Source organism: Shewanella sp. SW24 (assembly GCF_025653395.1).
In the GTDB taxonomy this organism is placed as follows: domain Bacteria; phylum Pseudomonadota; class Gammaproteobacteria; order Enterobacterales; family Shewanellaceae; genus Shewanella; species Shewanella oncorhynchi.
Genome location: NZ_JAKKSH010000010.1, coordinates 115,343 through 171,592 on the forward strand (window position 1 = coordinate 115,343; position 56,250 = coordinate 171,592).

A 56,250-nucleotide genomic window follows, 5' to 3' on the forward strand; every position below is an offset into this window, starting at 1 on the left:
GATTTTAATAAGCCACAAACTAACACTCTAAATCCCCTATCGACTTCCGACTTTTTCCTTGTAATATAATGCTTTCACTCATGTTGAAACCCAAGGATGACAATGTATACCCCTAAGAATATGGCGATGACAGATCTGCAGGCCATTACAGGTTTTATCACACAAAACAGCTTTGGTTTACTGGTTTCGTGTTCACTGAATGCAACTCATATTCCCTTTGTACTCGATGCAACAGCGGGAGAGAAAGGCGTGTTGTACGGCCATGTTTCGCGAGCGAACCCACATTGGCAAGAGCTTGAAAAACAGCGGGTATTAGTGGTTTTCAGTGGTGCACACGCTTACATTTCACCAACTTGGTATGATGCTAAACCTGCGGTGCCTACATGGAATTATGCGGCGGTGCATTGTTATGGTGTCGCAAGCCTGCTGAGTGATACCGAAACCCAAGATATGTTGGACACATTAGTGGCGAAGTACGAGCCAAAGCTATTACAAGATAAACAAATTATGCCAAATGAGTATCAGCAAAAGCTGCGCCAAGCCATAGTCGGCTTTAAGATTGTGATTGATGAGATTCAAGCAAAGGAAAAGCTCGGTCAGCATAGATCTATGAGCGATCAACAGGGAGTGTTCAGCGGCTTAAGTGCCAGCACTCATGCCGATGCGACACAATTAGCCCACTATATGAATCAACGGGATATCGGCAAAGGCAATGGCTGAGCCCATGCAGCTAAACCAATACTTTGATTAGTCACTTATACGTCTTCTGTAAAATCATTGAGAAGAAGACTTTAACGGCTTGCCCATATCTAAAACATTGCACGAATGACTAACCGTCAACCAGAAACGCTGCTAAATTACAGTCCTAAACTCGCACGATTAAGGAAGCTGCATGCTCAATCCTGAACACAGTTACTGGCATGACACGCTTAAAGCCATTCGTCGCTGCGGTAGAAAACTCATTGAATTTGAACTGTTATTCACCTTAGTGTCGGCGGGTATTGTCGTCCCGTCTTTTGGCTGGCTACTGCGCCATCTGATTGCCAAAACGGGCAATGTCACCATTACCAATTACGACTTAATCGCCTTTGCCATGTCTCCCTATGGCTTGCTGTTTATGGTCATTACTCTATTCAGCAGCTTTACCGTGTTTTTTACCCAACGTGCTGGAGTCACTATTCTCGCAGCATCTGGCTTATACGATATTCCCATTGGCCCAGTGCGGGCGCTGATTTTCGCGACAGCGCGCTTACCCGTATTTATTCGCCTTGGTAGCATTTATGCAGCTTGCTTATTGCTGCTCAGCGTACCTTTTATCGGGTTAGGATATCTGATTTTCAGCGTGTTTCTACAGGGACACGACATCAATTACTACTTGTATTTCAAGCCTATAGACTGGTATCTCGCCTTAACGAGTATGGCGTTCTTAGCGATAATCTATGTCCTTGTTGCCTTATATCTGTGGGCCAAAGCGGCCTTTTCACTAACAATTATTGTGAGTGAAACGACCGATGCTTTGACGGCACTCAAACGCAGTTGGCAATTAAGCGCAGGCAATGAACGCCCGATTATGTGGCACGCTGCGGGTTGGTGGTTGAGGATAGGTGCTTTGGTGTATCCCTTAATACTGCTGATCTCCTGGGGTGCCGATAGCTTACTCGATAGGGTTACGCTGACACTTTCGACAGAATTAGCCATATTGGCCCTCGTCTCTGCACTGATTTTTATGCTCAGCGCGGCATGGTCCTTACTCGGAATGTTTGGGGAAGCCTTTATCATATTGCTGTTATACCGCCAACTGGGAGAAAAACCCGCAGGGTTAGAACGCCTTGGGCGACAAACGGTAAAAAGAACGTCTGAACTGTCGATTTATACGATAAGCGGGGTGTTGATCGGCACTTTTTTAATCATGTTGGGGTTAGGGGTATATGCCCTCAATAGTGAACCACAAAGGGATGACATCCTGATTACTGCCCACCGTGCTGGCGCTGCTAGGGCACCAGAAAATACCCTTGCGGCTTTGCGTTTAGCGATTGCAGAAAAGGCGGATTATGCCGAAATCGATGTGCAAACGGCATCCGATGGCACCTTAATGGTATTGCACGATGCTGATTTAATGCGCATAGCGGGCGATTCTAGGCGAGTTGCCAACCTCAGTGCGAGTGAAATACAACAACTCGATGCGGGGAGTTGGCACAGTGCCGCCTTTGCAGGTGAATCCGTACCAACACTACTAGAGATGCTTAATGAGGCACGCAACAAAATCGGTTTGAACATTGAGCTTAAATATAATCAAGCCGATCCCAGCTTGGCACAGGCCGTTGTCGCCTTATTGCAACAAGAGAAAATGACACAACAAGTCGTCATTACATCACTCGAAGCAAGAGCCATTGAAGAAGTGCAACGACTCGACCCTTCCATTCACACTGGCCTTATCGTCACTCAATCCATTGGCGATCCCATTAAGGCGAATACACAATTCTTAGCGGTCAATCAATCGATTACTAACGAAAAATTTATCGCCCGTGCACACAAAGGAGGTAAGCAAGTGCATGTATGGACAGTAAATAATCCACGGCAAATGCGGCGCATGTTGGCGCTGGGAGCCGATGTGCTCATTACCGACTATCCGCAAGAGGCCGTGGAAATCCGAGAACAGTGGCTCGCGTTATCCCCTGTTGAACAAACGGCACTGCGCCTACGCTATGTTCTGTAAATTCTGCTTATTTACTCAACCTCGCCTCGAAACGCTTAGCTCTGCGTTGAAGCAACCAAAAGAGGCTTAACACCCCAAATGAAGCGGCTAAAGTGGTCAACGTTAGAGCAAAACCTTTGAATGAAAACAGGTTTAAAGTAAAACCATCTAATACCAGTACCGCCAAGCCAAGGGGCATTTGGATAAGCACAGCGGTAAACCAATCGAAGGGAAGTTTAGGAAAGATCCTGTGGTAAGCATAAAGCACTAAACCTGCAAGCAATATCAGCAAACTCGCATCATGAGCCGCCAATAAAAGATACTCCACACTGTTATGCGAGATGTGAGGCACCGCACTCAACATGTCCAACATATAACCCACGCTGGCGACCAATGAGAAGCTGATAAAACTCAATAAGGCTAATAGGATACCAAAGCCAAGTGCGGGTAAATATTTCATGTAAGGTCTCTCTATTCGCAGGTGAAATATGCTGTCTCGTCTCCCGAAAACCACAGCATGCAAGGTATAAAGGAGTAAAGAGACTTTAACTACAATAGCAGCCTAAATTTCCCTTAGCTATTAAGACCATAGTCTTATGTCTACCACAAACTTGTGCGCAATAAACGAGATGAAATCCAGTATCAAGTTAGTGTTTTCTCGGATAATCAGTGGATAAGCTTTTAAAATTACTAGATTAATCAAATTTCAATCTTATCGCTTAGTGATATCACCCACAATTTGCCCATGTGTTTGGGTGAAATAGACTAGCCAATTTCACCAATAACGCTTAGGATCGGAGTTGCATTTTTTAGCCAACATATTGTGGAGTATCAAAACATTATGGGTATCAGAGCCATAGTCGTAGACACAGCAGGCACCACGACAGACCTAAACTTTATCCAAGATGTACTATTCCCCTATTCTGTCAAAGCCTTGCCAGACTTTTTAGAACAGAACCAACACAATGTATTGGTTGAAAACTGTATTTGTGACACTAAAGATATCGCCCTAGAGCCCGAGGCTGACTTAGCGCGTGTAACTGAGATCCTGCAACAGTGGGTCAACGAAGACCGTAAAGCTACGCCACTTAAAACCTTACAAGGGTTAATTTGGAAACAAGGCTATGCCCACGGTGAATTTAAGGGCCATATCTTCCCGGACTTTATTGAAGCAGTGAAACGTTTTAGCGCACAAAATCTGCGTATTTACAGCTTTTCATCCGGCTCAGTCGACGCGCAAAAACTGTTGTTCGGCCACAGTGACGGCGGCGATTTAACTGAAATGTTTAACGGCCATTTCGACACCCGCACGGGCAACAAATTAGATAAGCAGGCTTACTGCAATATCCTCAACACTATCAGTTTAAGCCCCAAACAAGCGCTGTTTGTGTCTGATGTTATTGAAGAATTAAAGGCTGCCGACGCTGCAGGAATGATGACCTGCCAAATGGTTCGCGACAGCAAGCAACGCACAGGCGAGTTCCGCAAAATCAGCAGCTTCGATGAGCTGCTGATTGAATAATACGATTGTTGAATAACGTGATGGTTGAATAACACGATAGTCAGCTCAAGCTGATTTAGCCGATAAAACGAAAGCGACCTTGTGGTCGCTTTTTTATTAATTGACTCAATTGCCCTTCACCGCCAACGGAAACGCGGCCGAGATACATTTTTCCACCTCAAAACGATAACCATAATCCGCATTCTTATCGGGTGTGATCAACAAAATCTCGTAATCATTTAATTCAATCACATTCGACTCGGCAGGCTTTTTACAACGCGAGCGGCCATTGGCTTCAAGTGAAAATGCAAACGTAGCTAGCCATTGCCGCACTAAGTACTGATATTGAGTTCGCACCGAGGCGTAGGCCTTTTTGCGCTCTTCCTCTTCCAGCTCGCCGTCATCATTACTATTCTCAGCCTTGCTCGATTTATCGCTTTCAGAGTCAAGAGCAGTCTGAGTTAGCTCTACAATCGGTACCGTCAGCACATCGGTCGCATCCGGCAACCGTCCCGATTTAGGCTCGCGAGGCGCATGCTTAGCGGCTTCTTGGGGAGAGGTAATAAAGTTGCCAAATGAGGTTTCAATGCGCGTCTCTAAATCAATTAACAGGCTCAAGTGATACAAAACCACAGTCGCTAGCACGATACGGATCAAAAAAGTCGTTTTACGGAATGAAGTATGCGAGGTAAGCCGTAACGATTTGACGCCTAAAGGTTTAAGCAAAAAGATCAATATTAAATAGATAGGAATAATCAACTGCAATGCCAGCAGCACAATCGCGCTTACCATCAAAAACCAAGCGGGCATATAGAGTAGAATCGCTAAGTTATGGGTGTAATTGAGATCGCTTGCTGAGACCCCAACCACTTCGTTGACTATCGCGCCAGACCAGCCCAAAGCAAAGTTGGCAATCATCGCATAAAACAGCAACAACACAGCTTTGCCCGCCAAACTGTGCCAAACCCGCTCGAACACAGGCCAAAACTCGATGGCCATAGCGATTACGGCAATCACAGCGACCAACCCCATTAACTCGCTACTAAAAGCCAATATCAAAGCAATAAGATACAGCTTTTGCGCAAAGGATAACTTAGCAACCCCTAGGATAAGACAGCGCCAGAACTTGCCCAAACCTAAACGGATGTCACTCAGTGATGGTAAACTGAGCTTTCGCAAGTATTGGCGAGCCGCCCCAATGTAACCGATTAAATTCATTATTATTTTACATTCCATTGAAATAGTAAGACGGGCAACATTTGCCACTGTAATGTGCAAAGCACAGTGATGGCAACTGTGCCACTCAATCTCGGTACATTGGTCACTTTGGCTATCTCTAGCCAAAGTCGAACGCTCTGCTTAGAGTCGAATGAAAGCTCTGCAACACCCCATCGCCAGTTTAAATCCAACTAAAATGAACTTGAGAGGAAATCAAAGCGGCCTTATCGTCACTTTTACAAATCAATAAACCTGACTCAGGACTAACTAAACGACGCTTAACTCCCGCTCAGAAAATACGGTTTTAGCGACAAACATGCCATTAAGTGCAGCAGGAAAGCCAGCATAAACCGACATTTGCAATATCACCTCAACAATTTCCTGCGCGTACAACCGACATTCAATGCGCCATTAATATGTACGTTTAACTGTGGCTGGCAATGCCCTAGCGCCGTGAGTGCGGCAACTGTCACTAGCTCCCGCGTCTTAAGGTCGAGCCCTTCACGCTGATAAATATCCCCAAAAGGATATTCAATAATGTACTTGCTTAAGTCAGGGCAAATATCGGCAAGACTGCGGATGACTTTCTCCCCCGCCTCACCGTCGATTTCAGTCAGTTTAGCGAGGCCCTGCACATATCTTTGATTACTCATTTTTAGCTCCTGCTGGATTAAATCACAGCAAGCAGCCTAAACCTTAGAGTTAACTCTAAGTCAATGGTTCATTGATGCATGACACAGGCAATGCGGATCAGTAAGACTGCCCCTCTACTTAACTCGCTGGCTAGAGGCACAAGCAAGCAAATAGAAAAGTAAATAATATTAGCTTTTTAGCATTTAACCACAAATGTTAGCGACTGAGCTTAGCCACTAAAAATGAGTTTGGTAATAGTGAATTTTTTGCTTAAGAGCAGCCAAATGCTCCTGCTCTTGGCGAATACGCTCAGCCAATTGTGTTGCATGTTGCTCGAGCAACTGCTGTCGCTGGCCAGCGGTTACATCGCCTTGGACACGCAACTCGGCATAGGTCAATATCTGCTTTAACGGCATGCCCGTTTCTTTTAAGCGATTGATAAACCCAATCCATTCCGCTTCTTTCGCCGCATAATCACGATGCCCGCTGCCATTTCGCACGACAGACTGCAGTAGGCCAATTTTCTCGTAATATCTGAGCGTATGCGCCGACAGCCCTGTGAGTGTAGCAAACTGACCTATGTTCATAATCTAACGATCCGCAGGATGGTTAACGCCATCATTCGTGGGCACATTTTCGAGATCGAATGGATTGACCCCTTCGAGGCAACCAATGTTGTAACCATACTCATGGGGATTGGAACGTCGCTGGTGATGGGTGTAAATACCGCAGATAGAGCAGAAGTAATGTTTAGCAGTTTTGGTATTGAATTCATAGAGTTTCAGCGCATCCTCACCCTTGAGGATCTTAATCCCCGCCAGCGGCACAGAGCCAACCATTGCGCCCTTACGACGACAGATAGAGCAATCGCAACGGCGTGGATTTTCGATGCCATTAGGCAATGACAACTCCAATACCACGGCACCACAATGGCAAGACGCTCTGTGTTTTGGCTGAATAAGAGTATTGCCTACTTGTTTAATCACACCCACTCCTTGTCTCGCTAGATTCTATAAACCTAAATTCCCAAGCCGCTGCACCAACGCTCGCCATTGTTGCAATTGCGGCTCCTTAGCACTCATCACTGGCCCCAACATATTGGACTTAGCCCGCTTAAAACCACTAAATACTAAGGTGGCGGTATCAAGCTGTTTGAGCGCGGGAGCGCCTTGAAACCACTTGTAATACCAAGGCGGCGTGTCCATGGTCATGATAATTCGCGAGGTTTTATGGCGCAGCAACTTAGCGGGTATCAATTTACCTTTCTCATATTGAAATGCAAACCCAGATAAAAATGTCCTATCGATTAAGCCTTTAAACTTAGCAGGAATACCGCCCCACCAAATCGGGGTGACAATCACCACATGCTCTGCCCACTGGATATTCGCTTGAAACGTCTGCAAATCGGCTTCGAGTGGCTGAGGTTGACGATAACCATAGCTCAGATTCGGGTCAAAATTCAGCTCAGCTAGTTTGACGATTCTCACTGAGTGTTTATCTGCCGCCGCTTGGGCATAGGTTGTCGCTAACTGCTCACAAAAACTCTGCGCCTTAGGATTAGCACAAATCACTAAAATTTTTTTTGCCACGATGAAACTCCATAACAGTCAATGTGGCAAATAGCATAAACTCTGCCCCTAAGGGGAGAGTCAAGACCTAAGGTAACAGCTGTGATTCACAGGAGGAGAGCCCATCAATACAGGCATCTAACTGAGTGACTTTATGCTCTAATTCACTTATCTGGCGTAAAAAATCCGCTCTAATACCCAACAAAAAAACCTGCACTGTGGCTAACTGAGCATGCTTATCGCCTTGTTCGAGTAAATCTTTTAGTTGGACAAGCTTAATACCGAGGGCTTTGGCCTCTTTGATCAGCAACAACAGCCTAATATCCGCCGCACTATAAATACGATAACGCCCCTGACGTGCGGGAGTGTCGATGAGCCCCCACGCCTCATACAAGCGAATCGCTTTTATCGACAGCCCAGTTTGCTTTGCCGCTTGTCCAATATACATAGCTCAACCTAACCCTTTAAAGACATTACTCATATCTGCATTGCTTGCCATTATTATCCACAGTATCAGCTTAGGCCAAGACTTGTCGCAGCAATCTTATGCTGCTAGTCTGGCCGCTTAAACGAGCGTTTTAACTTGGGATTTTTATCATGGGATTTAAACAACAGTTGCAAGAAGGTGTACAAGAACAGGCAATGGAAAAGTTTCTCGCACAGCACCCCATAGTCACAGAAATCCCCGTTGCATGGGGTGAAATGGATGCCCTACAACACGTAAATAATGTGGTGTATTTCCGCTATTTTGAAACGGCACGTATCGACTTTTTCAATCGCCTCTTCCCGCTAGATACTCTGTATAAATCCGGTATTGGCCCCGTAATCAGCGAAAATCAGGCTCGCTATAAACGCCCAGTGACTTTCCCCGATACTTTATTGGTAAGTGTCAGCATTAGCGATATTCACAGCGATAGATTTACCATGCATTATCAGGCATTTAGTAAACAGCAGCAGGCAGTAACCACCTTAGGCACTTCAGTCGCCGTAATGTTTAACTTTAAAACGGGCAAAAAAGCCGAGTTACCGGCAGAACTGCTGGCGATTCTCAAACAGCACGAAATCGCTTAAGCTATTCAAATCAATAACGAATTGCCAGCACACTTTAAGCCACTCCTTGAGGGAAGCATGTATGTCAGATAACGAAAATATCGAGATAGCCATTGAACATCAACAGGATAGACAGCGTTTTATTATCCCTGTCGATGGCTATGAAGCCGTGTTGGAATACCAATTATCAGGCAAGGATATCGATTTTAGCCGCACCTTTGTCCCCAACGAACTGCGCGGTAAAGGCCTTGCCGAACGCTTAGTTCGTCATGGCCTAAAGTGGGCAAAAAACCAGGATTTTGAGATAGAAGCCAGTTGCTGGTATGTACAGAAATTTTTGAAAAACTAGACTTAAAACATAAGCAAACACATCGCAGCAAAGGAGTGCCGCTAAATGACAGTCGCCCTATGTCGTAAAAGTTTACTGCTTGTAAGCTTACTTATCTTGTCCGCCTGCCAACAACGCCAAGCCATTCTGATTACCCAAGGCATTGAACCCGTTAAGGTAAAAGCCATTGAAACCGCCTTAATCCAATCTGGCTGGCAAGTAAGTCAGAGTACCATCGCCATTCCGGCAGAATTCCCTAATACGGCCATTGCCACCAATCCCGCTTATCGCGATTCCCAAGCCATCACTGAGATTGAAGATCTCCTCAAAGGCCAAGGTTTTGCCGAACCGACAGAGTATAAATTTGCCGAAGGTAAGCACTTTTTCAGTATGAATAATATCGGTATTTACTTACGTAACAGTGAACAGGTTTTGCAACTTTTACCACCAGACTTTATCAGAACAGATCATTGTGCTGCGGGTGATGCAACTCTGAATCTTTCGCCTCAAGGCCAAGCCGTGCTCGAATATGAGAGGCCCATTAATGATAATTTTGAATTAGAACAACACACAGGAACTTGGCAATTCGATGGTGCGCAACTCAGTGTCACATTAAACCGAGCCCAGCAGGTGTTTAAGTTAACCCACGAGCAAAGACCTATTTGGCGTGGTCTCAGCCCTGCGGATATCTACACGCCAATCCAAGATTCTAATTTCAAAGTGCTTAACTGCACCTTTTTGCTTATCTATCTTGAGTAGAGCCTTAAGCCGCATCCGAGCTTAAGCCTTTATTTTTACATTTAAAAACACTTGTACTGTACAGAGCTAAATCCAATACACAGGGTAATGGCGCTTGGGATCGGTGGAGAGGTTATTAACCACCAGCGCAACCAGTAAGAGTAATACTGAGCCGAGGAACACTGGCATTAACGCGTAAAGAAAGCCGAGTTGATGCACGTTTTCACCGCCAATCACGGCAATCAATGCCGTTGCTCCGCCCGGAGGATGAAGAGTGCGAGTCAGGTACATGAATGCGATAGACAGGGATACCGCTAAGGCGCTCGCCAGCACCACATAATCGCCACACACTTGGTACACTGCGACCCCAATTAAGGCCGATAACACACTGCCACCAATCAAGTTACGCGGCTGAGAAAACTCCGCCAGCGGTGCACCGTACACTAGCACAGCCGACGCGCCGAACGAGCCAATGACAAACATAGTGTCGACGAGGTTTTCACTCATATAATTTGCGAGACTCGCGACCAAGTAAATGCCACAGAAAGCCCCAATCCATGACCACACAATCTTTTTAAGTGGCTGTCTTGGTGGACAAATGTCCTTCGATCGCATGCGGGTAAAATAGAATCTCATGGTTAATCCGAACCGATAAAAATTAAGCGATACAGACAAGTGATCTGCATCACGGTTAGCGGGCCGACAAATTAACCCTTCAGCAGCGCAATTGCAATTACGCTGACCGAAAGAGTAAGCAGACTAAGCACTTTCACCATTCAGATTCGCGAGCATTTCGCGGATATCTTCAGGAATCGGGCGGCTTTTTTCACTGCTGTAATCGTAGTGCACTAAGGTAGTTTTCACTTCGGCGGTTTTATTGCCCGCTTGCCAACAGGTTTGGGTCAGCTCGAAGCTGCTATTACCGATACGGCTGACATAGGTTTTTACTGTGACACTCTTGCCATAGTAAGTCGGCGCGATAAATGCCACGGTAAACCCCGCGACGATTAAGTTCCACTGATGCAAATCTAACTCGGGATTAAAAATCTCAAAGATTGGCGTGCGTGCCGCCTCGCACCATACGGGGATCACTGTGTTGTTAATATGGCCTAGACCGTCGGTTTCAGTAAATCTTGGATTGATTTCGAGACTGTATTCTGTGGCTGACATGCAAACTTCCTTTTTATTATTTTATGAATGGAAGAGCGTGGTGATTATCGCAATGAAACCACACCACCAAACTCATCCATTATCCTAAGCCAAACAGGTTCTAGCCACTAGCCCAAACCAGCATTTTAAAACTGGCAACTCGCCGTTTCTGGGGTTTGCTTGCCGTTAGCATCGTACTTTTTAAGGCATCCAGCCTTACCCATATCATACATTTTCTCGTATTCTAACTTGCCATTTTTATAAGACTTATACACCCCATGAGTTTTTGGGTTCTCTAAGTGATAAATCTTACGGCCCTTAGTGATATGTGAGTAATCGGCAAAACCCGGCTCTTCGGAATAGATGACACCGTTAATGTAGCGCTTGTGGATCACATGCTGCTCATCGATACGCAGCATTTCATTCGCTATCTTGCCATTCATGTCGTAACACACTTTATCAACGGCATAATTGCTATCGAGATCTTCAATACAACTCACGGCACCATTATCAAAGTACTCGCGCTGTATACCGCAGCGCGCAATGGCGTTATCCCAGAAATAAGGTTCACCGTTCCAGGTTTCGCCTTCTTGCTGGCAGTAGTTCCACAGGCTTCTTAATTGTCCATTGGGATAGAAACTGTAATGGGGGCCAGAGACACGGTTATTCACTTGGTGACCATATCGGGAGAGTGAGTAACCACCATCAGTGGAATAACTGATACTTGGGCCGTATTCCTTACCCGCTTTGTACGTTTTTAAATTTAATAAACGGCCATTGGAATCAAACTGATATTCTTTATCTACAGCGCCATTGGTGTAATAAGCCAATTTATACAGGGAGCCGCTGCTATGATACTCGCGTTGCTCACCGTGTTTTATCGATGAAATTGCTTCATTTTTGCCATTAATCACCCCTTCACAATCATCTGAGTAGGGATTTTCACGCATAATACATTCATCGTGCGAAGGCTTAAGCGTCACCGCTTCATTAAATTGATAACTCGTGAGTTCAGTCAACTCACCGTTATGGGGATTAAAGCGCATTTGCTGGCCATCCAGCTCTCCTTGGCGGTAATTAGCGATATCCACCACGACATTCGGACTTGAATACCAAATACTCTGACCATTAAGGCGACCCTGCTCATAATGACGGGTATTAAACATCAGATTATTTTTGTCGAATGATTTAGACTCTCCTTGACGCAAGCCATTGACATAGCTCACTTCGGTACGAGTCCCATCTTCGGCTTTAAATACCCAAGGGCCAGTGCGTTTTCCTGCAAGATAGGCGCCTTCACCAACTTGATCACGGAAATGTCCGCTCGTCACTTTATCGACCCAAGCGCCTTGCTTCACACCCTTTTGATACTGGCCTTTGCTGCCATCAGCCTCAAGCCACTCGCCATCTTTTACGCCATTAAGATAAATACCTTTTGCCACTAATCGCTTATCGCCTTCTGCACTGGAGTCATAATCGGGCTCATAGACTTCGTAGGGGCCGTCGAGCACATCCTGATTGTAATGGGCAAAACCAAAGTTATCGGCCTCATCGAACATCGACTGTGCAATCCATTTACCTTGCTTTTTACCGTCAAGATATTCGCCTTCCCAATAAATGGCTTGGTTCTCTGTCTCCATCCACTTACCGACTTTTTTGCCCTGTTTGTAGTTACCAGAGTAAACCACGCTACCATTGCGACCATCGTAGGCTGCATACGGGCCATCGAGCACACCTTGGGCATAATGACTTTCACTGGCAAGCCCTGCCCAAGTGCTCCCCATGCCCATACTCATAAAATCATAGGATGGGCCTGTTTTAGGGATCACGGCACCACCACTTTTAAGCCAATCAAAATCATCGGCCTCAAAGGCCACGCTCACCAATACAAAACTGCCGTCTTCTTCGCTATAACCACTGCGATCAAAGGTGGTCACTAAGCTATATTGGCGCTCAATCCCTTGGGCATCTTTATCTTTACGAGTGAGTGGATAACGTAATTTATACTCGACGGCGGTCTTCACATCGACGGGTGAACCTTCGGAATTACGATAACCCACTAAGGTCGGCTTGAGCTTAGTAGAACCATCGACAACCGCTTTAATGGCGGGATCTTCAATCGCGTCAACATCATAGGTCATACGGTATTGTTGCGGCGGAATTTGGCTTAGTACTTTACGAACGCTACCCACGGTAAACGAGGTTAAGGTTGGTGCGACTTCATCGAGCACAACCTGTAGACGGGGAAGTTTTGTGAGATCATCCCCTTCAAAACCATAGCCCCGTAAATGCTGACCATCGGCATCTTTCAGCATGACAACCACTTCTTTGGTGCCACCTTTATCAAAATCGAGGTAAAAAACCGCAACCACTTCAGCAGAACCATAATCATCAAGACGCACGCCGGGCGCATCGCCATAGAGCATTTCGCCCCACACTTTATGATCTTTTTGATAGAAATTGAGCCATTGCCCGTTAGGCAAGTCCACTGGGCCATGGACGATTTTGTCGTAATCCTCAGCGTCAGCTGCAGGAATGACAGTTAAAGAAGATAACAACACCGCACTCACTGCAGCGAATAAACTACGAATCGAAAGTTCCATTTAACTACACCTTTTATACCGACGCCTCGCGCCTCATGCGCACCAGTAAACGGGGCGAATTTTAAGCGAAGAAAAGCACTTCAGGAAGTAGTAGATAAAAAAAAGGCCGCTTGCGCGGCCTTTAGCAACAACAACTTAACAATTAGTTGTTGTACATAGCATTTATTTCATGGGCGTATTTATGGTAAATCATCTTGCGGCGCAGCTTGAGCGTTGGGGTGATTAAACCCGCTTCCATCGAAAATGCTTCAGGCAACAGAGTGAACTTTTTAATCTGTTCAAAACCGGCCAACTCATGCTGTAACTGCTTTAAGCGTTGCTCAAAATGCTCAACCACATGACTATGGCGCAGCAATTCTAAAGGTGACTCATACTTCAGCCCTTTGTCCTTCGCCCACGCTTCCAGTGACTCAAACGCTGGCACAATCAAAGCGGTCACATAGTTACGCGCATCGGCAATAATCGCCACTTGCTCGATAAAAGGACAACAGCCTACGGCGCCTTCAACCCTTTGCGGCGCGATATATTTACCGTTGGAGGTCTTCATCAATTCTTTAATACGATCGGTAATAAATAAATTGCCGTTCGCATCGAAACGCCCTGCATCGCCGGTTTTTAACCAACCATCCTCAAACGCAGCGGCGGTATCTTCAGGACGATTGTAATAGCCGCGCATCACAGTCGCGCCGCGGACTAAAATCTCATCGTCCTTACCTAGCTTAATTTCGGTTTCCAGCAAAGGTTGTCCATTGGAACCTGGCACTCGATTACCTAAGGTATTGCAGGTCACAGTCGCGTTAGTTTCTGTCATACCGTACCCACAAAGTACCGGAATATTAATCGCATGGAAGAAACTACCGACATTCACATCTAAGGCTGCGCCACCGCAAGGCATAAACTTCAAACGGCCACCGAGCACGGCTTGCAGCTTGCTATACACCAACTTGTGCGCCAAACGCCATTGCAGCGACAACCACAATCCACCCTTAGCACGACCTTGTCCAACTTCGAACTGACGTTGGCCAACGCGCATCGCCCAAGCAAACAACTTCTTACGACCGTCGGCTGATTTGGCGACTTTATCTTGTACGGCGCTATACACTTTTTCGAGGAAACGCGGCACCACACACAAGGTATGTGGACGCACGGCGCTAATCGCCTCTTTCACTCTTTGGGTATTTTGCAGATAGACGTTATGGCCGCCACGGCACAAGACGTAGAAACTCCAACTGCGCTCAAATACATGGCTCAATGGCAAAAATGCCAAAGACACATCGCCAGAATGGAAGGCCAGTTTTTGATCGTGCTGGCGTATGGTAGACGCCATATTACGGTAATCCAGCATCACGCCCTTAGGATCGCCCGTCGTGCCGGAGGTATAAATTAAGGTCAGTAAATCATCGAGATTTGCAGCTTGTAAACGCTGATTAAGCTCGGCTTCTTGCTCAATGTTTAACTGAGTGTCACCCGCCAGTAGGGTATCTAGATGCCAATGCTGATTGGCATTATCGGCAGCGAGTGTCACGCTGGCATCGAATACAATCACATGCTCTAGGCTTGGGCATAAGGCTTGCAACTCACACGCCATGGCGTATTGCTTAGCATCGTCAACAAAAATCACTTTAGCGGTGGCGTCGTTTACGATAAAGCTCGCCTGTTCGACGGTACTGGTGGGATAAATTGGCACTACAACGGCACGAGTTTTAAGAGTGCCGACATCGGCACAAGTCCACTGCGGGCAGTTTTGCGCCAGAATAACGCAACGGTCTTGCACTTGTACGCCAAGTTCGATCAACACTTGTGCAATTTTACTGCTGATTTGGTCGAAGGCTTGCCAACTCACCTGATACCAAGGAGCGGCCATTTCAAAACCTTCCAGCGCTACTGCGTCTTTTAAAGACTCGCTTTGCTGCTGTAGTAGTCGAATAACATGATATTGATCGAGAGACATAAGAGACTCACCTTTTTAGCTTACAAGTGTACCGCTTTTGCAGCATTCTACCTGAAGGCCAAATAAAAACTAAGAGTTTTTGCTCTAATGTTGTGCAAATGTCGCCCAAATCACGCTGTAAATAGCCTTTAGCAGCGTACCACTCTTAGTAGCACTTACTTGCCAGAGCGAACAAAATTTAATCTCGAAACGTCAACATGCCCTCATAACATCGCCCTTCCAGAGGATTTTCTTGCCCCAAATCAGCACCGCTTGCCCAAGCAGTATTAAGAGTAGATCCCATAACAACCAATTAGTTAAATTGCCGCCATCACGTAAAGAGGTAAGGCTGATAGACACCCACAGGGAATGTCCCGCGACGACCATCATAGTGAGCGTGATATGCAAAACTCGGCGACACATACAGCCAAAACCTAACGTCAAAGCGCAGGCCCAGTAAGTGCTGAGCACCAGATGACCCACTAACGGCATATTCAGATCACCATTGAGCCAGCCCAACAGCAGACTACACGTCAGCATAATGCCGACGACCACATTCAGGAGTCTTTGCTGTCCAAGGCAAAATGCCGCTATGAGTCCTTTTCGACCATCAAACCCTGGCATCAACAATAAGGTTTCTGTCGAGCGCGAGCGTTGCACTCGGCTCCAATGCACCAGCGAACAACTAATCACGCTGAACTGCGCCAAAAACAATAATACAGGGGCGTTCCAATGAAATTGATGCGACAACAGCCCAAGCACTAAGGCTAATATAGGCAGTAATAACAATAGAATGGTGAGCATAGGGCCAATAAAGAAATTGGTCGGATGCAAATAACGCTCGAAGCGACTCAAGATACGCATGGATTGCAGATTCGGCAGCCAAAACCAGCCCATTTCGAGACCATTGAGATATACCGTCCTCGCCTCAGCACGCCAAGGTAAAACACGGCATGCACGCGCAATCAGCATACCTAAAATCAGCAGGGCAATCGCACTTAGCCAAAGAGGAATGTGCTCTGCAATCAATGGGATAAATGGCATTAAGACAAAAAGTAAAAACGAAGCATAAAACCACTGAGTGCTGAGTAAACAAAGCCAAATAAAAGTTAAACTCATCACCAAAGCCAGCACTAAGCTCGCTAGGCTAGCCGTCAAACCTAAAGCCAAACAGAACAAGACTCCTATGCCAAAAACGCTGACTAAAACAGTGACACTTTGAATGTAGATATGGCGACGATAATGGGGAATTAACTGTGCACATTCATTCGCCATCAGACGTATGAGTTGCCATGCAACCGCCGCCGAACTTGAGATAATCCCCATAGAAAACAACAGTTCAGCACTATCATTTTTACCATAAACCGCAGCGATACAAGCTAAGATCACCCCCAGTATAGCCGTACCTAAAAAGCTCACACTGCCGATATCAAAACACCAAAAGCGCAGCATGCCCTTGAAAGGATTCATTCGTTGACTCGTTCTTTTGCCCTTCGCGACTTGTATCTGCTTATGGTGCGCCGCACTCATCTGTGTAGCTCCATAAACAGTTGCTCCAAGTTTAAGGCTTCATTCTTTAACACGCCTGATATTGACGCGCTGTGCTCACCTAAATCCACTAGCACTGAATCGCCAACACGGCTCAGCACTGTAATTGACTCGGGCAAAACAGCTTCAGGCGCGAGAGTGAGTAGGCGCACTTCTTCACGCAGGGCATCAATTTCCTTAAACAGCACTAACTCACCCTGTTTAATCAATGCCACATGGCTGGCAACTCGCTCTAAATCAGAGGTGATATGGGATGAAAACAGCACGGCAGAACCAGATTCGAGGGCGAGATCGAACAAATCGACCATAAATTTGCGCCGGACTATAGGGTCGAGGCTGGCAACGGGTTCATCGAGGATTAACAACTCAGGGCGATAGGCCATCGCCATAATTAACGCTAATGATTGCCTTTGCCCAACCGATAAACGCTGCACCTGTTGGGTCACATCTAACTCGAAACGTACCAACCAATCTTGCTCTAATTGCATGTCCCAATTGGGATAAAAGCTGCGGTGTAAATCGAGGGCGCGTTCAATGGTAAAACCTTCATAACCAAAGGGTTGCTGCGGCACATAACCTAAACGCTCCTTTGCCTTTGAGGTTAAATTTTCGGGCGTTTCGCCTAGGGTAACAATACTGCCAGAATCCGGTGTGAGCACACCCAAGGCACAGCGCATTAGGGTCGATTTACCCGCCCCATTTTGCCCCAATAACCCCACCACCATACCCGCCGACAAAGTTAACGATAAATCCTTAAGCGCCCACTTTTCGCCCGCGCCTTTACCGCGAAAGACTTTATTCACTCGGTTAAATTCAAGTATTGGCGTGCGCTTTTGGTCCATCGAATTTCATCCTTTTTATGCTATTTATCGGTACATTACTTTCTAATCTTGCCAGCGCTCATTTAGCAATTGCAGCAACTCGGGCAAGCTGACACCTAACTGCTTTGCCTGCGACAACAGGGCATCAAGCTGGGGTTCGAGCAGGCTAATACCCGATGCCATAGTCTCAGTTCGCAACGCAACTTTTGTCGCTTGGCCGCGGCGACGTTCGAGCCAACCTTGGTCAACCAGCTGTTGAATGGCGCGGGATACCGTCATGGGATTTACCGCTAAATGCTCGGCAATCTGGCGCACTGAGGGTAAGACATCATCCACTTGCAGTTGACCACCCACAATTAAACGCACGACTTGTTCGTGTAATTGTTTGTAAATGGGTTCACCACTGCTGGGGTTGACATTTAAAAGTTCTAACATTAGCCTTTACACACTGTATTAATACATTGATACACCGATACACTGGTATTTAAATTAACACACTCGTCCTGAAATGCAAAAAGGAAAGCGCGCATGATACATAGCATGACACACAGGAAGTTAAGCAACACAGTTCAACGCCTTGTGCCAACTCAGCCACGGCATGGTGCCACATGGCGCACGCGTACTTTGAGAATGAGCGCCCTCATACTGGCAATGGCAAGTACGGCGACGTGGGCGAGTGATGTGAAAAGCCAAGAGACACAAGCGACGGCAGATATCGCTAATAAGATCGAAACTTGTTATGTAGAAGGCGTTTCCGATCGCCTAAACTGCGGTTTTGTGACTGTGCCAGAAAACCCTAACAAACCCGATGGCAAACAGATCCAAGTGCATTACGTTGTTTTGCCTGCGGTGAAAAATGACAACCATGAAGAAGCCTTGCTGGCAATTGCAGGCGGCCCAGGACAATCGGCCATAGAGAATGCGGCAGGTTTCGATGCCATGCTGAGCAAAGTCCGCCAACAGCGGGATATTTTACTGATCGATCAAAGGGGCACAGGTCGTTCGAATGTGCTGGCCTGCGATGAAGGCGCGCAATCTCCACTGTCATTCGATGATGACAATGCCGATACCTTAGCCGAAACACAAAAATGCTTAGCCAAAATCGATGCCGACGTCACCCAATACGGTAGCCTCAATGCGATTAAAGACTTCGAAGCCGTACGTGCGCACTTAGGCTATAAAAAACTGCATATTTACGGCATCTCCTACGGCACTCGCATGGCGCAACTTTACATGCGTTTATATCCAGAGCACTTAGCCACAGTGACCTTAGACGGCATAGTGCCCATGCAGCAAAGCGTATTAGAAATTGGCTCGGCGATTGATCGTGGCTTCGACTTATTGTTTAAGGATTGCCAAGCAACCGCCGCCTGTAACAGTCAATTTCCCCTGTTAAAAGCAGACTTTGAGCGAGTCGACGCTAAGCTCGCCACTGGCCCTGTGATGGAAAACGTTTACGATCCCGTCACGGGAGAAAAAACCATGTTGACCATGACGCGCGGTAAATTCTCTGGCTCGATCCGCATGGCGCTGTATCAAGCCAATGTGCGCGCCCTCTTGCCCCATGCGATTCATCAAGCATCGAAAAACAACTTCCAACCTATACTCGGCCTCTATGCCCTCACTATCGACAATGCAGGCATGGCGATGGGCATGCACGCCTCTGTGGTCTGTGGCGAAGATATGCACCGCATTACCCCAACCATGCACGAGCAGGCCAAAAAATCCTTTATGGGCAGAACCATGCTCGAAGGCTTAGAGGCGACTTGTTCAATATGGAAAGTCCCTGCGGTCGATAACAACTTTAGCGAGCCCATTAACAGCAACATTCCGACCTTGTTGTTATCCGGCGAAATCGACCCCGCTACCCCACCAAGCTGGGGCGAGTTAGCCATGGAAAAACTCACCAATGCCAAACACTTTGTCGCTCCTTATGCGACCCACGGTGTGGCCTATCAATCCTGCGCCAATAACCTGATTGCCGATCTCGTTCGCTCGGGCTCAGTCAACGATCTCGACGGCGAATGTTTAAACAAAGATGTGCGCCGCAGCTTTTATTTAAATGCCAGCTCGGTAGAACCGCTTAATGCGACCAGCACAAAAACCACGACAACAGATGATCACGCCAGCACTGGAGCTAAGGAATAAGCCATGATTAAAGTATCCCATCTTTCCAAGCGCATCGGTGACGTGCAGGCGCTGAATGACTTAAGTTTCGTCGCACAAAACGGCCAAATCACAGGACTACTCGGCCCGAACGGGGCAGGTAAAACCACCTGTTTACGCACGATTTTTGGCCTGCTGAAACCCGATAACGGCAAGGCTGAAATCGAAGGCATAGATGTCGCCATCGACCCTATTGGCGCTAAACAGCAACTCGGGCTATTCCCCGACCCTTTTGGTCTGTACGAACGCTTAACACCACGGGAATACATTCGCTATTTTGCCGAGCTAAGCGGCCTATCATCCAAGGAGGCCAAGGAAGCCACCAGCCAAGTGATTGCGAAATTGCGCCTCGAGGACACTAGCGATCGCCGCTGCAAAGGCTTTTCCCAAGGACAAAGAATGAAAACCGCCCTCGCACAGGCAATCGTCCACAGCCCGAGCAATATTATCCTCGACGAGCCGACACGTGGGCTGGATGTGATGAGCACTCGCCTACTGCGTGACATTCTTATCGATCTTAAAAATCAAGGACATTGCGTGCTGTTCTCTAGCCACGTGATGCAGGAAGTCGCCGCGCTGTGTGACCAAGTGATCGTCATGGCCCAAGGCAGAGTCGTCGCCATTGGCAGCCCAACTGAGCTTTGCATTCAAACTGGCAAAGACTCACTCGAAGAAGCCTTTATTCAACTTATCGGCACGGATGAAGGGATAGCGGCATGATGACTCAAACTAACAACAATGCAGGCAGCATCAATGATGTACAAGCTCAGATAGATAAGATCATGGATAAGGGAATGACAGCATGAATAAAATAATGGCTATGGTTCGTAAAGAACTCATCGATGCCGCCCGCGATAAGCGCTCTGTGATGGCGGGTCTCTACTACGCCATAGGCACGCCGCTGATCATGTGCGGCCTATTTATGGTGTTAATTGGCCAGCTAACCAGCCCCGATGATTTGAAAATCACTATTAAAAATCCCGATAAAGCACCGGATTTAGTAAGATTTTTATCGAATAAAGGCATCACTCAAGGCGCAGCCGATGGCTCTGACGCCAAAGACCTTAAAGCAATAGAACTGATCATCAGCACCGACTATGCCGCGCAGATGAACCAAGGCAAAAGCGCCGAAATCACTATCGTGGCCGATAACTCTGAAGAGAAATTACAGAACTCGATTCGCAGACTCGAGAAGCAACTGCAGGCCTACAGCGCTGAAATGGGCAGTTTACGTTTAATCGCCCGCGGTATTGACCCCCGCGTGGTGCAACCGCTTAAAGTGAATGTGCAAGACAAAGCCACTACAGACTCTAAAGGTGGGATGATCTTAGGTATCGCCATTTTCACTATGATCTACTCGGTATTTATCTCGGGGATGAACCTAGCGATCGACACCAGTGCCGGTGAGCGCGAACGTAACTCCTTGGCCCTGCTACTGAGCCATCCGCTGACCACTCGCCAATTAGTACTGTCAAAAATTATTGCGGTGAGCCTGTTCGCTCTGCTCGGTTTAGTGCTGATTTTGCTGGTGTCTAAAATCGCCTACGCCTTTGTGCCTTGGCAAGAACTCGGCTTTAGCGTCAACATCACCACGAAATTTATGGCGCTGATGTTAGTGGTCGGCATCCCCGTCGCGTTAATGGCCGCTTGTCTGCAACTTTTTGTGTCTTTTATGGCGAAAACCTTTAAGGAAGCTCAGTCCTATCTGACTATGGTGCTGTTTGTGCCCTTAGCCCTGTCGATGGCCGCCAGTTACAACATAGCGCCAGATATGCTGCAGTGGTTGCCCGTCTCGGGTCAGCAACAGGCATTAATGGACTTTATCAAAGGTAAAGACTTGCCCATGTTGCAGTTACTGGTTTCGACCTTAGGCACACTCGCCATTGCGGTATTGCTCGCCTTTGGCATGGAAAGGTCGCTCAAGAGTGAAAAAGTGATCTTCGGTTTATAGGTCGCTTCGATTGATAAACTTGGGGACGATAAACTTAAACCGACAAACTTGAGGAGCGATAACTAAGTCGCTCCCAAGTTGAAAACCTCAATAGCTACGGGAGTTTGTTATGGAAAACGAATATGTCTTAATGGTGATTATGGTCACCTTCATCATAGGAATGAGTGCTACTGAGATGCTTAAGCACTATCTAAAAGCGCGCCAATTTGGAGTAGGCGCCGCAGACGATAGCCATCTTAAGGATAAAGTGACTCAACTCAGCCTACAAAACCAAGCACTGATCGAGCGAGTACAAGTACTTGAAAAAATCGTGACAGAGCCAGAGTACGAGCTAAAGCAACAGATTAATCAGTTATGAGCCCTAAACGAACAAAACAATAAGGCCACTGAATTTCAGTGGCCTTATTGTTTTACAAGCTAGATAGAAGCTTACTTAGCCTTAGGCCTGAATGCTTTGATAACCGACTCATTGCACTCTAAATACGGGCCTTCCATCAAGTCGATACAGTAAGGAATGGCGGGGAACACGGCATCTAAACATTCGCGAATCGATTTTGGCTTGCCGGGTAAATTCACAATCAAAGAATCGCCACGCAAACCTGCGGTTTGGCGCGATAAAATGGCAGTGGGGACAAATTTCAATGACTCGGCGCGCATCAACTCGCCAAAGCCTGGCATCATGCGATCGCAGACGGCTTCAGTGGCTTCTGGGGTAACATCGCGTTTCGCTGGGCCAGTGCCGCCGGTAGTGACAATCAAGCAGCAATCCTGCTCGTCAGCCATTTTGATCAGCGTCGCTTCAATCACATCCTGCTCATCGGGGATCACTTGATAAATCGGCTCCCACTCGCTGGTGAGGTAGTCGTTGAGTGTGTCGATAATCGCCTTGCCTGAGATATCTTCATAAATCCCCGCGCTGGCGCGATCGCTTACCGTCACAATACCGATTTTTGCTTTGCTCATAGGAAATCCCCAGTGATGTTGAAATGAAACATGCCGAAATAAAAAATATCGACATCAAGCATGGAAGAAGCCGCTACAGCTTCGACCTTAAGCCGCAGCTAAAATAGCACAAATGCCTAGCCAATGGAGCGACTAAAACGTGATGAGGTTCGCGCTATATGCGTAGCATTTGTATGTATAGAGGAGATGCAATGAGCACAAAGGGCAATATTGAAAAACGAACACTTTCAGCTTAGCCTATTGCAGCAAGTTATTATCAAAGCGTTGGCCGAGTCAGAGTGCTTAATCTGGCCGTTATCCTATCACTAATTATTTGCTTAAGCTGTTCACTACCGGGTGCATTCGCAATAACCTTCTCCCGAGCTTTTGCCACTTTTTTGCCAAGGTCATTCATCAATACTTTTCCTGCTCGTTCACCCAACCCAATCGCTTCAGCAAAGGCACTAAAATCATGGCCAGTATAGTAACCATAATGCTCATATGATGATGTACTGAATCCTCTTGCCACCTCTGACTCAAGTAACCAAATACTTAACTCACCCGAATTATCGTATTGCTTGTAGGGAGCAACTGAGACCATGTCATAGATGGGGGTGTACCCAGAGGCCCTGTTACTGTCACTAGCACGGCTAAGGGAAATATTTTTCAAATGCAAATCATTGTTGCCAACGATATAGGCCATTAGGACCTGCAGAAAGCCATCTTTGAGCAATTGCACATGGCCACCACTCAATTGATACGCTTCTTTAATCGCTCTTTCATAGGACAATGTATCGCTACTCTTATTCCCCGGCGCAACATTTAGCGCAGATGCCAGATCTTCGATAAATTCACGCTTTCTACCAGTCTCTCTATCCAGATCAAACCGTGCAGTCACATAGGCCAGTTGCCCACAACTAAAGGGAACTAAGTGATGTTCTGCAACATTGAAACCAACTGCCTTACACAACTGCATAACCATAAATTCGTTCTCCGCCAACTCTGGAAAGTCGTTGGGAGAAGGTTTAACTATGTATGGTCCCATGCCGACGGCGTTGGTCAGTGTTTTGGGTTTGCCTTCGGCATAGGTTAGAAACATTTTAGGTTGAACACCAGAGATAGATACGCCACCTAAGGATTCCATGGCCACTTCGTTAAACTCACTGCGAGGAAAATCAATCTGGTAACCTTTAAGGCTTTTCATCGGAACAGAGATCAATTCTATCGCGGACGAGATATCATCACCACGATACTCAGTCAGCACACTGACGGGACCAATAAGCTCGGCACCATTTCCCAGTAATAAGCCAAACTTGTCATCTTGATCTAATCTCGCGATTCTCGCTTGGTGACGCCTCACCCAACCTTCACTCATCAGGTTAGCAAAAAATGGCGGCAAATAGTTTCGGCGATATGGCTCATGGGTGAGTGGCAGCTTATAGCCAATCTGCGGCAGGCCTGAGGCAATATACGAGTCCGCATAGGTGAAGCTGTACTCATACCCCTCTAGCGTGTCGTACTCTAGCAGTTCACCGGCAAATCGGTTGTTACTGTAGACATAACCAATTCGATTAGCTCTCATGACTTAGCCTCATTCGAAGAGCTAATTTGAACACTAACGTCCGGTGCTTTCTTACCAATAAATAAATCTAACCCAATGGTATTAAGTAGTGTCTTTAGGGTGCCAATTTTTACCGACTCAAGCTTACTCATAATTTTGTAGTAAGTAGCTGGCGCAATATCGGCAAATAAGGTTAGCTCCTTCACTTTTAGCTGCCCCATATGTTCGGCCACCATCTCTTGTACTGTCTGTTGCGTTAGCGGCTGAAATCCATCACGCTTTTGTTTAAGAAGCAGTATTTGCAATTCACGATCTAACGCTGCCATCTGCACAGCTAGCTGGTTTCTCATGTTAAGCATATGATTTATTTGGGTATCACTTTCTACGTTTTTCATATCAGACATAAGTACCACCTCAAAGTGCTACGTTTCACCACAGGTATTGACAGTAAAAACTATCACTAACGCAGACTTTTTATGATGAAAAAAAATAATAGTTACACTATAGCAGTATATTTTTAATATTCATCTGCTTTAGCGATATTTTCAGCATAAAAAATAGATTTAGTACATTACATTGAAATATATGTGCAATTTATGCCAAGGAGAAGAGACAAATATCGGCTCAGATCTAAAGCAAAAATGAGCTCACCTGAGCCAGTGTGGGCAAAGAGGGAAACGCGCCTTTTTGCCCGCAGGTAATCGCGCCGCAGCGAGTGGCAAATACCACCGCCGCTTCTAAGTGTTCTTTGCTTTCTAGCCTTTGTTTCAAGGTCAAATGGCTTAAATCGTATTCCAGATCTAAGCCTAAGGCGAACAGAAAACCTGAGATAAAACTGTCGCCTGCCGCCGTGGTATCGACGGCTGAGATTTTGGGAACGGGTACGCTAAACCTTTGCTGCGCTGTGATGCATTGTACTGGATTGGCACCATCGGTGACCAAAATCACCTCAACCCCTTGGGCGAGGCAAAACTGCAGATAATCTTCAAAACTCTTATCCCGCGCTAACGCTAAGTAGTCCGCTTCTTCGCGGCTCATTTTCAGCACTTGGGTGTAGCGAAAACACTGCTCAACCCGCTCGGCCAGCAAGGACAAGTCTTGCCACAGGGATAAACGCAGGTTCACATCAAAGCTCACTAAAGTCGCGAACGCATTGGCACAACGCGCGCCATAAAGGCTAGTGTTAAAGATGGCGGTTTCGGTAAAGGTATTCGAGCAAAGGTGAAAGATATCAATCCCCTGCCATGGGATATGGTCAAAATGCTGATTGCTGTAGCGCATATCGGCAGTGCCAGTGCGGTTAAACTCAAAGGTGCGCTCGCCCTGTTCATCTAAATTGACCAGTACAGTCGCGGTAGCGGCGCCCGGTACTTCGGCCAAATAATCGGTCGCCACACCCTGCTCCGCTAAGGCTTGCTTTAACATGACGCCGTAATGGTCGGCGCTGATGCCGCCAGCAAAGTAACTCTGACCGCCGAGTTTCGCGTAACCTACGGCCACATTGGCGGGCGCGCCACCGGCAATCGGCTGGTGATGTTTGCCCGTGGCATCGGTCGGCAGCAAGTCTACTAACACCTCACCGAAACTGAGTAATACCGTCATTTTCACTCCAACTTTGTATTCTATATTCTGCATTTTGTATCTGACAAAAAGCCCACTTTCATGGGCTGTTTTGGGCTTAGCATTTTTTCTGTATAAACAGTTTCTGTACCAATATCCGCTTAGAACTCGTATTTAAGCGTCGCACTCGTGGTGCGGCCATTAATGGTACGGGCACGGATGATATTGTTATCAGGGATTGAGCCTTCTTCCGCTTCAGTAATACCCGTGGCATTAAACAAGTTGTTGACGTTTAAGGACACACTCATGGCTTCGGTCAGATTGTAAGTCGCAAAGGCATTCACTTGGTTGTAGCCATCGAAACTTAAGTCATTATTATCTTGAGCATAAGAATCCGTAGTGCCAATTAAGTTAACGCCCACTGAACCTTGGTCAAAGTTGTAACGGCCCATCAAGGAGTAGATAAAATCAGCCTGTCTTCTTGGGGTGTTACCCACCACTTCTGGCGTCAATGCATCTTTAGCAATCTCAGCATCGGTCCAGGTTAGGTTACCTCTAAAATCGAAGTCACCGATGAAATAGGCCGACTCGATTTCAATACCTTTCGCTTTGTACTTACGGTCGAAGAAACGTTGGCTCGTGGCTTCAAAGTTTTGCTCTTCGGTTTCTGAGTAGAATGCCGTCGCAAATACAGACAAATCATCGTAACGGTACTTAACACCTAACTCGTACTGGTCAACGATATCAACCGCATCTTCCTTCGCCACTGAACCATCGGCACGCACTTTACCAAATAACAGACGGTCGGCATTGGCGCGTCCACCGTGACTCAAGCGACCGAAGGCGGCTAAGTCACTGGCAAATTGATAGTTAGCGCCTAATGAGTAAGAGGTGTAGCTCCAATCGTAATTTACTGGCTGAGGATTCGCATTGTCGATAGAAGACACGCTCTGCTCAGGGATTGAAATCACCCCATCGAGATTCATATCCACTTGCGATTGCACGCTACCGGCGTAGTTACCGCTCGCATCACCGCTGTCATAACGCACACTGGCATCAAGCGATAAGTCACCAAAACTCGAGGCTAACGCGAGGTAAGGCGCTTTAATGCTGTAGTCGGTATCGTAATTGCGTTGGCAACAATTTCCCCAGTAAGGCACGCCATAACCATAGAGGCCATTGTCAGAATAGGCAGTGCCATCGGTGGCAACCACATCTAATAGCGCGGCATTATCACCTTTAACTTCCATCAGATAAGAGTTCCACATCCAACTCATGCCGATGTTTTGGGTGGCATTGTAATAGCCTAAGGTCACGCTGGTATCGTCGAAGGTTTTAGTCAATTTAAAATCGTTTACGATTGAGCCAAAGTCATTCATCTGCACATCAAAGGTATTGATACGCATGGCTAAACCGTCCATCTGACTACCCGCATTAGGGCCATTGGCGTAAATCAACTTAGCGCCAGTGCCTGCAATACTGGTGGCAATGTCGCTACCGTTAGCCACTTCGGCTGGGAATGGCGCGATGAAGTTGCCGCTCACGTCGGAGAAACGGAAACGGTTTTCAACCTGCCAATCGTTACCTAAATCGAAGGATGCCTCTAAGCCGACAGAATCGACCACTGGATTCATGCCATCGCGCATATCGCCACGGCGACGTTCGCCATCGGCACCTAAGCTCAAAGTTGACTGGAAATACGCGGATTGAATCGCATCGGATTTCGCATCAAAACCTGGGATTGAACTGCCATCCGAGTACATAGGCATAGGTAAGTAACCAATGCTTTTATCGTCTAAATGTTTGAAATACAGACGAACATAACCTTTATCAAATTCTTTGGTTAAGTTAGCTTTGATCTGACCGCCTTTATTTGCGTTATAGCCAGCGTCGCGTGGGCCTTCACCCGTACGCACAAAACCGCCCACATGGAAACGCAGGCTGTCGTTGATGCTAGTGCCGTATTCAAAGTCGGTACGGAAAGTGTCGTAATCCAGCCCTAAAGTAGTAGCAACACTGCCCGAATCCGAGGTGCCCGTTTTACTGATCACATTGATAATGCCGCCGGGCGCATTACTGGCCGCAGTCGATGCCGAGCCACCACGGATAGATTCAATGGTTTGCACTGTTGAATCTAAGCGTAAAAAGATGTCTGCATTACCAAAGGCGATATCGCCAAACTGTAGGATTGGCAAACCATCTTCTTGAATTTGCAGGAACTTAGCACCACCAGACGCCACAGGTAAACCACGCACAGCTATGTTAGCGTTACCTTCACCGCCAGTAGACTCGACCTTCATCCCCGGAATAATACAGAATGCTTCGGCCGATGAACGCGGCGTACTCACTTCAAGCTCAGCCAGTGACACACTGCTGACTGACACACTCGAATCCATAACACGAGTGCCACGGGCAACACCAGTCACGGTAATTCTTTCTAAACCTAACGCGTCTTTCTTGGCTTCTTCCTGTTGTGGTGCGTCGGCTGCCCAAAGGTGAGAACTCACCAACACGGCCAATGTACTTAACAAGAATTTCTGTGATGTGCTTTTTATCATTTTTATGTCCCCACCCATATTTGAGATGCAGCCCTATCTCCCCATAGCTACATCTACCGAATTGTGATTAATCGAAGAACCATCTTAGTGATTGCTCAAGGTCATATTGAACTGAACCTCGAATCAACTTAATCGATTAAGTTAACAAGTTAGCAACTTAATAACAAAAAGCAAGTGTGTTTTTTGCACAATTTTGGTTCGCACTCTGGGTGTAACATATCAACATATTGATTAATTGAATAAATGTGACAGAAAAATATTTTCTGTCACAGCCCAAATTAGTGCGCATCGAAAGTTAACAAATGACGGGCAGGATCTTTAACGAGATTAAATCCGCTCAGAAGGCACAACAAAATGGCAAAACCAGTGGCGAGGTAGAAGCCATATTTAACATGACCGAAAATATCGCCCACTAACCCCATCAACAAGGGCCCAACGGCGGCGGACACGGCAGTAAAAAACAGAATCACCCCAGCCACAGAGCCGTGCTGATCCACGGGGAAACAGCTAATCCCCTTAGAATTAAGCGTGGGATACATCATGGACATAAACAGCCCAGACAAGGGCAACAAGACGACTGCCGCTTCAATGCCGTAGATCATAGAACCAAGATAACAAGCACTTATCGCGAAGCTAAACCAGAACATCACTTGCTGCCATGGGAAGCGATCGAGCACCCAGCCACCTAAAAAGCGCCCACCCGCACGCAGGGTAAAAAAGATCGTCAAGGCATAAGCGGCCAGTGTGGTGTAATCACCTTGATAGCTTTGCAGCAAGGTCGGCATCCACACGTAAATCGCCACTTCGGTGGCAACGTATAAACCTATCGCAAGCGAGAACCCTAATGCATAAGGGTTTTTCATCATCTTAAAGGTGCTGGCAAGGTTAATGGCATCCGTCGAGGAACGTTTGATTTGCGGATAATCCGCCCGATAAGCTAACCAACACAGTACTAAACAGAAGCAACCCGCGCCAAAATACAGATACTTCCAAGAGACGCCGCTGATCAGTAAATAACTAACGATGGCCGGCCCTATCATGGCACCGACACCAAAGTAGCCCTCTACCGTATTCATAGTGCTCGAATGCTGTTTTGAGGAAGTCGAGATATCGCCAATAAGCCCCAGCGCGCCGGTTTTAAAGACGCCAATCGCCGTGCCGACAAAGGCGAGTAGGAACAAGAAATAGTAAAACGATTCCCCCAGCGCGAACATGAAGCAGGCGAGCGCGAATAACAATAACCCCAATAGAATGGTTAACTTACGCCCTATCTTATCCGCCAAGAAGCCTAAAAACAGTCCACTCACCGCGATAAAAATCATCGGCATATAATGGAAGGCACTGGCCTGCGACATGGACAAACCAAACTGGGATATCAACTCAGGAATAATGACGCCCACGGCATCAGAGGTCATAGCGAACATGAAAAACATTAAATATGTGAGTACCCGAATACGGGTATGATTGCGGTTATCGCAACCTTTTGAATCACTTACCATACCATTTCACCTTATCGTTATTATACCTACTCGCTCTCAGCAGCTCAGTGACAGCATGCTGAAAAGGTTTCGGCTTTTGTGTACAGCAGTGAGCCAGCCTCCCCCAAAACTTGAGACTAACTCAAAAATCCAACAAACCACTTGAATAATGTTTCATATTGGTTAAATATACAACTTAATCGATTAAGTTTAGTTGTGCAATCAATTAAAGGATTGCCATAAACCTTTACTCTAAAAAGACAACTCAAGCGTGGGCAAAGTATGAAAAACCAAGTGCAACTGATCACCTATGTCGACAGAATTACCAATGCCGGGCTCAAGGAGCTCAAAGCACTACTCGATGACGAGTTGCAAGGTCTATTCGGCGGCGTGCATCTTTTGCCTTTCTATTTTCCCATTGACGGCAGTGATGCGGGCTTCGATCCGATAGACCATGTACAAGTCGATTCACGCTTAGGCAATTGGGATGACGTTAAACGCATTGGTGATGATTACGACATCATGGCAGACCTTATCGTTAATCATATGTCCGCCGAGTCACCCGAATTTAAAGACGTACTCAAGCACGGTAAGCAATCGGCTTACTGGGATTTATTTTTAACCAAAGACAAGGTATTCCCTGATGGATTAAGCGAGCAAGATCAAGCCGCTATCTATCGCCCACGTCCGGGAAGTTGTTTTAGCACTTACACCTTAGCCGATGGCTCGACCGAAGAGTTTTGGACCACCTTTACCCGCAATCAAATCGATATCGACGTTCATTCCACCGCAGGTAAAGATTATTTAAACCGAGTGCTGGCGCGTTTCGACCACAGTAAAGTGAATCTGATCCGCTTAGATGCGGCGGGCTATGCGATTAAAAAGCCCGGCACTAGCTGCTTTATGATTGAAGAGTCCTTCGAGTTTGTGGATAAGTTAGCCCAGCAAGCCAATGCGTTAGGTATGACAACGCTGGCCGAAATTCATTCGCACCACATGACTCAGGTCGAGATCGCCAAGCGGGTCGACATGGTGTACGACTTCGCCCTGCCACCGCTCATCTTGCACACGCTGTTTAGCCAAGATTGCCAAGCCTTGACCCATTGGCTGGAAATGGCGCCACGCAACTGCATTACCGTACTCGACACCCACGACGGTATCGGCATTATCGACGTCGGCCCTATGGATGGCTTGCGCGGATTATTGACCGAAAATCAAATCGATAATTTGGTTGAAACCATACATGGCAATAGCAAGGGCGAGAGTCTACAGGCCACAGGCGCGGCCGCCAGCAACGTCGATTTGTATCAAATCAACTGCACCTATTACGATGCACTCGGCCAGAATGACCTCGATTATTTGATGGCGCGGGCGATTCAGTTTTTCGCACCAGGGATTCCGCAGGTGTATTACGCGGGTCTGCTGGCAATCCCGAACGATATGGCGCTGCTTAACCGGACTCACGTCGGCCGCGATATTAATCGCCCTTATTTGAATCGTGAAAAAGTGCAGCAAGCCATGCACAAACCTGTCGTTAAGGCGCTAACGAAGCTGATTAAACTGCGCAATAGCAGCTCAGCCTTCGATGGCCGCTTTACAATGGCATCGGCAGAACGCACATTAACCTTGTCTTGGACAGCGGCCGATTCGCAGGCGAGCCTCACCCTCGACTTTGCCAATAAAGATGGCCAAATCATCCTTTTAGATAAGCAAGGTAAAGAGACACAAGTGTCGTTATCAAGACTGCTGGCTCAAGCATAAGCTTGCGTTCTTGTTCGGGCTTGAGCTTAGGTTTAAGTTCAAGCTAAGCGACATAGTTTTTAGATAGCAAAAAGGCGCATTGAATGCGCCTTTTTTAGTTAAAAGATGTAGCGATTAGCAGCTCTTACCGAGGCGTAATTCATAGCCCAAAACTTCCGCATGCACGGCATCACTGACAAACATTTGCGCCGCTTTTCGGCCCTTCTGCTCAGAGTATTGATAGACGGTCGTTAACGGCGGATTTGAACGTGTGCCTTCATCTATGCCATCAAAGCCCACGACTCGCACATCTTCGGGAACACTCAGCCCCATGGCCTGCGCCTCACCGAGCACACTCAAGGCGATTAAGTCACTCATACATAAAAATACATTCGGCCGCGGAGTCGAGTTCAGCGCTTCTTTTGCCGCTATCGCCGCATAGTCGGCATTGCTCTCGGGGATATTCCAAATGCGGTCCGGCCCCAGAACAACGCCCACTTCTTCAATCGCTTGCAAGTAACCCTGTAATCTTTGATGGGCAACAGAGGTATCGATTTCTAACAAATTTAAATCATACACGCGGCAAGTTAAGTGGGTATCGAGCAAACGTAACCCTAAAATGGCGACATTGTCTGCGGGCGATTGCAATGCCAGTTTTGCCACTTCATAGGCGGCTAACTTATTGTCTATGCTCACTGATGCATTGCGGTGGATATCAAAATCGACGGTGACGACCTTTTTCTTTACCTGCTTTAACTGCTCGGCTAACAGGGCATTGCGCGGGCGACCATAACAGATAAAACCATCCACAAAGTCAGCCACCGCATTCACACTGTCTGAGCTGCCCGAAAACAGCAGCAAATTGAGCTTTTCTTGCTCCAAGACAGAGGCCACGCCCTTCATAAATTTACTGGCGACGGGATCGGACACCATGTATTCCACGCTGTCCGACAATACCAAGGCGACAGTATCGAACTTGCCCTTACGTAAGGATTGAGCCGCTTTATTTGGTCCGAAATAACCCAACTTAGTGCAAGCCGCTAAAATTTCATTACGACGTTTTTCCGATAATTGATCGGGGCGATTAAACGCGTTAGACACAGTGGCATTAGAGACACCCAACTCGTTGGCTATGCTCTTTAGGGTCCAGTGTTTTGTTATTGTCATGCTTATGTCCTGGAATCGAATAAGGCCACAAAAATACGGCTCAGCGCAAATAGTACACGGCTTAAATGGGTCGTGCACCTGCAAATCTAGGCTTACTGCGCAGTTTCGCTATCATGATCTTTTAATGCCGTCGCAGGGGATAAAAAACCGACTATCGCGGCGCACAATGCCACACCCGCAGCGGCCATAAATCCATATTGGAAGGCGTGATGCACCACCTCTGTCGGCAGAGTTTTAATGGTGGCGATGCCAAGCTCTGAACCCTTGAGTGGCAGCAGACTATAAAGCAGCACACTAAATAACGCAGTGCCGATAGCGGCGCCCATAGAACGACATAGCGACACCATAGCCGTGATCTGGCTGAGTCGCGCCTTGCCCGACACGCTCTGCACCACGAGCTGCACACTCGGCATCACAGTCCCTAGCCCTATTCCGACCAATACACCTAAGCCGCCGATCACATTGGCATTGGGCGGAACAAAACTAATCAATAACAAGCCGATAAAAGCTAAGCTCATGCCAAAGGTCGGTAACCACTTAGGCGCCACATCTTTGCTTAACAGTCGGCCTGCTATCGTCGAGCCAGTGACGATACCGAAGGTCATAGGCAAGAGCAGTAAACCAGTTTTAGCGGGATTAGTATGTAAGCCCACCTGCAGATAAATCGGCAGGAAGAAGATCATCGCAAACAAACAGGCCGCAAACAGCGCCGCCGTTAGCAGTGGCATATACACGGCCTTCTTCGCCAGTAAATCTAACGGCAGAAACGGACTCGCCAATCGCCGTTCCCACAATAACAAGCCTAAAATGCCAACTACCACAAAGACGGCAAAACCTAAGCTGGTCGCAGAAAGCCAAGCAAACTCTTGCCCCGCCATAGATAACCAATACAACAGCGCGGTGATAATAGCCGGAAACAAGACCACGCCCACTAAATCAAACTTGCCTTGGCGAACGGGTTTAACGCTGCGCTTATGTAAGCCATTGAGCCGCCATACGGCCAGCATAGCCAGTGGAATATTCGCCCAAAACAGCCAATGCCACGAATAGGCATGCACCACAATCCCGCCAATCACAGGGCCGCCGACACTCGCGAGGGTAAACATAGCGGCAAAATAGCCTTGGAAACGCGCCCGCTGCCGAATGGGCACTAACTCACCAATTAAGGATTGGGACAAACTCATCAAACCGCCACCGCCCATGCCCTGCAAGATACGTCCGGCGATCATGTGGTCCATAGTGCCTGCACTCGCCGAAACGATAGAGCCCAGTGCAAAAATCACTAAGGCGATCATCAGGATTTTCGCGCGACCGAAGTTATCTCCTAACCAGCCATAAATCGGCACAGAAGCAGCCATCGCCAGCATATAGCCGATAGTGATCCACGAGGCTTGGCGCAGACCGCCAAGATCTTCAACTATGGCTGGCGTCGCCGTCGCGAGTAAGGTTTGATCAACCGCGGCCAAAAACATGGGCAAGAATACGGCGGAGAAAATGGCGAGGAAAACAGAAGTAGGTAAAGGGTCACTCTGGGATAACGCAGGCTCTAAGGACATATTGTCTCCGCTAACTCATAAGCCCAAGTGCATAAAGAAGATATGTTAAATTCGCCGTGCATTCCAATACTTAGACGCCCAATAACTGTTATGCAGGCTCGAAATCTTCACCCCTTGGCTAGTGGAAACGTGGAGAAAATTATCACCTCCTACATAAATGCCGACATGATGTGTGCTCCAGCCCGTCTTGAAAAATACCAAGTCCCCCTTGCGCAGTTGATTTCTCGGCACGGGTTTACCTAAGGCTTGTTGCTCTTCGACTGTGCGCGGTAAGGTCATACCCAACATCTTCTGATAGGCGACAGACACAAAGGCCGAGCAATCTATGCCCCGCTTAGTGCCACCACCAAGGCGATAAGGTACTCCGCGCCATTCAGAATGCAGTTCGGAGATATTGCTATCATTCCAAACCGTGGCGGGTTCAACTTGCTTTACCACAGGCTTAGGTTCTGGCGCGCTAGCACAAGCGCCAAGGCCTAAGGCTAAGATAACTATCAGTAATCGTTTCATAGCTTCAAACTCATTGCTGGCAGATTTCACAGTAACGTAATTTTGAGTTTTTATCAGGTAAATTCAGGGCGGCTGGGGATCAAAACGCCCCAACACCCGCGCACTCTAGCAGACTAATATAACCTAAAGCTTAAAACTATAACGCCGTCCACAATAAACGCACACCCACCAGCACCATTAAAATCAAGATGATGCGTTTAAATAACCTATCGTCAATTTTATCTTGAATGAATAAACCTAACTTTACCCCTAACCATGCAAGCGGCACCAATAACAGAGAAACGATAATATTCTCTTGGTTAATCTGCCCAAGCAAACTGTAAGGAACAAGTTTAACCAGATTCACCACCGCAAAAAACACCACGGCAGTGGCTAAAAACTCCGTCTTAGCTAAACGCAACGGCAACAAATAAGCGTTGAGTGGCGGCCCGCCCGCATGGGCAACAAAGCTCGTAAATCCGGCGGTTAAGCCACACAAGCGCCCAATCAGAGGTGAAGGTGATGCTTGAGTTTTATCCCCAAGGATCAAACCATACAAACCAAAACCGAGGGACACACAGCCTAGAATCGCCCGTAAGTAATCTTCGTTTAATCGATCGAACAACAGATAAGCGATAAAAATCCCCACAACCGCCGCGGGCAATAGTATCCATAAATGACGCGGATTATGTTGCCCCCACCATGATCGTACACTTAAAAAATCCATATAAATCAGCAGTGGTAACATGACTGCTGCCGCTGTAGCAGGGCTAATGGCCAGCGCCAATAGCGGGACAGTTAATCCGCCCACGCCACCCGCAAAACCTGATTTAGAAATCCCAGTAATCAATACTGCAGGTATCGCCACCAACCAAAAAAGAGGGTCCGTTAACATCAACACATCCTGAATAACGCTTTAAGGCTATCAAGTTACCTGTTGTTGGTGTGATAAAAAAGAGGCTGCACTGAGCTAACATCAAAAGTGTAATCACATAGATAAGTCAGCGAGCCTAAACGTGAGTAACAACCTCGCCCATAAAATACGGGATAAACAGTAAAAAATCCGCAGCCATTTGGCTGCGGATTTTTTATGTTAGCTTTTGGCTAAAGAAGAAAAGCTTAGCTTGCGCCTATGCAGATTCAGCCGTCATATTCACTAAGCGAGATGCACTCTTAGTCACTCTCTTAGCTGACGCAGGAATTTTGGGCTCTGGCATACGAATGGTTAATGACATGACTAACGCCACCACCAGTAGCACTAAAATCACGTTAAAGGTTGCAATAAATCCACCAAATAACGAGGCGACAATCGAACCGATAATACTGCCGATACCGAAACCTAAGTAGATAACCCCATAGTTTTTAGTCAGGTTATTCAGGCCGAAGAAGTCGCTCACCAGTGATGGATAGACAGTAATAGTGCCACCAAAGCTAAAGGCAACGCAGGCGACCGCGACGAAGAACAGGTTAGCATTCAAAGGAATGAACAACAGTAACACCATACCGACTAAGGTGATGATCTGCGCCAGCGAAATAACCCGAATGCGGGGGATTTTGTCCGACAGAATACCCAGCACTAAACGACCACTGAGGTTCGCCATAGCAATCACAGCAACAGCATTGGCGGCGACCAGTACAGGCAAGTCGACCATCTTCTCGCCGATATCTTTAGCCACACCAATCACATACAAACCACTCATACAGGCAGACAGGAACATCAGCGCCAGCATCCAGTATTGCGGCTTACGCATGGCTTCTGCGAGGGTGAAGTCGCGGCTTTCGGCCTGCTGACTTGCGGCTGATTGTGCAGGCGCATCTTTCATCAACATACCGCCACATAACACCAGCGCCATGGCGATCAGGCCCCACAGTTGGAAGGTGGTTTCAAGGCCAGTGTTTTCGAGTAACAGCACGTTAATGTATTTAAATCCGAGGCTACCTAGACCATAAGCGCCAATCGCTAACGCCGAAATCAGCCCTTTGCGTTCGGGGAACCACTTCACGCAGTTAGACAAGGTCATCAAGTAGCCAGTGCCATCGGCAAAGCCCACTAAAATCCCTGCGCACAGGTAAAGCATCATCAAGTTACTGGCTTGGGCAGTGAGTAAGAATCCAACGCCGAGTAACAGGCCTGCGCCTAAGGTGACATTACGTACGCCAAAACGTTCCTGTAATTTGCCCGCCATGGAAGATGCCACGGCCAAAGACAAACTCAGCAAACCAAACACAAATGCCACTTGGCTGACGGGTTCGTCGAGCTTAACGGCCAACTGCGCATTGAACAGGCTCCAAGTGTAAACTGAGCCGAGTGCAAACTGGGTGATAATAGTACCAACTAAGGTCAGGTACCGAGTACGGTTCATCTCTTTAGTCATGATGCATCTCGCTTTAGGGGATCAGGAATTGAGTCCACTATAAGAGAGATGCGATTCGCGCCGATCAATTAAGGCATGAAATACAGATCTGCAGGAATGAATGACAATTACAGCCTCATCAGCTGTCGAAAAGCCTTAATATTACTACGGCTAACGGGCACCTCGAACGACAAATCATGCAAGCGGATCAGGTAAGTACTATTGAACCAAGGCACGATTTCGCGGATCTTGTTGATATTGACGCAATAGGAACGGTGACAGCGGAAAAAGCCTTCAGCAGGCAAACGGCTGACAAACTCACTGATGGTCATCTGCATCACATAACGGTCGGAGCGGGTGTACACATAAGTGAGTTTTTCATCGGCCTCGGCATAATAAATTTGCTCGCAGGGCGTGACGATAATCCGCTCACCTTTGACTAAATTCACGGTTCGACTGGTGTTGCTCGCGGCCTCATGTTGCGGCTTTGGTGCTTGTCGTCCCACCTGTTCAATCTTCTGCAATAAGCTAATGATCCGCGGTTCATTGTAGGGCTTGAGAATATAATCGAAGGCTTCGAGCTCAAACGCTTCTACTGCAAATTCTTTATAGGCAGTAACAAACACCACATGGGGAGGATGAGTCGATTTATGCAGATTCTTCGCCAACAAAAGGCCGTCGATGGACGGTATTTGGATATCCAAAAACACCACATCGACCTCGTGATCCTGCAAATATTTAAAGGCCTCTAAGCCATCCTCGAAGCTAGCCACTATGTCTATCTCACTGTGGCTCTTCACTAAATACTCTAGCTCCTCACGGGCGAGATATTCATCTTCAACTATGATGGCTTTTAACATACTTGCGCCTCATTTTCCGGTAAGTAAAAACTGACTTCAGTCCCCGGCTCGAGCCGTTTAAGCTGCAGCCCTTCGCCGTACAATAATTTCACTCTCTGGTGCACATTCATCAGCCCGATACTGCTGCTTTCTACGCGGCCAGCAGCTACGCCATCAATCACCTCTTGGCGGATCCCATAGCCAGTATCGCGCACAGCGACGCGAATACCTGCATCGAGTTTTTTCACTTCTATCGTCACTCTACCCGGTGCACTGCGCGGCTGAATGCCGTGCAAAATGGCGTTTTCCACCAGCGGCTGTAACAAGAGGCAAGGTACACAAAAATGCACATCGTCGACATCGAAGATCACTTCAAGCTTGTCGCCAAAGCGCGCCTGCTCAATCGCCACATAATCACGGACTTGTTTCACTTCTTCTTGGATATCAATCAGCTCATCGCCTTTAGCCAAGTTATAGCGCAGATAATCGGCCAGATTAGCAATCAACTGCCGCGCCTGCTGTGGCCGAATACGGATCAAAGAAGAAATCGCATTGAGGGCATTAAACAAAAAGTGCGGGTTAATCTTGCTCTGCAACGCCGTAAACTCCGCCTTGCGGGTCATCTCTTGCAGTTGCTCGATACGCGACACTTCCATCTGGGTCGAAATCAGCTGCGACAAACCCACGGCCATCTCCCGCAACGAGCTAGTGATACGATAGGTATTGCGATAGTAAATCTTCAGCGTGCCACTCACAGTGCCGTTTTCGCGCAGCGGGATTATGATGACCGAATGAAAGTCCGATAAATGATATTGGCGTAAGTCATTGTTAATAATGTTTTGATCTTGCTCTATCGCCCTTTGAGTCATTTCGCTAATCGCTTGATGACCATCGACCTCGTAGTAATCTTTACCAACGCCCATATAGGCTAATACATCGCGAGTATCGGTAATCGCCACAGCATCGGCATGGATTTCATTACGGATCACAGCGCACACTTGCTCTAAGGCATGGCGATCAATCTTGCGGAAAAAGGGTAAGGTTTTATTGGCAATATCCAGCGCGAGCTTGGCCTGCTTAGCGGCAATCAACTCTTTCTCATCGTCGAGATCCTGCACTAACTTGATAATCAGTCCGATACACACAGTGCCCGCAATCATGGGATAGGCAATATGACTCACAATCTCAACGCCCACCTCGTGTGGCTCTGTCAGCAACCAAATCAACAACATGGTCAGCGTTTCGCACAACATGCCCGCCGCAATGCCATAAATCCACAACTTAGATTTGGGACATTTGTAATAAATCCACGTCGCCATAAGGCCGGCAATAATGCTAGCGATTAAACACGGAATAGAGGTATCTCCATCCATATCAATAAGATATCTATGCAGCCCCGACAGCACGCCCGCAGGAATACCAACCCAAGGGCCAAATAGAATCCCGCCAGAAATAATCGCGATAATACGCACGTTGACCAACGCGCCTTCAACCTCAATGCCGGTATAAGTACTAAATACAGCAAATAAGCAAAATATCGCCGCCACAGAAACCAACTCTGCGGGGGTATGATTACGCTTTTGGAATAAACGCTGAAACGGTCGAGTGCGAGTTAAAAAGAACAAGGTCATCAGCATCAAGGCCGCCCGTTCAAATACCGCCAGTAACATCATTTGATTTTCGAGCACGCTTTCTCCTTGATCTATCACGCTGAATCACAGCCCAACGTTATATTTACCAATGATATATTTATGAGTGCTAAGCCTGTACGCTGAATGGATTAGGGTGAAGACAGGCTTTGCCGCCAACACAAGCTCCCATAAAAGATAGACTCGATTTTGCAGATCCAACGTAAGACATGGATGATAAAAATCACCGAGCCCCAAACTTGTCAAACACTCGTATTTAGGCTCGAGTAAAACATCAAACGCTAATGCCCACATAAATACAGGCTTGCTAAAGTAAAGGACAGATAAAAGTCCCATTCACGCGGGCTCAGTCACACATTCGTACTTGAATTAGGCTATCAAAGTGTATCGAAGGACAATTTGAAGAACCTAAAACACGTTAAGTTAACCACTAAAAAGTGCAGTTGCCCTCTATCAGGTCACTGCCACAATTTGCAAAATCGACCGGAATACCCGAAGCTAAAACCTTCGGCTCGAATGCAAGATGAGATCACCCCCATGCGAGATTCTAGGTTCACACTTAGCAGCACTGAACCGAGCCAAACTGAACTGAGCATGCCCTAGTAATGGAATAAGGAGCGAACATGAGTGAACTACAAGCACAGTTTTATGGTGGCCCTAAGGAATGTCCTATTGAAAATGGCCGCATTCAAGCTCAACGAATTGCCCCCAAAATCAGTGATGTCGGCGGCATACCTGTCGCACGGGCTATTCCACAAAAAGAGCGCCGCCTTATCGGCCCTTGGTGCTTTCTCGACCATATTGGCCCAATCACCGACGGCCCGCAGTTAAACGTCGGCCAACATCCACACATTGGGTTGCAAACCTTTACTTGGATGCTCGAAGGCGAAATCATGCACAGAGACAGCATCGGCAGTGCTCAAGTGATCCGCCCAAAACAAGTTAACCTGATGACAGCCGGACACGGCATAGCCCACACCGAAGAGTCGATAGCGGGTCATCACACTATGCACGCAGCCCAACTATGGATAGCCTTACCACTAAAGCACAAAGATACCACTCCGAGATTCGATCACTATCCCGAGCTACCGGCTTGGCACGAGTCAGGCGTCGAATTCACCCTACTGATTGGCAGTTGGCATCATAAACAGGCGCCCACATTACACTTCTCACCTATCGTTGCCATAGATCTGTTTGCCGCCCATGACGCTGAACTCACTCTGAATCTCGACCCTAGTTTCGAATATGCCCTCATGCCACTGGAAGGCCGCTTCCAAATCGAGGATGACAGTTTTGATAATAACCACCTCGCCTACCTTGGCATGCTACGCGAAACCATCACCATAAAACTCGAGGCGGGTTGTCGCATACTGCTAATTGGCGGCGCGCCATTGGCTGATCCTGTCAGCATTTGGTGGAACTTTGTCGGCCATAGCAAAGATGAAATAGTCAAAGCACAGGCAGATTGGGAAGCCGAAGATCCCCGCTTCGCCGCCGTTACTGGCTATAGTGGCAAACGCTTAGTGCCCCCACCAATACCTTGGTGATGCTTAACTCAATGACGGGCAACTCAATGACAGGCAGGTAAATAATTCAGGGTTAGTGGTTGGATAGGCGCTTTGGCATCATACGTAATGGCCTGCGCAAGGGTTAAGGCTTACAACATGAGTGTATGCGGTAAGCCTTATCATTTAGCCAAAGTGTGATGTGAACAAGCTCGATTTGCCTAAGCTAAGTGCAAGCTAAGCCACTCACAAGGTTACAAATTTTACGGCATTTTTACGCGCTATCTTAAAATGCCTTTGCTAAAGTACAGGCACTTTCTTTATATGCGTCTTTCTATTCATGACTTCATCCATAGCGGCTCCCATGACACAATACTGGCGTTCGCACCCGACTTTATTTACCTTCATAGTGCTAGTGACGGCCATTTTCAGCAGCGCCTTTATCGATCACTTTTCAAACTCGACTATCGCCGTACTGCTGATTTTACAATTGGCCGTAGTGACCGTAGCCCTACAATGCAACGCCAACTTGGCCTATTTTGCGGCAGTATTTGAGGCGACCAGCTTTAATTTTCTATTTACCACACCACGTTATTCACTCCAGATGTTTAATCTTGAGGACATTCTCAATCTCAGTGTGTTTCTGCTTGTCGCCCTCACCACCAGCAAATTAGCTGAACACTATCGACGTCAGCAAGATGCTCTCGAACAAGCTCAGTTACGCAACAGTATTTTGCTGTCGGTTTCCCACGATTTACGCACCCCACTCGCCACTATTATTGGCACGCTCACCACCTTAAAAGAATACATGCCTAAGCTCAGCCCAGACCAAAAGGATGAGCTGATTGATAGCGCGGCGGCCGAAAGCCATCGCCTGCACCAATATATCGAAAACCTGCTGCAAGCCACTAAGTTACAACACGGCGCACTCAAATTTAGCTTGAGTGAAGACGCAATAGTGAATGTATTGCACCAAGCTATTGCCCGTTTTCCAGCCACGCAGCCGCGTATTATCATCAAGAGTGACGCCGATCTACCGTCACTGATGATCTGCAGTTCATTGATTGAGCAAGCTATTTTTAATGTATTGGATAATGCGCTGCGCTATTCGCCTTCTGATAAGCAAGTCATAGTAAAGGCGTATCAGCAGGGCGATGCATTATTGTTAGATATCCAAGATGAGGGTCTTGGCATAGAACCCGCTCAAGCGCAGGCAATTTTTGAACTCTTTTATCGCCAGCATCCCTCAACCGATAGCGGCTCGGGCCTTGGGCTTGCTGTTGCTAAGGGCATAATTACCGCCCATGGTGGCCAGATCAGCGCCGAACCTGTCGCTCATGGCAGCCTTATTCGTATCGCATTGCCGATAAAAAAGGGAGAGGAATAAATGGCTTATAAGGTGCTGGTCGTCGATGACGAAGCGCAAATCCACACTTTTATGCGGATATCGTTAGAAGCGGAAGGATTCGAATATCATGGCGCCGCCTCGATTGCGTCAGCCCTAGCGCAATATCATGCGCAGCAGCCACACGTGTTAGTGCTCGATCTTGGCCTACCCGATGGTGATGGCATCAGCTTGCTGCAAACCCTACGTCAGAGTGACAAAGTGCCTGTGCTTATCTTAACCGCCCGCGATCAAGAGGAAGAAAAAATTCGTCTTTTGGAAGCAGGCGCCAATGACTATCTCAGCAAGCCATTTGGGATCAGGGAGTTAATCGCTCGCATCAAGGTTTTAGTCCGCGATTTAGTCGATGAACCGCCATTAAGTGATTTACTGCAGTTTGGCGCACTTAAGTTGCAAAAAAGTACCCACCAGCTTTGGCTCGATCAGCAAGAAATCGCCTTAACCAAAAAGGAGTTTGCCCTGATGGAGACCTTAATGTCTCACCCTGGTCAGCTCGTTAAACAAACTGAATTACTGCGGGATATTTGGGGTAAAACCCATCAAGAAGACAGTCATTATCTGCGGATCTTAGTCAGTCAGTTACGTAAAAAACTCAATGACAGCAGCGAGCAGCAGCTCATTAAGACAGAAGCGGGCCTAGGTTATCGCTTAACAAACAATAGATAAGCATTTGTTATAAAATAGAAAAGGATATTTTAATGGCACATTTTACCGTTATTGGCTTAGGGCGATTTGGTGTCGCCGCTAGCCTAGAATTGATCCACTTAGGCCACACGGTCACTGGCGTGGATAGTGACCCTAAAATGGTGGAAAAATACGTAGAAGACTTAACCGAAGCGGTTATTTGTGATTGTTCCGACGAAGCCGCACTACGTGAGCTAGACCTCGCAAACAGTGAAGCCGTTCTGGTCGCAATTGGCGAAGATATGCAATCAAGTTTGCTGTGCACCTTGGCACTGAAAAATCTGGGAGTAGAAGTCATTTGGGTCAAGGCCAGCACTAAAGCCCATCACACTATCGTCTCTAAACTCGGCGTCGCCCGCATCATACATCCAGAGGAAGAAATGGGCATACGTGTCGCCCAGTCACTCAACTATCCTATGGTGAACAATTTCCTGCCGATTGGTGATGGTCTCTATGTAGTCGAAATCCATATCAAGCCTCACCTTGATCAAACTACTGTCAGCCAACTCCTAGGCGCTGCACAGGATGATGTTAAAGATGATGCAAAAAGCAATGTGATACGCAATCCTAAAGGCAAAGTCGCCGCCATTATGGTTAAGCGGGATCTGACGGTTTTCAGCAAAATTGATAGTCAATTTATCCTGCAAACGAATGACGCCTTACTGCTCTGCGGTAGCCGTACTGAGCTCAAATACCTAGCGCCAAGGTTGGTGTAACTTGGTTCAATGGCATCCCTCCATCATGGCGATTGAGCATAAACCCAAGTCGACTAAAAAGCTGTTAGGCGCACCGCCCTTCATCCTAAGCGTGAGCTTTGCATTGTTGATCATCTTAGGCACTTGCTTACTCAAACTGCCCATAGCAACCGAATCGTCTATTACGTGGCTACAAAGTCTGTTCACGGCCACCTCGGCAGTAACAGTTACAGGGCTGGTTGTTGTCGATACTGGCACTGTTTTTACGCCCTTTGGGCAAATCGTCATAGCGCTGTTAATTCAATGCGGTGGACTTGGGCTGATGACCTTTGCCATTGTCACCTTGATCGCCATTGGCGGCAGAATTGGTTTTTTACACCAAACAGTCGCAAAAGAGGCTTTAATCAAACAGATACATCTACTCTAGTGTCAACGGCAAAATCAGTGTTAGTGTTTTCCTTATTGGTTGAAGCCGTAGGCATGGCCATTCTTTCCGTGTACTGGAGTCAGGAACTCGGCTGGCAAACCAGCTTATTCCACGGTTTTTTCTACACCATCAGCGCTTTTAACAACGCAGGTTTTGCCCTCAGTGCCGACAGCCTAATGCCCTATGTTGCCGATCCTGTCATAAATCTCACCATCACGGGCCTGCTCATCATAGGTGGCCTTGGATTCTCGGTGTGGATAGATCTTCGTAGGAACAAACGTTGGTCAAAACTCAGCGTTTACAGCCGCATGATGATCACAGGCACTATAATTATCAACGCCGTCGCCGTAATTGCGATTTACTTTATTGAGTACAACAAGCCCAATACCTTGGCGCCCTTAAGCGAACTCGGGAAATGGTTAGCCTCATGGTTTCAAGCCGTGACACCGCGCACCGCAGGCTTTAATACGCTAGCCATAGACCAACTCGAAGATGGTACAACGCTACTCATGCTGGTATTGATGTTTATTGGCGGCGGCTCACTAAGTACCGCCAGCGGTATTAAGGTGGTCACTTTTATGGTGCTCATCTTGGCTACTTATGGCTACTTACGCCGCGATGAAGCCATTTATGTATTTAAGCGCGAGATCCCCAAAGACACTGTCAGCAAAGCCTTGGCGCTAACCATGATCTCCATTGGCGTTACTTGGCTAGCCATCTTCGCACTGGTATTAAGTGAAAACGCACCGTTAATTGATATCGTCTTTGAGGCCGTATCGGCACTGGGCACAGTCGGTTTGTCCCGAGGTCTGACAGGCAACTTAACGACTCTAGGCCAAGCCATCATCATTTTTATAATGTTCATGGGTCGCCTCGGCCCACTCGTACTCGCCTACTTCCTCGCCAGCCCAAGGACCAAGAAACTGCGCTACGCAGAAACCAAACTGGCAATTGGTTAGACGGCAGGCACTGCAAAAAACACCATAGTTACAATCAGTTTAGCTGTGGGCAATCAGCAACTGGCACAAGGGGGCGTTAATGTAATAGTTAGCGCGCCCCACTTTTTGTTTCGTTAAAAATCCGCACTCGACCAGTTGCTCTAAATATTTAGTGGCGCCAGTAGTAAGCAAAGCAAACGAGTCTATATAGATAAATTTCGCTCTTTTTTATACTTAAGAGATTCAATATGTATAATTTTCCTCAAAAATTATACATGACGGAGAAAACACGTTTCGTTTTTCAAGTTTTCTATACATGACATCTATGTAGTTCCACTCATTGATAAGTTTGTTAACCACTGACTCATTCTTAAAAATCAGTCGCTTTACGCATTGTTATCGCCATTTAATCGCTATAGCTTCTTAATCCATGTGTTCATGGGTAGCCTCGGCCCACTGATGCTCGCCTACTTCCTCGCGAATCCAAAGGTGAAAAAACTGCGATACGCAGAAACCAAACTGGCGATTGGTTTTGAGTCGATATCTGTGCGTATTACATCAAACCTCTAAAGATAAAAACATTTATAATCAATTGCTTAAAAAATACCATTTTAGATAATAGGTTTGGAAAAAGCGTATGCGCGTTTTCCTGATAGATTCTTGTATATGAAAAACAATCGAAAGCTGATAAGTTCTATGTAATACAACTAGTTAACAATGCGCGTTTTTACTGGTCTAATGAGGTAAACAGCGCAGCGCATAAATACTAAGACGTTATAAGCAAACCAGTTTTTTATCCCTAATAGTTATCTTTAAATGGAGTTTTTGTGGAGAGTATTTACGAAGAAATCGATGATGATATCGATGACTTAGATGAAGATGAGCACAGGGAAGCCTTCTTGGGATTTTTTAAAAATAGCTTCCCTTTTTTATTATGCCCGACATTAGTGAGAAGGTCTGAGGACTTACCTAATTTAGATTGGACCCCTGTAAGATATAATGATCATCAAGCGCATGATTTTCCTGATCAACAAGGGGTTTATATTTTTATGGTGAGCTTTGAAAACGCGAATTTACCAAGAAACTCTTATGTTATGTATGTAGGTAAAGCTGGCGATACGGATTCAGATAACACAATTGCCAATAGATTTCGAGATTATGTAAATAGATCGGGATATTATCGTCGCTCTAGAGTAAAGAAACTGATAAAGCATTTTTCAGACCATCTAGTTTATCATTACGCGACTATACCAGATGGACAATCAACGTCTGCGGTAGAGAGAATTTTAGCAGATGTGTTTGTTCCACCTTGTTGTCAAATGGACTTCTCTGCAGAAGTGCGGACTTTGCTTAGAGGAGTAAGATTATAATGGATAAGAGACTTGTATTACCATGCCTAAGGGGCTTTATAGGTAGTTGGACTACTTATAGTTGCATGATGAGATTATCAGATGCTGGAGAGCTAATTGGTTTTGCTGATGAACTTCATCAGATAGAAAAACTATCAGACAAAATCCAGAGGGAATTGAATAGTGATAGAGCGGAAGAGATAACAAATTATCTACTAGAGAATGAGGATAGATTCTTTAATTCTTTAGTTGTTGCTGTTTATGATGGAGACCCTAATTGGCATAACGTTGATAACTTAAGACCTAACAATGAGGAATCTCGTCAATTAGAATTTCCTGATTATGCAGAGGACTGTATTGGATTTTTATCTGTAACAAAAAAAGAAAAGTTCTTTGCTCTTGATGGGCAACATAGACTTGCAGGCATAAAGGGCGCTATAGATAGAAATGATGCAATCGGTAAAGAGTTAATTAATGTCATTATCGTTGCACACTCTAATACTCCTAGTGGTAAAGTACGTTCAAGGCGATTATTTACTACCTTAAATAAAAAAGCTAAGTTAGTAAGTAAAGATGCAATCATTGCTCTAGATGAAGATGATATAGCTGCTTGCATTACAAGGGGGCTATTAGAATCACACGAATTTCCTTACCTGAATGAAAGTAATATTTCATTCAGCTCTGGTCCTGTTAGAGATAAAACAAGTATTACCTCTATAGTTAATATATACGATAACGTTCAAAAATTAGTTGCCAATAAATTGAATGTCAAAATATCAGAATTAGAAAGACTTCGTTACAGAGACTATAATTTTCTATTTGAATATGTGAGGAGCTTCTTTGAACTCACATTTACAAATAGTACTGAGCTATCTCAAGTCGTTCAAGATAATTCAAGAGTTATTGATTACCGAAATAGTGTTGATGGAGGTTATTTACTATTAAGACCAATAGGTTGGGATATTTACACTGATATAGTAATCTCTGGTCTTAATACAGACGAATCCGATATGGAAAGTGTCATTAAACTGATTAATGCAAAAGATCTATCGTTAAGAGGGAAGATTCTTGCCAATAAAGTATGGTCAATTAAACAGAAACGCATATTAAATGTCAGTGCAAAAAATCAAAAAATAATAGAAAGAAATCTACTTTCTATTAAATAATAAATTACTCACAACAAGCTTCTTAAGCGGATAATTAACAGTTTTCCATAGTTTCACGATTATAGCCAACAATTAATATCCGCTTAGCAAGCGCTATATAAATAAGATAAATTTAATTACACAAGATAGTCTGCTGTTTAATTTTATTAATCTTATGCAAGCTTAATGCTATGTAAATACGGAATTAGAACGAAGAGGCGTTGTTGCCTAAATCAATCTTAGGTATGCCTTTTCCTAAAAGGGTTCCTGGTATTAATTGACCCTCTGGCGAATAGGCATACCCAGTCCTATGACTTTGTTCATCACTTTCACACCAGCCAGTGCCTCGCCGACTTGGCCGTTGTAGTCCCGCAGGCTCAATTTCGGGCTAATCAGTTGCTTGTAACGATACATAGCTGTTTCTGACAGGGAGCGTTGGTGATAGTCATTCTCTTGTTTCCATTGTTTGAGTTCATCACTTTTCAGAGCGCTGACGGCCTCGTTTCTGGGATGACCTTCTTCCCAATAACCTGCATTTTTTCGCGGCGGTATCGTAGGTTTACACCCTCTGCGTTTCAGCAGCTTATGACATTTTTTGGTGTCATAAGCACCGTCAGCTGACACTTGTTTTACCTTGCGCCTTAGTGGGTTTAATAACGTTGGGAGAACCTCACTATCTGCCACACTCTCTAAACTGACTTCGGCTGCGATGACTTCATGTGTGGCCGCATCTATCGCAAGGTGCAACTTACGCCAAGTTCGGCGTTTTTCCTTACCATGTTTACGCATTTTCCATTCACCTTCGCCATATACTTTCAGTCCTGTGGCATCGACAACTAAGTGAGCAATCGCGCCTCGGCAAGGGGGGCGGTAGTTAACTTTGACTGTCTTTGCCCGCTTGCTGATGCAGCTGTAACCAGGTGAAGTTAATTGCAGACTCATCAAACTAAACACTGAGTTGAGAAAACCTTCTAGTGCTCGCAAGGGGAGATTAAACAAACCTTTGAGCATTAAGGCGGTTTCTATCGCCGTGTCACTGTATTGAAATCCCCGACCTCGACCACCATGGTGTTCAGTGTGACACCAGAGGTTGAGCGCCTGCTCGTCTATCCAAAAAGTCAGTGAGCCTCGGTTGGTCAACGCCTTGTTATATTCCGGCCAATTGGTAATGCGAGATTTAGATTTGCCCATCTGATAGCGGTTCCTGCGTGGTATTCACAGGATCTGATCGCATCTGAGACGGAAGGTTCATTCATTTAGGCAACAACGCCGAACGAAGACAAAGCTGACCGACAACCCTTAATGCCACGCTGCTCTTTTTAGCATTTTCATGAAATAGAAAAGAAGACAATTTCAAGGTATTGATTTTAATTAAAAAATAACCCACCTAAACGACTAGCTTAAGCCACTATACATGTTTCAACTCTTACTCAGCGCTTAGCTTACTTCAGTTCTTCCGGGTTGGCAGGTAGACGCAAAATCCTCACCTGTGGCGTTGAACAAAGATACCGATAGAAATTAACAGCTATTACAGACACTTATTGAAAATAAATGCCTAACCCCCTCCGCCTTTACAAGTCTAAACACAAATTGTTCTGCGGTAGCTCAGCATGCTTATCTAAAATCTGATACCCCATCGCGGCATAACCTTTCGCCCTCTTTTGGTACATTCGGCAGAGCATTGGCAGCGAAGTATCGAGATAATCAAATACAATCACGCGATCTTTTCCCTCAAACTGCCTTTGTATTCTCCCTACATATTGAACTAATGAGCCTTTCCAAGATATGGGCATAACAAGAAATAAGGTATCGAGCTTAGGTAAATCAAAACCTTCCCCAATATATTTCCCTGTTGCAACAATAACTTGAGCACTATTCAACATTCCCATCGCAAGCTTTCGTTCTTTAGTGCCCATAGCCCCACGCAAAAGCAAGACATGGATCCCTCTTTTTGATAATAAATGACCCAATAACTCAGCGTGCTCTCTTCGCTCAGTCAGGACAATGGGGTGTCGTTGCTGCGTAATAGCGGCAAAAATATCATCAACTATAATGTCATTTCGTTGCTCGTTATTTGCGAGCCAACGATATACATCTGCAATATGCGGCCGACTTCCGGCACCGGTGAGCTCTGATGGTACTTCAAATTGCAATTTTGACAGCCTGACCTGTTGTACAAAATTATTCCCCTGATTCGCAACAACATGCCTGATTGGGCCCGCTTGCATAAAAATTATCGGCTGATGACCGTCCTGACGGTGAGGCGTGGCAGTGATCCCCAAAACATATTTAGCATGAACTTCATGCAGCAGTCTTTCATAGTTGGGAGCAGAAATATGATGGCATTCATCAATAATGACGTGACCATAGTCATAAATAATAGGATCAACACTATTATCCTTTCGACTAATCAAACTTTGATAAGTCGCGATATCGATTTGGCCGGTAAATTTGCGTTTCCCACCTCCCATTAAACCGACTTCACAATCCGTCAGAAAAACAGCTAATCGTTCTTTCCATTGATCCAATAACTGCCGACTGTGTACTAACACTAAGGTGTTCACTTTACGTCTGTGGATCAAACCTATTGCAGCAACGGTTTTGCCAAAAGCTGTTGGGGCATGCAATATACCGATATCATGCTTTGCCAATACTTCAACGGCTGTCTTTTGATTTTTTCTCAGCTCACCGTTGAACACTAACCCCTTTAAGATGGTCCCTTGCTGGCGCTTATCTTCCAACTCAATCTCAATCGAATGATCTTTAAGCAAGCTAGACACTTCATCAAAGCAGCCACGAGGCAATGCTAAATAATCATTTTCAACTTCAGCCAAACAAATAAAGCGCGGGATCCCATTGGTTGAAAATCGTAATGCCTGAGTTCTAAAAAACACCGGATTTGAAAAACTCGCAATACGCTTGAGTTTTGCCAACAATGCCAGCGGTAAGGCATCAATACGAATATATAAACGATTAGCCACAACGAGAGTCAGCCTCTGCGGACACCCCGCTACCACTTCTGTGCTTTTAACAAAATTGCGTAACCAAGGTACTCTGTTTGCGTCAGGCTTTACACCTTGCTTACCATCAAGAATGATATTTAATTGAATATCGGTTAGTTTCTTAGTGGATGCTAAATAGGCCCATTGATCGACATAAGGCGCAAAAAAATCATCAATAAATACGCTATTTCCTTGTTGTCGAGGGACATTTTGCAAAGGAAGAGCGATCAAATTACCAAAGCCACCAATGGGTAAAACATCCTGATTAGGGAACAGCCGATCATAAGATTCAAATGACAACCCAGCATGATATTCCATTGCTTTATCAAGCAAGATAAAACCCAATTGCCTCGCAGCTGAAGCGGATACTGGGGTTTCAAAAAATACCCAAATATGAGCACCATTTCCAGATCGAGAGCGTTCCACGCTAAAAGGAACACCTAGCTCCCGACAAGCTTGTCGAAAAGCAGAAACTGCCTCTTGCCAATCTGACTTATCAAAGTCTGCCGCGAGTAACCAACAACGATTATCTTCCAGCAGGGGGTATAAACCTAACGTTTGACGACCTGAAAGATGATCATATATAGCTTGTCGGTCTAACAACTTAAATGCTTGGTTGACGCATTCAGTACACTTAATTTTTGGTTTATGACACTTATCTTGTTGCCACTCATTATGGCAACTCACTGAGTACCCGCTACGTCCTTGCTGGTTCTGCCAGCGGTTAGCATAGATATCTTGTCGTCCCCGAAAAAGCGCCATATAGATATCGATTTTCTGAGAAGCGCTTAAGTGCAATGTGCCAAGATCAGCGTCGAGTAATATAGAGCGTCTTGCCAACAATATTTCACGCTCTCTTGCCAACTCGTCCAGCCTTGCATCAATTGCCCTTAACTCTTCAGCAAACATACTCTCTCCACCAATCATATCTAAACCAATTTATCCTGACGCAAAGTTAGCTATAAACCATATCATTAATGAGCTACAATAAAGTCACATCAATAATATCTGTCAGGATTAAAGCTTTGTCAGTATCCGCGTTAGTTGCCAATAGACTATCTCGAATGAAACGAGGCGTCCCATTTTCTATAGAGAATTTTTATTCTCTAGGCACGACGACATCAGTTCAAAAGGCAATGAGCCGACTAGCCCAAACAGGGGAAGTGGTTCGTGTGGCAAAGGGGTTCTATTCCCGCCCCAAACCTTTACCTAGCATTCCGTCTATCAAGATTACGGCAAAGGCAGAAGACGTCGCGCAGACATGGGCACGGACTCATCACTATAAAATAGCGCCTCAAGGACTAGAATCGGCTTATCGACTTGGCATGCAAACGCAAGCGCCCGTTAAAGCCGTATATTGGACGACAGGACCCAGTCGTGAGTTCCATGTTGGTCATCAAACGGTGCAAGTCAAACATACGACAGAAACCAAATTGCAGTGGATAAATAAGCCAGAGGGAACCTTATTGAGAGGCTTGCTCTCTTTATCGCCGGAACACACTTCTGTCGCGACCCTGCTTATGGCGATAAAGCGTTTAAATCTTCTTGAAAATGAAGCAATTGAAGTTATTCGAAAACTCAGTAACAGCCCAATATTGAAAATGTGGCATTCCAAGTTACATCAACTAGAGAGCAACCTCAGATGATGAGCATTTTTGACTGGTACGCAGATAAATCCAAACATCCGGAACTCGCCACCATGTTTGAATATGCCGCTCAGCAACATGAGCATGGCTTAGTAGCTAACTTTTTAGAAAAGGATGTTTGGGTGGCTGAAATACTCCGCCTACTTTATGACGAAAGGCTGCTCGGAGACTGCTCTGTAGCCTTTAAAGGTGGAACCGCACTCAGTAAATGCTGGGGGGCTATTGAGCGATTCTCAGAAGACATTGATTTATCTATCCACTGGGCTGATTTATCTGGGTTATCTGAAGAGGATGAGTTGACCGCGTGGAAAACAAGCACTCAAAGCACTAGCCAAAATAGAAAGTTTAGAGATGCTCAACAAAAACGCTTAGTGCAGTGGAGCAATAACTTAGTTGAAACACTGAATGCTCGATTCGCCCAGTACAACATAGCAGGGCTCTGCGCCAACGTTGAGCCTGACTCTCATGGTGAAAAAATTGATATCCATTTCCCGCGAGTCACCCATAGCGCTAATGACTATCAACTTGATCATATACTATTAGAATTTGGTGGTAGAAATCGCGGCAAACCAACGGAAGTCATCGATGTCGCATGCTACATGGATAGCATTACGGCTTTCCAATCCTTGGCATTGCCCAAAGCAAAAGTGATGGCATACCAGAGAGACTTTATTCTTTGGGAAAAATTAACGGCACTCCATCAATTTGCCACCCAAGAAAAGGAGCCCAATCCAAACAGACTCGCTCGACATTGGTATGATGTCGATTGCCTGTTAAGGATGGGATTTGCAGATCCTTATAATACGCCAGAGGCGATGCTGGCCGTCATCGAGATGAAAAAATACCGCTTCGCAAACCAAGGCGTCGATTACGAAAAAATCCTTCAAGGACAGCTAACACTGATCCCAACACCTAAAAGATTAGACGAGATCGCCAAGGATCACGCCCAGGCTATCGCGGGAGGGATGTTTTTTACCACCCCGGCATCGTTTGACAGCATAGTGACGCGCCTTAACGTCATACAAAACGAACTCAATCAGCATTTTGCTGCATTGCTCAAGTAGCATGAGCCTATGTGATCCGCACCGCAGGCGATCCGTCACACTCACTCAGGTATAGCTGTCGAGCAGGATGAGTGTTGAAAAGAATATGCCTGAGATTCGCTTCAATGGATTTAGTGGTGAGTGGAAAACCTCCCAACTTTCTAAGCTTGCTTTCTTTAATCCTAATGTAATAGCCAATGAGAACAAGCCATTACACCAGAACATAACCGCTGGCCCGTTTGAATTGCACTAGCTTGAGCGGAAAACCTGCAGCTTTGAAATGCAGATGTTGTAAATTCAAAATACGAGCGGTTATGGGTAAACAGGTAAGGAACGTCGCGGCCAGAGGTGGTAGGCAGGCCTTTCCCTTCTTTATACACCCGAAAATCATCTACTAATGCTTTGGTAGCTGTAACGCGTAATAGAACCACTTAATGTGGCTTGTCGTTTATAGAAACGCGATATTCGAGGGTGAATAAGCACGCTGGATTCGCACTTTCAAATGTGACAAAAAACGACTACAACTAGCTTAATTTATATCGGATAGTGTTCTTCTTCGTATGCTTCAACAAAAGAAACTAGCAGCTCAAGTTCATCACCTTCAGGTGAACCTGGCTCCGCATCGAATAAGGCTTCAATCCTTATTAAAGCCATTCTGTAATCGATTTCGGATGGTGTGCTTGATTCAGCAAGCACTTTAATGGCTTTAAGAGTTTCACCATCAAGCGTTCCATTTTTATTAAAGCAGCAATCTTTCCATTCGGGTTGCGTCGAAAACGTCATCTCTTTGAATTAGAAAATCGCTGTCAGCCTTATCCGTATCTTCAGAATAAGAGCCCCAATCTCTTTCACTTGTAGTAGCGAGTTCATCAGCGTTTGCTGTATGGCGTGTTAGTCCTTCTACAAGGTCTTTTTCTGACAACCGTTTTTTAGCCATGGCACGCATCTCGATTAAAAATGACATTAGATAATTTATAGCATAACTAATTACTGGCTTTAAGATAAGTTATGCGCCTGAAACTCACTTTGGGGCAACAGCGCGTTAAGATTGAGAACATCTATATTAAAAATATCTTGGGTTTACGCCACGTACCACGCAAAGGTATTCAACCACTTATGCCAAGTTGTATGTTCCATACGATCTCATATGTCGGTCTTTACGTGACAACGCAGCAGATTATGTTTATGCCAAAAAATATTCTGTCGCTTTACCCATTTTTTCACGTCCGAGTATTCCAGCAGTAACCATATCATCAAGTTTTTGCTTTACCGTGTTGTAACTTACCCCCAGCAATCTTTCAGTCTCTCTCGCTGTAATCGTAGGTTTTTTTCGATAACGAGGCTCACCAGCAACAAAGCCAATAATTTTTTTCTCAATATCTTCTAAGCCAGAATACTGCTCGTCTAATTCATTCATTCGATATGCTGCACCTTCATATATAGACATAAATTCAGCAATGGCCCGATGGATAACACTTAACTGATATTTGATAAAATACGTTAAATCTAAGTTGTCATGCTCACAATCCAAATAGCTTTGGCCATATTGAATTGGCGCTTTTTTCAATAATGCTGAAATCGCAATGTAACGGAATCCGGTATAGCCACACTTAAACATATACCAATAGAACAAAGCTCTTGCCACCCGACCATTACCATCAAGGAAGGGATGAACATAGCCGATCACAAAATGCAGAGTAATGGCCCGTATAACGGGATGAATCTGATCGTCAGTCGAGTTTAGCCAATTCGCTACCCGAGACAATAAGCGCTCAATAGCATCATGCTTTGGCGGCTGATGAACGGTTTCACCAATAGAGTTAACCACAACCACATTGTCTCGGATCCTAAATGCTCCCGATGTGTACTTTTTCTGTTCTAGAGTTTGGGTACCAACCTTATGCAGCTCTTGTATCAACCCAATACTAAGTGGCTCATCTTTGAGATCCCACGCAGCTTGCATTAAATCAAAGTTCCCCGAAATCATGCGTTCGTCTTCTGTGCGAGGCTTACGCTTTTTCCTGAGCATTTCTTTTGCAAGAATAGTCGTTGTCGCGGCCCCCTCTAATTGACTACTGGATATCGCCTCATCATCAATTAAGTTGTTTTTTAAGTGCTCGAAATGCGCGCTCTCTCCTATCTGCTCAAGAATCCCAAGCATCGCACCATGAGTGGTATAGCGATCAATCTGCGATAAAACACGACTAAACTCATGCAGGTTATTGAATCGGCAATTTGTAATAAAATCTGGGGATTGTAACAACGCTTGATTAACGGACTCAGGCAGATCGGGCGGTAATGGCTTATCTTCTAATGGCGCTAGATTTATTAATGCGTTATTTCGAGACAACCGCATTAGCCACCAGCAGTATTTGGCGCTGAAGAATCCCCTGATGATTTACAAATAAATCATCAAATTAGGGTGGAAGCGCATCTTGTTGCATGATCAAATGGTTTCGCTAAAAACTACACTTGGACAACAAGATGCGCGAAGCCAATATCCTACAACATTCTTTACACCAATACTGCCCAGAACTTCACCTAAAACGATTAAACAGCTTGATGCTGGCCTCTAAGGCACTGATTGAATGTAAGACACTGACCTTGACTGAGTTAGGT

Annotated in this window: 50 protein-coding genes and 3 pseudogenes; 21 read left to right on the forward strand and 32 right to left on the reverse strand. The window is 46.1% G+C overall.

Annotated elements, in window-relative coordinates; genetic code table 11:
• Nucleotides 1–102 precede the first annotated feature (102 nt).
• Together L5M17_RS10420 and L5M17_RS10425 are read left to right on the forward strand one after the other, a co-directional pair.
• A complete protein-coding gene (locus L5M17_RS10420) occupies nucleotides 103–720 on the forward strand; it encodes an FMN-binding negative transcriptional regulator (protein WP_263147175.1) in 618 nt (205 codons plus the stop codon).
• Nucleotides 721–892: 172 nt separating this feature from the next.
• Complete coding sequence (locus tag L5M17_RS10425; protein ID WP_263147178.1) at nucleotides 893–2,716, forward strand: glycerophosphodiester phosphodiesterase; 1,824 nt, start codon at nucleotides 893–895, stop codon at nucleotides 2,714–2,716.
• Between the two features lie 7 nt (nucleotides 2,717–2,723).
• On the opposite strand, the gene L5M17_RS10430 is transcribed toward L5M17_RS10425, so the two are convergent.
• Entirely contained in the window at nucleotides 2,724–3,155 is a 432-nt protein-coding gene (locus L5M17_RS10430) for a hypothetical protein (protein ID WP_263142250.1), read from the reverse strand.
• Nucleotides 3,156–3,536: 381 nt separating this feature from the next.
• Between L5M17_RS10430 and mtnC the strand changes: the two genes are divergently transcribed.
• Complete coding sequence (gene mtnC / locus L5M17_RS10435; protein ID WP_263147180.1) at nucleotides 3,537–4,217, forward strand: acireductone synthase; 681 nt, start codon at nucleotides 3,537–3,539, stop codon at nucleotides 4,215–4,217.
• Nucleotides 4,218–4,322: 105 nt separating this feature from the next.
• Here mtnC and L5M17_RS10440 read toward each other — a convergent pair whose 3' ends face one another.
• The 6 genes and pseudogenes from L5M17_RS10440 to L5M17_RS10465 all read right to left on the reverse strand — a co-directional run bounded on the left by L5M17_RS10440 (nucleotide 4,323) and on the right by L5M17_RS10465 (nucleotide 8,063).
• Nucleotides 4,323–5,414 (reverse strand): hypothetical protein, encoded by a 1,092-nt coding sequence (locus L5M17_RS10440; RefSeq protein ID WP_263147183.1) that lies wholly within the window; start codon nucleotides 5,412–5,414, stop codon nucleotides 4,323–4,325.
• Between the two features lie 267 nt (nucleotides 5,415–5,681).
• Nucleotides 5,682–6,067 (reverse strand): annotated as a pseudogene (locus L5M17_RS10445) (carboxymuconolactone decarboxylase family protein).
• 216 nt (nucleotides 6,068–6,283) lie between these two features.
• Entirely contained in the window at nucleotides 6,284–6,634 is a 351-nt protein-coding gene (locus L5M17_RS10450) for a MerR family transcriptional regulator (protein ID WP_263147186.1), read from the reverse strand.
• Nucleotides 6,635–6,637: 3 nt separating this feature from the next.
• Nucleotides 6,638–7,033: a GFA family protein gene (locus L5M17_RS10455; RefSeq protein WP_105250932.1), complete on the reverse strand. Its 396-nt coding sequence runs from the start codon at nucleotides 7,031–7,033 to the stop codon at nucleotides 6,638–6,640.
• 24 nt (nucleotides 7,034–7,057) lie between these two features.
• On the reverse strand, nucleotides 7,058–7,636 hold the full coding sequence (locus L5M17_RS10460) for an NAD(P)H-dependent oxidoreductase (RefSeq protein WP_263147188.1): 579 nt from the start codon (nucleotides 7,634–7,636) through the stop codon (nucleotides 7,058–7,060).
• A 67-nt stretch (nucleotides 7,637–7,703) separates the two neighbouring features.
• Nucleotides 7,704–8,063 (reverse strand): MerR family transcriptional regulator, encoded by a 360-nt coding sequence (locus tag L5M17_RS10465; RefSeq protein WP_263147191.1) that lies wholly within the window; start codon nucleotides 8,061–8,063, stop codon nucleotides 7,704–7,706.
• Nucleotides 8,064–8,257: 194 nt separating this feature from the next.
• Between L5M17_RS10465 and L5M17_RS10470 the strand changes: the two genes are divergently transcribed.
• The 3 genes from L5M17_RS10470 (at nucleotide 8,258) to L5M17_RS10480 (ending at nucleotide 9,752) form a co-directional block, all read left to right on the forward strand.
• A complete protein-coding gene (locus L5M17_RS10470) occupies nucleotides 8,258–8,686 on the forward strand; it encodes an acyl-CoA thioesterase (protein WP_263147282.1) in 429 nt (142 codons plus the stop codon).
• A gap of 61 nt (nucleotides 8,687–8,747) precedes the next feature.
• Nucleotides 8,748–9,014, forward strand: a complete 267-nt coding sequence (locus L5M17_RS10475; RefSeq protein WP_006084845.1) for a GNAT family N-acetyltransferase — start codon at nucleotides 8,748–8,750, stop codon at nucleotides 9,012–9,014.
• Nucleotides 9,015–9,059: 45 nt separating this feature from the next.
• On the forward strand, nucleotides 9,060–9,752 hold the full coding sequence (locus tag L5M17_RS10480) for a hypothetical protein (protein WP_263147194.1): 693 nt from the start codon (nucleotides 9,060–9,062) through the stop codon (nucleotides 9,750–9,752).
• Between the two features lie 66 nt (nucleotides 9,753–9,818).
• On the opposite strand, the gene L5M17_RS10485 is transcribed toward L5M17_RS10480, so the two are convergent.
• The 7 genes from L5M17_RS10485 to L5M17_RS10515 form a co-directional block, all read right to left on the reverse strand.
• The gene (locus tag L5M17_RS10485; protein WP_105250927.1) at nucleotides 9,819–10,367 is read right to left on the reverse strand and encodes an HPP family protein; all 549 of its coding nucleotides are present in this window, start codon (nucleotides 10,365–10,367) and stop codon (nucleotides 9,819–9,821) included.
• Between the two features lie 123 nt (nucleotides 10,368–10,490).
• Nucleotides 10,491–10,901, reverse strand: a complete 411-nt coding sequence (locus L5M17_RS10490; RefSeq protein WP_168826862.1) for an acyl-CoA thioesterase — start codon at nucleotides 10,899–10,901, stop codon at nucleotides 10,491–10,493.
• Between the two features lie 125 nt (nucleotides 10,902–11,026).
• The gene (locus L5M17_RS10495; protein ID WP_263147197.1) at nucleotides 11,027–13,483 is read right to left on the reverse strand and encodes a toxin-antitoxin system YwqK family antitoxin; all 2,457 of its coding nucleotides are present in this window, start codon (nucleotides 13,481–13,483) and stop codon (nucleotides 11,027–11,029) included.
• Nucleotides 13,484–13,625: 142 nt separating this feature from the next.
• Entirely contained in the window at nucleotides 13,626–15,434 is a 1,809-nt protein-coding gene (locus tag L5M17_RS10500) for an AMP-dependent synthetase/ligase (protein WP_263147200.1), read from the reverse strand.
• Between the two features lie 192 nt (nucleotides 15,435–15,626).
• Nucleotides 15,627–16,943 carry an ABC transporter permease gene (locus L5M17_RS10505; protein ID WP_263147201.1) on the reverse strand — a complete coding sequence of 439 codons (1,317 nt, stop codon included), beginning with the start codon at nucleotides 16,941–16,943 and terminating at the stop codon, nucleotides 15,627–15,629.
• Nucleotides 16,940–17,803, reverse strand: coding sequence for an ABC transporter ATP-binding protein (locus L5M17_RS10510; protein ID WP_263147204.1), 864 nt, complete (start codon nucleotides 17,801–17,803; stop codon nucleotides 16,940–16,942). Before L5M17_RS10510 ends, L5M17_RS10505 begins: the two co-directional genes overlap by 4 nt.
• Before the next feature lie 42 nt (nucleotides 17,804–17,845).
• Entirely contained in the window at nucleotides 17,846–18,217 is a 372-nt protein-coding gene (locus L5M17_RS10515; protein WP_263147209.1) for a GntR family transcriptional regulator, read from the reverse strand.
• A 93-nt stretch (nucleotides 18,218–18,310) separates the two neighbouring features.
• On the opposite strand from L5M17_RS10515, the gene L5M17_RS10520 reads away from it, so the two are divergent.
• The 4 genes from L5M17_RS10520 to L5M17_RS10535 all read left to right on the forward strand — a co-directional run bounded on the left by L5M17_RS10520 (nucleotide 18,311) and on the right by L5M17_RS10535 (nucleotide 22,257).
• The gene (locus L5M17_RS10520; RefSeq protein WP_263147210.1) at nucleotides 18,311–19,930 is read left to right on the forward strand and encodes an alpha/beta hydrolase; all 1,620 of its coding nucleotides are present in this window, start codon (nucleotides 18,311–18,313) and stop codon (nucleotides 19,928–19,930) included.
• A gap of 3 nt (nucleotides 19,931–19,933) precedes the next feature.
• Nucleotides 19,934–20,668: an ATP-binding cassette domain-containing protein gene (locus L5M17_RS10525; protein WP_263147213.1), complete on the forward strand. Its 735-nt coding sequence runs from the start codon at nucleotides 19,934–19,936 to the stop codon at nucleotides 20,666–20,668.
• 82 nt (nucleotides 20,669–20,750) lie between these two features.
• Nucleotides 20,751–21,899 carry an ABC transporter permease gene (locus L5M17_RS10530; protein WP_263147216.1) on the forward strand — a complete coding sequence of 383 codons (1,149 nt, stop codon included), beginning with the start codon at nucleotides 20,751–20,753 and terminating at the stop codon, nucleotides 21,897–21,899.
• Between the two features lie 109 nt (nucleotides 21,900–22,008).
• Nucleotides 22,009–22,257 (forward strand): hypothetical protein, encoded by a 249-nt coding sequence (locus L5M17_RS10535; RefSeq protein WP_106648667.1) that lies wholly within the window; start codon nucleotides 22,009–22,011, stop codon nucleotides 22,255–22,257.
• 71 nt (nucleotides 22,258–22,328) lie between these two features.
• Here L5M17_RS10535 and mog read toward each other — a convergent pair whose 3' ends face one another.
• From mog to L5M17_RS10565, 6 genes are all read right to left on the reverse strand, one after another.
• Nucleotides 22,329–22,862, reverse strand: coding sequence for a molybdopterin adenylyltransferase (gene mog, locus L5M17_RS10540; protein WP_105250920.1), 534 nt, complete (start codon nucleotides 22,860–22,862; stop codon nucleotides 22,329–22,331).
• A 256-nt stretch (nucleotides 22,863–23,118) separates the two neighbouring features.
• Nucleotides 23,119–24,423, reverse strand: a complete 1,305-nt coding sequence (locus tag L5M17_RS10545; protein ID WP_263147221.1) for a type II toxin-antitoxin system HipA family toxin — start codon at nucleotides 24,421–24,423, stop codon at nucleotides 23,119–23,121.
• The gene (locus L5M17_RS10550; protein WP_263147223.1) at nucleotides 24,420–24,806 is read right to left on the reverse strand and encodes a hypothetical protein; all 387 of its coding nucleotides are present in this window, start codon (nucleotides 24,804–24,806) and stop codon (nucleotides 24,420–24,422) included. Before L5M17_RS10550 ends, L5M17_RS10545 begins: the two co-directional genes overlap by 4 nt.
• A gap of 226 nt (nucleotides 24,807–25,032) precedes the next feature.
• Nucleotides 25,033–26,004 carry a carbohydrate kinase family protein gene (locus L5M17_RS10555; RefSeq protein ID WP_263147227.1) on the reverse strand — a complete coding sequence of 324 codons (972 nt, stop codon included), beginning with the start codon at nucleotides 26,002–26,004 and terminating at the stop codon, nucleotides 25,033–25,035.
• A 119-nt stretch (nucleotides 26,005–26,123) separates the two neighbouring features.
• Complete coding sequence (locus L5M17_RS10560) at nucleotides 26,124–28,520, reverse strand: TonB-dependent receptor domain-containing protein (protein WP_263147228.1); 2,397 nt, start codon at nucleotides 28,518–28,520, stop codon at nucleotides 26,124–26,126.
• Nucleotides 28,521–28,798: 278 nt separating this feature from the next.
• Complete coding sequence (locus L5M17_RS10565; RefSeq protein ID WP_212601157.1) at nucleotides 28,799–30,019, reverse strand: MFS transporter; 1,221 nt, start codon at nucleotides 30,017–30,019, stop codon at nucleotides 28,799–28,801.
• Between the two features lie 261 nt (nucleotides 30,020–30,280).
• Here L5M17_RS10565 and gtfA point away from each other — a divergent pair, with 261 nt between their 5' ends.
• Nucleotides 30,281–31,759 (forward strand): sucrose phosphorylase, encoded by a 1,479-nt coding sequence (gene gtfA, locus L5M17_RS10570; protein WP_212601158.1) that lies wholly within the window; start codon nucleotides 30,281–30,283, stop codon nucleotides 31,757–31,759.
• Nucleotides 31,760–31,873: 114 nt separating this feature from the next.
• Here gtfA and L5M17_RS10575 read toward each other — a convergent pair whose 3' ends face one another.
• The 7 genes from L5M17_RS10575 to L5M17_RS10605 form a co-directional block, all read right to left on the reverse strand.
• Nucleotides 31,874–32,905 (reverse strand): LacI family DNA-binding transcriptional regulator, encoded by a 1,032-nt coding sequence (locus tag L5M17_RS10575; protein ID WP_131524537.1) that lies wholly within the window; start codon nucleotides 32,903–32,905, stop codon nucleotides 31,874–31,876.
• Nucleotides 32,906–32,997: 92 nt separating this feature from the next.
• Entirely contained in the window at nucleotides 32,998–34,461 is a 1,464-nt protein-coding gene (locus L5M17_RS10580; RefSeq protein ID WP_263147234.1) for an MFS transporter, read from the reverse strand.
• 45 nt (nucleotides 34,462–34,506) lie between these two features.
• Nucleotides 34,507–34,971 carry an NlpC/P60 family protein gene (locus tag L5M17_RS10585; RefSeq protein WP_105250911.1) on the reverse strand — a complete coding sequence of 155 codons (465 nt, stop codon included), beginning with the start codon at nucleotides 34,969–34,971 and terminating at the stop codon, nucleotides 34,507–34,509.
• A 136-nt stretch (nucleotides 34,972–35,107) separates the two neighbouring features.
• Nucleotides 35,108–35,845 carry a sulfite exporter TauE/SafE family protein gene (locus tag L5M17_RS10590; protein ID WP_263147238.1) on the reverse strand — a complete coding sequence of 246 codons (738 nt, stop codon included), beginning with the start codon at nucleotides 35,843–35,845 and terminating at the stop codon, nucleotides 35,108–35,110.
• A 235-nt stretch (nucleotides 35,846–36,080) separates the two neighbouring features.
• Entirely contained in the window at nucleotides 36,081–37,325 is a 1,245-nt protein-coding gene (locus tag L5M17_RS10595; RefSeq protein ID WP_263147241.1) for an MFS transporter, read from the reverse strand.
• 107 nt (nucleotides 37,326–37,432) lie between these two features.
• Nucleotides 37,433–38,164, reverse strand: a complete 732-nt coding sequence (locus L5M17_RS10600; RefSeq protein ID WP_263147244.1) for a LytR/AlgR family response regulator transcription factor — start codon at nucleotides 38,162–38,164, stop codon at nucleotides 37,433–37,435.
• Nucleotides 38,158–39,831, reverse strand: a complete 1,674-nt coding sequence (locus L5M17_RS10605; RefSeq protein ID WP_287478759.1) for a sensor histidine kinase — start codon at nucleotides 39,829–39,831, stop codon at nucleotides 38,158–38,160. Before L5M17_RS10605 ends, L5M17_RS10600 begins: the two co-directional genes overlap by 7 nt.
• A gap of 584 nt (nucleotides 39,832–40,415) precedes the next feature.
• Between L5M17_RS10605 and L5M17_RS10610 the strand changes: the two genes are divergently transcribed.
• The 5 genes and pseudogenes from L5M17_RS10610 (at nucleotide 40,416) to L5M17_RS10630 (ending at nucleotide 45,467) form a co-directional block, all read left to right on the forward strand.
• Complete coding sequence (locus L5M17_RS10610) at nucleotides 40,416–41,339, forward strand: pirin family protein (protein ID WP_263147247.1); 924 nt, start codon at nucleotides 40,416–40,418, stop codon at nucleotides 41,337–41,339.
• Nucleotides 41,340–41,637: 298 nt separating this feature from the next.
• Entirely contained in the window at nucleotides 41,638–42,684 is a 1,047-nt protein-coding gene (locus L5M17_RS10615) for a PAS domain-containing sensor histidine kinase (RefSeq protein ID WP_263147249.1), read from the forward strand.
• On the forward strand, nucleotides 42,685–43,368 hold the full coding sequence (locus tag L5M17_RS10620; protein WP_131524531.1) for a response regulator transcription factor: 684 nt from the start codon (nucleotides 42,685–42,687) through the stop codon (nucleotides 43,366–43,368). It abuts the gene before it with no gap.
• Nucleotides 43,369–43,400: 32 nt separating this feature from the next.
• Complete coding sequence (locus L5M17_RS10625) at nucleotides 43,401–44,102, forward strand: potassium channel family protein (RefSeq protein ID WP_105250904.1); 702 nt, start codon at nucleotides 43,401–43,403, stop codon at nucleotides 44,100–44,102.
• A gap of 1 nt (nucleotide 44,103) precedes the next feature.
• Nucleotides 44,104–45,467: pseudogene (locus L5M17_RS10630) on the forward strand (TrkH family potassium uptake protein).
• Nucleotides 45,468–45,506: 39 nt separating this feature from the next.
• Here the strand turns inward: L5M17_RS10630 and L5M17_RS23135 are convergent.
• Nucleotides 45,507–45,638, reverse strand: coding sequence for a hypothetical protein (locus L5M17_RS23135; protein WP_330147829.1), 132 nt, complete (start codon nucleotides 45,636–45,638; stop codon nucleotides 45,507–45,509).
• 635 nt (nucleotides 45,639–46,273) lie between these two features.
• Here L5M17_RS23135 and L5M17_RS10635 point away from each other — a divergent pair.
• Nucleotides 46,274–46,816 (forward strand): hypothetical protein, encoded by a 543-nt coding sequence (locus tag L5M17_RS10635; protein WP_263147253.1) that lies wholly within the window; start codon nucleotides 46,274–46,276, stop codon nucleotides 46,814–46,816.
• The gene (locus L5M17_RS10640; RefSeq protein WP_263147256.1) at nucleotides 46,816–47,961 is read left to right on the forward strand and encodes a DNA sulfur modification protein DndB; all 1,146 of its coding nucleotides are present in this window, start codon (nucleotides 46,816–46,818) and stop codon (nucleotides 47,959–47,961) included. The genes L5M17_RS10635 and L5M17_RS10640 overlap by 1 nt, the downstream gene beginning before the upstream one ends.
• Nucleotides 47,962–48,213: 252 nt before the next feature.
• Here the strand turns inward: L5M17_RS10640 and L5M17_RS10645 are convergent, their stop codons facing one another.
• Together L5M17_RS10645 and L5M17_RS10650 are read right to left on the reverse strand one after the other, a co-directional pair.
• On the reverse strand, nucleotides 48,214–49,131 hold the full coding sequence (locus tag L5M17_RS10645; protein ID WP_014610914.1) for an IS5-like element ISSpu16 family transposase: 918 nt from the start codon (nucleotides 49,129–49,131) through the stop codon (nucleotides 48,214–48,216).
• A 380-nt stretch (nucleotides 49,132–49,511) separates the two neighbouring features.
• Entirely contained in the window at nucleotides 49,512–51,851 is a 2,340-nt protein-coding gene (locus L5M17_RS10650; RefSeq protein WP_263147261.1) for a TOTE conflict system archaeo-eukaryotic primase domain-containing protein, read from the reverse strand.
• Between the two features lie 68 nt (nucleotides 51,852–51,919).
• Here L5M17_RS10650 and L5M17_RS10655 point away from each other — a divergent pair, with 68 nt between their 5' ends.
• Together L5M17_RS10655 and L5M17_RS10660 are read left to right on the forward strand one after the other, a co-directional pair.
• Nucleotides 51,920–52,588 (forward strand): DUF6088 family protein, encoded by a 669-nt coding sequence (locus L5M17_RS10655; protein WP_012196480.1) that lies wholly within the window; start codon nucleotides 51,920–51,922, stop codon nucleotides 52,586–52,588.
• Complete coding sequence (locus L5M17_RS10660; protein WP_263147266.1) at nucleotides 52,585–53,652, forward strand: nucleotidyl transferase AbiEii/AbiGii toxin family protein; 1,068 nt, start codon at nucleotides 52,585–52,587, stop codon at nucleotides 53,650–53,652. Before L5M17_RS10655 ends, L5M17_RS10660 begins: the two co-directional genes overlap by 4 nt.
• Before the next feature lie 513 nt (nucleotides 53,653–54,165).
• On the opposite strand, the gene L5M17_RS10665 is transcribed toward L5M17_RS10660, so the two are convergent.
• A complete protein-coding gene (locus L5M17_RS10665; protein ID WP_263147268.1) occupies nucleotides 54,166–54,414 on the reverse strand; it encodes a hypothetical protein in 249 nt (82 codons plus the stop codon).
• A 400-nt stretch (nucleotides 54,415–54,814) separates the two neighbouring features.
• A complete protein-coding gene (locus tag L5M17_RS10670; RefSeq protein ID WP_263147271.1) occupies nucleotides 54,815–55,981 on the reverse strand; it encodes a Fic family protein in 1,167 nt (388 codons plus the stop codon).
• Nucleotides 55,982–56,115: 134 nt separating this feature from the next.
• Between L5M17_RS10670 and L5M17_RS10675 the strand changes: the two are divergent.
• A pseudogene (locus L5M17_RS10675) lies at nucleotides 56,116–56,250 on the forward strand (IS4 family transposase); the annotation flags it as partial.

Excerpts from the sequence above, each read along its gene's own strand:
- L5M17_RS10645 (WP_014610914.1), bottom strand. The coding sequence starts at position 49,131 with ATGGGCAAATCTAAATCTCGCATTACCAATTGGCCGGAATATAACAAG.
- L5M17_RS10485 (WP_105250927.1), bottom strand. The coding sequence starts at position 10,367 with ATGAGATTCTATTTTACCCGCATGCGATCGAAGGACATTTGTCCACCA.
- L5M17_RS10475 (WP_006084845.1), top strand. The coding sequence starts at position 8,748 with ATGTCAGATAACGAAAATATCGAGATAGCCATTGAACATCAACAGGAT.
- L5M17_RS10585 (WP_105250911.1), bottom strand. The coding sequence starts at position 34,971 with ATGAAACGATTACTGATAGTTATCTTAGCCTTAGGCCTTGGCGCTTGT.
- L5M17_RS10575 (WP_131524537.1), bottom strand. The coding sequence starts at position 32,905 with ATGACAATAACAAAACACTGGACCCTAAAGAGCATAGCCAACGAGTTG.
- L5M17_RS10535 (WP_106648667.1), top strand. The coding sequence starts at position 22,009 with ATGGAAAACGAATATGTCTTAATGGTGATTATGGTCACCTTCATCATA.
- L5M17_RS10610 (WP_263147247.1), top strand. The coding sequence starts at position 40,416 with ATGAGTGAACTACAAGCACAGTTTTATGGTGGCCCTAAGGAATGTCCT.
- L5M17_RS10600 (WP_263147244.1), bottom strand. The coding sequence starts at position 38,164 with ATGTTAAAAGCCATCATAGTTGAAGATGAATATCTCGCCCGTGAGGAG.
- L5M17_RS10515 (WP_263147209.1), bottom strand. The coding sequence starts at position 18,217 with ATGTTAGAACTTTTAAATGTCAACCCCAGCAGTGGTGAACCCATTTAC.
- L5M17_RS10640 (WP_263147256.1), top strand. The coding sequence starts at position 46,816 with ATGGATAAGAGACTTGTATTACCATGCCTAAGGGGCTTTATAGGTAGT.
- L5M17_RS10420 (WP_263147175.1), top strand. The coding sequence starts at position 103 with ATGTATACCCCTAAGAATATGGCGATGACAGATCTGCAGGCCATTACA.
- L5M17_RS10530 (WP_263147216.1), top strand. The coding sequence starts at position 20,751 with ATGAATAAAATAATGGCTATGGTTCGTAAAGAACTCATCGATGCCGCC.
- L5M17_RS10470 (WP_263147282.1), top strand. The coding sequence starts at position 8,258 with ATGGAAAAGTTTCTCGCACAGCACCCCATAGTCACAGAAATCCCCGTT.
- L5M17_RS10590 (WP_263147238.1), bottom strand. The coding sequence starts at position 35,845 with ATGTTAACGGACCCTCTTTTTTGGTTGGTGGCGATACCTGCAGTATTG.
- L5M17_RS10560 (WP_263147228.1), bottom strand. The coding sequence starts at position 28,520 with ATGATAAAAAGCACATCACAGAAATTCTTGTTAAGTACATTGGCCGTG.
- L5M17_RS10655 (WP_012196480.1), top strand. The coding sequence starts at position 51,920 with ATGAGCTACAATAAAGTCACATCAATAATATCTGTCAGGATTAAAGCT.
- L5M17_RS10425 (WP_263147178.1), top strand. The coding sequence starts at position 893 with ATGCTCAATCCTGAACACAGTTACTGGCATGACACGCTTAAAGCCATT.
- L5M17_RS10510 (WP_263147204.1), bottom strand. The coding sequence starts at position 17,803 with ATGGACCAAAAGCGCACGCCAATACTTGAATTTAACCGAGTGAATAAA.
- L5M17_RS10500 (WP_263147200.1), bottom strand. The coding sequence starts at position 15,434 with ATGTCTCTCGATCAATATCATGTTATTCGACTACTACAGCAGCAAAGC.
- L5M17_RS10545 (WP_263147221.1), bottom strand. The coding sequence starts at position 24,423 with ATGAGAGCTAATCGAATTGGTTATGTCTACAGTAACAACCGATTTGCC.
- L5M17_RS10580 (WP_263147234.1), bottom strand. The coding sequence starts at position 34,461 with ATGTCCTTAGAGCCTGCGTTATCCCAGAGTGACCCTTTACCTACTTCT.
- L5M17_RS10665 (WP_263147268.1), bottom strand. The coding sequence starts at position 54,414 with ATGACGTTTTCGACGCAACCCGAATGGAAAGATTGCTGCTTTAATAAA.
- L5M17_RS10520 (WP_263147210.1), top strand. The coding sequence starts at position 18,311 with ATGATACATAGCATGACACACAGGAAGTTAAGCAACACAGTTCAACGC.
- L5M17_RS10480 (WP_263147194.1), top strand. The coding sequence starts at position 9,060 with ATGACAGTCGCCCTATGTCGTAAAAGTTTACTGCTTGTAAGCTTACTT.
- L5M17_RS10495 (WP_263147197.1), bottom strand. The coding sequence starts at position 13,483 with ATGGAACTTTCGATTCGTAGTTTATTCGCTGCAGTGAGTGCGGTGTTG.
- L5M17_RS10650 (WP_263147261.1), bottom strand. The coding sequence starts at position 51,851 with ATGTTTGCTGAAGAGTTAAGGGCAATTGATGCAAGGCTGGACGAGTTG.
- mog (WP_105250920.1), bottom strand. The coding sequence starts at position 22,862 with ATGAGCAAAGCAAAAATCGGTATTGTGACGGTAAGCGATCGCGCCAGC.
- L5M17_RS10615 (WP_263147249.1), top strand. The coding sequence starts at position 41,638 with ATGACTTCATCCATAGCGGCTCCCATGACACAATACTGGCGTTCGCAC.
- L5M17_RS10525 (WP_263147213.1), top strand. The coding sequence starts at position 19,934 with ATGATTAAAGTATCCCATCTTTCCAAGCGCATCGGTGACGTGCAGGCG.
- L5M17_RS10505 (WP_263147201.1), bottom strand. The coding sequence starts at position 16,943 with ATGAGTGCGGCGCACCATAAGCAGATACAAGTCGCGAAGGGCAAAAGA.
- L5M17_RS10550 (WP_263147223.1), bottom strand. The coding sequence starts at position 24,806 with ATGTCTGATATGAAAAACGTAGAAAGTGATACCCAAATAAATCATATG.
- L5M17_RS10430 (WP_263142250.1), bottom strand. The coding sequence starts at position 3,155 with ATGAAATATTTACCCGCACTTGGCTTTGGTATCCTATTAGCCTTATTG.
- L5M17_RS10625 (WP_105250904.1), top strand. The coding sequence starts at position 43,401 with ATGGCACATTTTACCGTTATTGGCTTAGGGCGATTTGGTGTCGCCGCT.
- L5M17_RS10595 (WP_263147241.1), bottom strand. The coding sequence starts at position 37,325 with ATGACTAAAGAGATGAACCGTACTCGGTACCTGACCTTAGTTGGTACT.
- L5M17_RS10440 (WP_263147183.1), bottom strand. The coding sequence starts at position 5,414 with ATGAATTTAATCGGTTACATTGGGGCGGCTCGCCAATACTTGCGAAAG.
- L5M17_RS10450 (WP_263147186.1), bottom strand. The coding sequence starts at position 6,634 with ATGAACATAGGTCAGTTTGCTACACTCACAGGGCTGTCGGCGCATACG.
- L5M17_RS10660 (WP_263147266.1), top strand. The coding sequence starts at position 52,585 with ATGATGAGCATTTTTGACTGGTACGCAGATAAATCCAAACATCCGGAA.
- gtfA (WP_212601158.1), top strand. The coding sequence starts at position 30,281 with ATGAAAAACCAAGTGCAACTGATCACCTATGTCGACAGAATTACCAAT.
- L5M17_RS10465 (WP_263147191.1), bottom strand. The coding sequence starts at position 8,063 with ATGTATATTGGACAAGCGGCAAAGCAAACTGGGCTGTCGATAAAAGCG.
- mtnC (WP_263147180.1), top strand. The coding sequence starts at position 3,537 with ATGGGTATCAGAGCCATAGTCGTAGACACAGCAGGCACCACGACAGAC.
- L5M17_RS10555 (WP_263147227.1), bottom strand. The coding sequence starts at position 26,004 with ATGACGGTATTACTCAGTTTCGGTGAGGTGTTAGTAGACTTGCTGCCG.
- L5M17_RS10620 (WP_131524531.1), top strand. The coding sequence starts at position 42,685 with ATGGCTTATAAGGTGCTGGTCGTCGATGACGAAGCGCAAATCCACACT.
- L5M17_RS10565 (WP_212601157.1), bottom strand. The coding sequence starts at position 30,019 with ATGGTAAGTGATTCAAAAGGTTGCGATAACCGCAATCATACCCGTATT.
- L5M17_RS10490 (WP_168826862.1), bottom strand. The coding sequence starts at position 10,901 with ATGTCAGCCACAGAATACAGTCTCGAAATCAATCCAAGATTTACTGAA.